The following is a 57,671-nucleotide window of genomic DNA, read 5'->3' on the forward strand; positions in this document are numbered from 1 at the left end:
TGATTGATTGGACCGGTTTTCAAAGAGATTTTTTGTTGTTTGTGGACCATTTTTAGATTAGCATATACATTTTATCTGTATTTTTTAATTCTTCCATAAATTCTCCTTTTTGTTTTTTGGATTTTTAAGCATCAAAAAAGGAAGTATCGGCTATTTGCTTTTACTTCCTCTTAGTGGTTTTATTTAGTTGTTTTACTGCGACAAACTCGGACTTACTTGTAATTGTTATTGTCACAGGAAATAATTTCAATTCCTGAACTACACTTCAAATCATACTCTTCTATATAATAGTATCGCTCATCTGTATAGGGATATTTTCTCAATGCATATGTTTTAAACAGTTTTAACTGAAATAATAAACATTGCCTTCTCCATCTATATTATCAAAATCTTTTTTATATTTTAACCCTAAGGATTCCGCAGTTTTTCTTGACGGGATATTGTCTTTTAGAGTTAATGCAACTATTTTGTATTTGTTGCTCAATTTCTCTGTTACATCACCAATAATTTTATTAGCTGCTTCTTTTACAAATCCTTTTCTCATTTTAGATGGAGAAATTCTGTAATATAGGTTTAAAAAAGTTTCTTTATCTATTTTAGTATATCTTAATCCACATAACCCAAAAACTTTATTATCACCTTTATCTACCAATGTATAATACCCAAAACCATGTTGATTATGGTGTTCTATTATAGAATTTAAAAATTGCATGAATTCTTCTTTACTTGGTTTTTTCCAACCCGGGTTGAAAACATTAGTTTCCGAGTCAGCATGCACTAAATATAGCTCATCAAAATCATCTATTGTTGGAATTCTTATTATTAAACGTTCTGTTTCCATTATTTCCTCCACAACTTCTAATTTGTCAATTTCTCGTCTATTTCATTATATCACTTTCCCCATATTTTGTCATTGAGTCAAGCTGAATATTCATTCTTAAACCACTATATTTTTGTTTAATCCACTGCAAAACGGTGGCAAGCGTTCTAAGGCTCTTTTTCTCTCTCGGCTTATCTTTGTACCTAAATCATATTTAGAAACAAAATAGAGTGCTTGCACCGTCTTTTAAGCCTATCTTAAAGATGATCTCCTATCATATATTCTTCAATCGTCGGAGCTTTGCTTCTATCATTTGTTTTCTTTCGCAATTCTTCCTCATCTTTCTCATACCAGTGAAGCAAGGTTGCATAATGGTCTTGATAGGTCTTACCACTGCTTTGCATATACCTTGATAGCTTTTCAACCATTGTGTTTGTGTGGCTTTTTAACTTTTCCTTTAACCTTTGATATTCTTCATCGCTAAGATTGACATTTTGAAATTCTCCGTATGTTTTTGAATTTTGGGGTGGGGAACTTTCCTCTTCTCCTCCTCTCCCCTTATCTATACTACCCTTATCTAACCTATCCTTACCTATCCTATCCTGTGTATCCAAATCGGATACATTTTGGATACAGATACGCTCCGTTTTCTCATAAACATTGCTATTACTGATGTTTAGATAGCTTTTTTCGTCTTTATAGATTGTCCCCTTGTACCTATCTTTCTGAATATAGTTGTTTCGTTTCCAATGGGTAATCACAATAATTCCGCTCTCAAACACAATCACAAAGCCTTTGGTAACTAATATCTTAAAATCATCTTCACTTGCTCCTATCATTCTCAGTATTGTTTTGGGATTGCCTACAAATCCATCATCATCGGCACTCATATTCAGGTGCATATAAAGTGCCTGTGAGGATAAAGGCATTTCTAAAAACATATCGCACCAGATAACGGACTTGGAAAACATTCGTCTTTCTGCCATTTTTCTTTCCTTTCTTTTCTTACGCAGAAGGGAGTAACAAATCATTACTCCCCTCATAGTCTTTAATGGAGTCGTGATTTACGACACCCTTCGTTTTTGTGCAAGTCCCTAAAACCGGGTATGCAAAACTTATGCACTGAAACAGTGCGTCAGCTTATAGGAGTGGACGATTTGTTCACCCCTTAGATATTATCCCATTTCGGGACTTCATCTTTCCTCATTCCTGTAATAGTCCTTGTTCTTTTCCTTTCGTTTTTCATAGGCTTCTTGTTGTTCCTGATACTTCTTAATCTGTGCAATCACACTCGGTTTTTCTCCTCTCTTGATTGCCTTATCAATCTCAATGGATAGGTCAATTCCATAATCCTCATTGACTGTCTTGACTGCATACTTGATATGGTTGATTTGCTCGTATTCGGCTTTTATTCTCTGAGATTGATAATTTAAGTTCTTTATCTCTTGTTCAAGCTTTTCGATCTCTTTCTTCCAACTCTTTGGCTTTAAGGCACTTTCTCCGCTTAGTTTTTCAATCCGTCCTTTTGCTCTTTGGTATTTGTCGATTTCCTCTTGATGGGCATTGTAGAAGCTATCTTTGAACAAAAAGGTTTTACTTTTCCACTCCTCATAAATCTTTCTGTTTGCTTTGATGATATCTGCATAGACAAGGCATTGATGAAGTGTTTCTATTCTTTGAGTTTTGGCTTTGATGTCCTGATAGATGTTCTTATTCTTGCCTTGTAGTTCGGTGATTTTCCCTTGCAAATCTGCAATGGTCTGCAATTTGTTATCGGATAGATATATCCTCGCTTTGGAAAATCGGTTAAGGTCTGCACTGATTTTTTTGTTGCTTGCATAGGGGTTTAACTTTCTCGCCTTTTCTCCCTGTAAATCATAATAAATACTGATGTACTCATAGAGATTAAAGAGTTCCGCTTTGTTCTCATATTCTTCTTTCTTCTCCTGTTTGTACTGCTCATATTTTTCAAATAAGACTTTGGTAAAATCATTCAGCCAAGAGGTGAGTTCAGCTATTCTTTCTCGGACTGCTTTCACAATGGAGTTATGCTTTTTGATTTCTCGGTTGATGTTTCCTTTCTCGGTTTCTACTCCTTTTCTCTCTAAGGCACTGGCACTTGCTCCTAAATGAATGGTCGGAATTTCTTCTTTTCCTTGTCTTTTGTAGGAGCGATGATCCACTCGTTTTTGTTCTCCGGCTTTTTCTAAATACTGATTACAAAGCGTGGCAAAATGCTCTCTCCATTTCTCCGCATTGTCTTTGTTGTTCCAATCGGTGAGGTCGATTTTCCTTGTTTTAGGTTTTCCGTTCTTACCTAAAATCTTGTTCCCCTGTTCATCAAGAAGATATTCTTTTTTGCTCTTTGCTCCCCAAGTGCCATCTTGATTTAAGGGGCGAACAGTTGTCATGATATGGGCGTGAATATTTCCGTTTCCCTCGTCTTTTTCTTGATGAATGGCAAGGTCTGCAATCATTCCTTTGGATACAAAATTCTCCTGTATAAACTCTCTGATGAGTTCCTTGTTTTCTTCTAAACTTAACTCTTTGGGTAAGGCAATAATAAAGTTTCTTGCAAGCTGTGCATTGATGGCTTTTTCATTTAACTCCACACTGTTCCATAAGGTGGAGCGGTCTAAAAATTCCTTCGGTGCATTTTCCGGCAAGAAAATTTCTTTATACTCCAACCCTTTTTTGTTGTGATAGTCGTGGGTTACTCCGTCCCATTCATTCATCAGTTTCTCACAAGAAATATAGGCAGCACTTGCGACTGCACTTTTTCCTTTTCCTCTTGAGATGATGGAAATATTAAAGTGAAAACTGTCTGCCACTCTTATCAACTCCTTTCGCTTTTTGATTGTCTTTGTTCTTTTCTTTTGTTGTTTTAGGTGTCGGTCTTAGCGGTTTTCTTCTCGGATAGTCCGTAAAGTGAATGACCGTTTTGAAACGGTACAATAGAAAAAGCCGACTATACTGCAACTGCTTTTGTTGTTTCAGTATGTCGGCTTGCCGAATGGTATCCGTTTCAAATTTTTAGGGTCAAGGGTGAGCGATAGCGAATGCACTGAGGCTGCCCCAGCCAATTATCTCCAACGAAAATTTATTTGAGTTGTTGAGATAATTAGGCGAGGGTATTACCCTTGACGATAAAAAAGGGAATGGGGGATATGCGATCATCTTCGCTACTCCTCTATTGCTCCCTGCAAGGGTAAATGCTCCGCAGGACGCAAGGACACCCTTTAGGGTGTATAATTGCGCACTTGTAAACAAGGGAGCTTTCCTCTGCTTATCCCTCGCTTTTCGTTTCTTCCGTTTTTACTTCTTCGCTCGTCGATTTTTCCATTGACTTTTTGCATAGTTCCGATACCTTTTCCATAAATCCGTTTAGGCTTTTGGCATAGATAAGTAGCTGAGAATAATCGTCCTTGTTAAAGGCTATACTCTCTTTGATTATGCTCTCAAAGACCGCCCCTTTTTCGTAAATTCTCTTATCTCTTTCTTTTCGTTTCTGCTCGCTTAGTTTTCGTTTTAAGACTTTCAGTTCATTGCTATTCTTCTGTGCCATTTCTTCTCGTCTTGCAATCTTTTCTTCAATGGATAACTTCGCTTTTTTCTTTGTTTCCACCATCTTGTTCTCCTTTCTTGGCATAAAAAAAGAGACAACATTTCTGCTATCTCTCATTTGTTTTAACTTACTTAATTTGCAAGAAGTTCTAATGCTTTTTCTTCACCATCTTCTATTGCAATCTCCACGCTCCTGACTGCAATGTCTAATAGTTTTTTCGATTTCTCCCTTAAACTTTTGCTCTCCATAACAAGTTCACTGATGTACCTCTGTTTATCCATATCAATGATTGGAATTTTGACTTTTTCAATCTCCGATTTTTTCCAATGGTTGATAATAGATCCGCCCGCATCTCTCTCGCCTTGCATTCTTACAATAAATGAATTTAAGACAAGAGTGAGATATTCCGGCATAATTTTCTTGTTATTTATACTTAGGTGCAGGATTGCAGATGAAGTAATAATATCTTCATCACTATCAACCTTGTATGCAATACCTACCGTACCATCTTTTGAAAGCAAGATCGTATCTTTTTTAGGTCTTATTGTATCCTTGAACCGTTTCGCAGAAAGATAAATCTTAGGATTTGTTATTCCAAATTTTGTGAAGTCTTGAACTCTAATAAAAGGAACTCCTTTTTCCTCATAATTATCACTCCCCGGCTCAACAGATTTTGCAATATCTACTAACTTACCCAAACAGAGGGACTCATTCTTCTCGATTTCCTCAAACAACCGATCATACTTTTCATCATAATGTTCACTATCTAATCGCCCCGTTTTAGCTAATGTATCGCTTAAATTTTTAATTGTGTAATTCTTCTGCTTTGACAACTCATCAAATAATCCAAGCTCCTCATACAATCTGAAGAGAGCAAGTCTTATAAAATAAGTCGCTCTTTCTTCATAATATTCTATTGTCTGTCTGTCTGTCTGTCTGTCTGTCTGTCTGTCTGTCTGTCTGTCTGTCTGTCTGTCTGTCTGTCTGTCTGTCTGTCTGTCTGTCTGTCTGTCTAAGAAATTGTGTGCTTCTGTTTCACTCTTGTCAATAGCTATCTCGACACTTTTTTTCGCATTTTCAAGTAAAGCTTTTGCATTTTCTTTATATTCCATACTCTGCTTGATATATTCGGATATTTCAATTTGAGCTTGTTCTTCAATGAGCGGAATAGGAAGTTTACAAAATTCTTCTTTAGATATATTGGTAAGTATCGTTCCTGAACAGCCTTTTTTCATCAACGCTAACATCACATTGGATTTGAACAATGTGAGCAAGGTTTCAGAATTAAGCCTACTCGAATTTACCACATAAAACCCTGTGGAACATAAGGCGTTATGATACTTTTTAGGAACTATCGCACAACTATCCAAAGAACCTTCTACTGATGAAATAATAACATCACCTTCTTCTACTTTTCTTCTCGCTCTTGTCGGTAACTCTTTGCCCAAACTAATGGTGCAATCATTTATTTCAGCAGTCATACCAATATTAGAAAGTTCGATATATCGATACTCTTCGTTATCATTTGGCATATAATTTTTGTCTTTTATAGTGCAACATTCCGACAATAGCTTGAAACCTCCGCCATAGCCCATAATTTTCTTTACATACTCATCGTATTTAGGTTGATAGTATTCGCTATCTAATCGTCCAGTCCTCAGAAAACTTTCTTTCAAGCTTTTAATCGCTATTTTTTCATTAGAGGGATTGAAATTTTCAAGTCCCAGCTCTGATATAAGCAAATTTTCAGCTCGTAAATATCTTAATTTTGCACTTTCTAAACAACCATCACTCTGAACAACCAATTCTTCAATTCTCTCTTGAAAATCCAAGGAAAGATTTGGGATTTTTAGCGTCCGTATTTTATACAAAAACAAATGTAATTGTACATTTCCTGTGCTCTCCCTTAGTGTTTGAAATTTTCCGTATTTAGACAAAAGGAAAGTACTTATAAACCTCGATCTAAACCGATTGTCATTCAAGCGGATTATCCCAGCATCTCTATCTGAATTTGCAGGCAATACAGATCGATTTACAACTGCACAATTTCCTATTGTCCCAACAGTCGAAATAATAATATCATTTTCTTTCAATGCAGTTCTTGGGTTTTGCTTATGTGCTTTTTCTGAAATATACACTCCTCTGGATAAATCAAAATAATTCTCTTTTGGTGTTGTTGCTGAAAAGAGATGAATTTTGCTTTTTTCACAATAATCAATTGATGTGTGAATTCCATCTGTTACATAAGCAAACTCTCCAATTGTAGAAAACCCTTTTTTTATCAAGACATTGTTTTTTTCAAGATTATCTTTTTTGTGATACTCAGCGTCCAACCTGAAATCTATGCTTTCATCGAACAATTCCTTATAAGGTATCACACTTATTTCCAGCCCGTTCAATAATCTTTCATATTTCTCTTTATCGAACGGGCTATTTAGAAAAAACTGAGGTTTTCCTTTTTGGCAAACTCTATAAAGGCTTCAGCTATTCCATCTTCCGTAACTCCATCGTGATTATATAGATCGTGTTTTACAATTAAATGACCGTGACTATCAAGAAGTGGCAGACCATCTTCGTCCTTAACAAAAACCTTATCTCCCGAATTATCCTTACTTGGTTCTTGCATAGTTGCAAAGAAAATTGGATAATCCTCTTTTTTAGGGCAAAGTTCATCGTCCCACTTCTGAACAAATAGAACTGAGGTTTTTGTGCCTGTATGTGGCTTGAATACATTTCCGTGAAGTCCAACCACCGCAAGAATTCTGGCGTGCTCTGAAATAAAATCTCTAATATATTTGTCTGATGAATTATTAAATCTACCTTGTGGGAGAACAATCGCCATTCTTCCACCGGGCTTTAGAAAATTGAGATTTCTCTCGATAAATAGAATATCTCTGCCAACTTTTGATTGATATTTCCCCTTCGCATTTTTTCCAAGTTCGTACTTAGAAATAATTCTCGACTCCTTGATTTCACCCGCAAATGGCGGATTAGCCATCAACACATCAAAATTAAAGCTATAATCACTATTCTTTGTTTCTCGTAGCTTTTTCAATTTCTTCCAACCGTTATTGTAGGTATCCGTCCAATCGTCTGTTTTTGTTGTTGTTTCCCATCTTTCATAATCCAAAGTATTCAGATGGAGTACATTTGTTTGACCGTCCCCGGCAATCAAATTAAGTGTTCTTGCAACTCTAACCGCCTTCTCATCAAAATCTATGGCAAATACTTTATCATTTACATAATCAGTACACTCTGCCGGTTTTTCTTGGCTTGTAAACAGGTGGCTTTGTTCCATACCCTTTTCTTTAAGGATCTCTTTCCATACATAAAAAATAGTATGCACTGGGAAACCGCAAGACCCACTCGCAGTGTCTATCATCGTTTCCGTTTTCTTCGGATTCAGCATTTTTACGCACATATCAATCACATATCTGGGTGTAAAATACTGACCTTTTTCTCCTTTTGATGATTTACTCATCAAATATTCAAAGGCATCATCAACAACATCAAGATTAGAATTAAAGAGCTTTACATCTTGCAAAGAAGATACACAAACTGAAAGGTGAGATGGAGTAAGGGTGATTTTTGCATCTTCACTAAATACTCCGTCCCATCTTTCTTTCGCTCTGTCAAATAGCCTTTGGACTTTTTCTTTCAATTCACTTTCAGTATCTCCATAGTTCCTAAATTCTAAGTGTCTTGTAGCATTCCTTCCACTTTCCATTTCATCAAAAAGTTTGGTGAAAATCAACTTAAAAACTTCCTCAAAAACATCTACGCCGGCATTTGCCAAAACCTCATCTTCCATTTCCAAGATGAGATCTTTCAAGCTTTTCTTTTCAGTAACAAGTTTATCTTTCTCTACTAAATCTTGTATTGTCCATCTTTCACTTAGAATGTCAGATAGCTTTTCTGTATAACTCGGTATATTCGGTAAGTCCTCAAAAAAGTTAGGATCTTTCCTGTGATAAAACGAAATTTGCCCACCATTCGTCCATACACCAATAGGGGCTCCGGTAGCATTACAATAACTTTTTAACTGCTCTTTTCCATCTTTAAGTTTTGGTTTCTTGAGTTCAACAATAATATATGGAACGGTCGTTTCCACTTTATCAAATATGACAATATCGGCTCTTTTCTTTTCTCTACCGAATGAAACACTATATTCAAGCTCCATCTTATCTTTAGGATACCCATAGGTGTTGGTTAGCTTAAAAATATAAAGCTGTCTTACCAATTCCTCATCAGTTAGCTTTATTTCCTTGTTCCTAACTTGACAATTAACATATAAAACATCTTCGCCTTTTTTATTCTTTTTGACAGTGATCAGCTTTTCTACCGCTTCTATCTCAATATCTGAAAATTGTTCTACTTGATAGTTTGAGTCTACAAGTAGTTTTGAAATTATCCTACTCATTATTCTTTTTCCTCCAACATTTATGTGAGATCATTTAAGTGTCTCGAATGCTATTTTAATCATTTTTGGGGTTATGCTTACTTTTATCTCTTTCATAAGCACCTATCACTTTTTCAAGTTCGGCTTGAAGTACCTCTTTGTTTGGAATATACAGTGTATATCTTGATGCAAAAATAGTGTTGGAAATTCCACCGAGTGCATATTCTGCCTGTATGTTTTCCTTGTCGGTACATAAAATAATGCCGATCGGCTCTGCGTCCATCTCGTCATTCACTTCTTCTCTGAAATAATTTAGATACATATTGAGTTGCCCCACCGCTTCAGGCATCAGTTTTCCCGTTTTCAATTCTATCAACACATAGCTTCGGAGTATTTTGTTATAAAACACCATATCCACATAATAATGTGTATTCCCCAAAGTCACCCTCTGCTGTGAACCGACATACATAAAGCCTTTCCCCAATTCCAACAAAAAATTTTCAATATGAGCGATTAAGGCTTTTTCTAAATCACTCTCCATTATCGGCTTTTCTTCAGGTATCCCCAAAAATTCAAACACATAGGGATCTTTGACAATATCCGAAGAACTCTGTATCTCGTTGCCTTTTAATGCCAATTCCAATACTTTTTCCTTGTTCTCTTTTCCGGCAGAAAGCAACAATCTCTCATACAAAGAGGTTGATATTTGTCGTTTGAGTTCTCTTACCGACCAATTAGAATTGACAGTTTCTTTTTCATAAAAACTACGCTTATTCTTATCACTAATAGACAATAACTCGCAGTAATGTGACCAACTCAATTTAACAGACAGTGTCTGTTGAATTTCATATTCTTGGTAAAATCTTCTCATAAATTGTAGATTGGAAACTGAAAATCCACGCCCAAATTCTTTAGTCAGCATCTTAGATAAACCTTTCAGTAAAGCTCTTCCATATTCTGCCCTTTCAGAATGATTTTGCTCATTCGTAACGATCCTCTTGCCAATCTCCCAATAAGTTTGGAGTAATGTCGAATTTATTTCCGTTACAATGTGGTTTCTTGAATGAATGACTAAGGTCTTTATTTCATCATAAAGTCCATTCATTGCATTTTCATCTTTTAACTTAATTTCGCTCATCTTCTTCCTTTCCATAATCATCATCAAAGCTAATCACATCGTTAGGAGTGCATTCAAGTGCCTTGCATATTCTCTCAAGGTTTTTGAATGTAATAGGCTTATTCTTTCCCATCTGTGCCATAACATTCGTGGTAAGTCCCGCCATTCTGATGACATCGACTTTCATCAAATCCTTTTTTATAAGCTGTATCCATAACGGTTTATAATTAAGTGCCATAGTTCATTCTCCTATCTGCATAAACTTTATCAATTATAACATATACATTGAATAAACTCAATCTAATGTTTCTCGAACTCAGTTTTGCAAACCTTGTTTCACTTGTTATTCCGTCTTTATTTTGCCATTAAGTGTTTGACACCCTGTGACTTCGCTCCCGGGTTGTCGTTTCCGTACCCCTCCATGAGGTTAATCACGCCCCACGCACCAAGACCTGCACCTACCGCCGTTACCAAAACTTTTAGTACATCTACTGCCTGTGTAAAAAATTCCATATTAGTTTTCCTCCTTGTTATCTTCATTCTTATTCTTGTTTTCAATTTTGTTCAGAGATTTTACGATGAAGTTCTTAAAGATCTTATCTCCCTTAGCTCTTTCCTTGAAGTAGCCGAACACATGGATCAAGTCGCCTTTCTTAAAACCCCTTGCCATCTCACTTTTTTCGCCATACACCGAGCATTTTGTGTATTCCTTACCGCCTCCGTACTTCTTCACCAAAGTGAAGTTTGCAACCTTTACCTCTTCGCCGTCTTTTTCAAACGACCTAAACACCGGTTCTTCCACAAGACTGGCATTGATGTTAATCATTTTTTCTTTGTCCATTTCCTTGTCCTTTCGTATTCCCCGTAAAAAAATAGACGATAGGATTTCTCTCTATCGCCTAAACTACTTGCCTATTCTGATTATTTCCACCGATATAGTTGGGGATCTGTTCCTTATTCTCATAGCTTCCTCCTTATTTTTAAGCATCAAAAAAGGAAGTAACGACTATTTGCTTTTACTTCCTCTTAGTGGTTTTATTTAATTGTTTTAGTTCGACAAACTGGGATTTACCTATAATGATTATTATCACAGTAAATGATTCCAATTTCCAAACTACACTTCAAATCATAGCTCTTTTGTATAATAGTATCGCTCACCCGTATAAGGATAGTTTTTCAATGCAAATACTTCTTTATAACCATGCTTTTCATAAAATTTCGGTGCTTGAAAATTAAAAGTGTCCACGAATGAATACTTACACTTTCTCTCTTTCGCCTCTTTTTCCGCCATTTTCAAGATTTTTGAGCCGAGCCCTTGTCCCCGTAAATCATCCCTGACATACAAATACTCAATCTCAAGCCAATTTCCAAAAGTCTCCGCTACCATGCCGGCCATTAAGTTGCCTTGTTCATCTTCCGCATAGATGTTAAGAGGTTCACTTTTAGATTGTTCTCTCTTAGATCTATTGTATTCTCTGATTAAATTTGCCAATTCTTGCGTTTTTTCCGATTCCATATTTTCTAATTTCAATATCATATTTCCCTCTATAATTTTATTATTTTTTAGCTTTCCTATATTCCGATTCATTATATTCTAATTTATCAATTTCTTATCCATCCCATTTTATCACTTTTCCCATATTTTGTCATTTAATCAAGTGGATTATTCATTCTTGTAACCACCGTATTCTTTCTTAATTTTGCTTTTTCTCTTGTGGCAAGATACTTCTGAATATCAAAGAAATTTCTCTTGTCGTAGTCTTCTAAGAGTTTATAATTTTTATGCTTTGTGATGTCGAATTTATCCAACAAAAAAGGTCTGACACCACGAAGCTGAAAGATACATTTACTACCGTCCATCACCGTAATCTCGTCTTGGCTCATCAGCTCTTTTCCGGTCTTTTGGTAATTCAGCCCGAAACTCTTTTGATTGCTCCTTGTTTCCGAAGTGTTATAAAGGTCGATGGTTTCTTTTCCAAGTGTTTCAGAAAGCTCTTTTAATGTTGTTTTCTCTTTCCCTCCTAAAAACAAGGTACTATCACAGTTACCGACAATGGTATCTGCATGATCCTTGTAAATTGCCTTTAGCTGAGATTGTGCTTGCAAGATAATGCTCGCCGAAATCTCTCTACTTCTGATAGTTGCAATCAGCTTCTCAAACTTTGGAATCAAACCGATATTTGCAAACTCATCCAAAAGACACCTTACATGAACAGGTAATCTTCCGCCGTAAACATCATCCGCCTTATCACAGAGCAGATTAAATAACTGTGAGTACATAATCGAAACAACAAAGTTAAAAGTATCATCGGTATCGGAGATAATAACAAAGAGGGCAGTCTTTCGATCTCCCAGTGTATCCAGTTCCAGTTCATCTTCACTCATCAAATCCCTAAGTTCCTGAATATCAAAGGGAGCAAGCCTTGCACCACAACTTATAAGAATCGATTTGGCAGTTTTGCCGGCGGCTAATTTGTACTTTTTATATTGCTTCACGGCAAAATGTGCCGGTTCTCGTTTTTCCAACGCTTCAAAGAGCCTGTCGATCGGATTCATGTATGTTTCATCATCTTCCCTGACCTCGGAAGCATCAATCATATCAAGAAGCGTCTTAAAATTCTTTTCTTCTCTTGGAGCTTCATAGAAGATATATCCGATAAGGGCTGTATAGTAGAGTTTCTCGGCTTTGACCCAGAAATCTTCACCTTTAGTGTTCGCAATGATGGTTTGCACTAATTTCAAAATGTCTTTCTCTGAACGGATATAGGCAAATGGATTATATTTCATACTCTTTTTGAAGTTAATGGTATTTAAGATTTTTATCTCATAGCCATTATCTTCAAGCATCTTGCCACACTCCAAGACGATCGTTCCCTTCGGATCGGTTACGCAATATGACGAGTGCATTTGCATTAAGTTCGGTTTTACATAAAACCTCGTCTTACCGGAGCCTGACCCACCGATAACAAGAACATTTTTATTTCTTGCGTGTTTCGGATTCTTCGGTCGTCCATTCATCGTGAGCCTTTCTGTCTGTGTCAGAAGAATGTTATTCTCCATCTTTTCATCGATATACGGCTCTATATCTTTAGAATTTCCCCAACCTGCTTTTTACTATCTGTGGTAAAATATTTCTATCTGTAAGAGTTTTTACAGCACATCAAGGCTCTTTCCTCAAAAGTAGTAAATTGGTAGTAAATTCAACTTGTACTCTTGCAAATATCCTTGTATTTCAAAGGGGTTGAGGGTTAGTTATTAAAGTTTCAGTATAAATAGCAATAGTCCTTCACTATTGTTTCTCCTATTCTTCCTCTACATAATATTGATTCTTGATATAGTTGAGGAACTCCTTAATATAAGAGGGCATATTCATCTTATGATTCCACACCAAATAAAGGTAACGATATCTGCGCTCCACTTCCCCCAGAGGAATCTCTACAAGTTTTCTCTCTTCCACCAAGCCCTTTACCGCCACTTTGGAAAGAAAGGAGACTCCTACTCCTTCGACTACAAGTTGCTTCATTACTTCGACATCGTTGATCGATGCTACTATATTGATATCCTGAATCTGCACCCCGGCGGACTTCATGATCATCTCCATATGCTTCTTCACTCCGGAACCGCTCTCTCTTATAATAAAAGGCTCTTTTGCCAGAGTCTGGATCGAAGGATTGCTTTTTTTGAGATGCCGATAGTAGTCCGTGTTCGGCGCCACAAAGACGAACTCGTCCTTGTAGATGGGAAAGAAACAACAATTCTCCTCCTCGGTCTTCATCCCTACAATCCCGATATCCACCCTCTTATCCGCAATGGATTCAATGGTATCGAGGCTGTTTTTTTCCTCGACTTTTATCGAAATATCGGGATTTTTTTTATAAAAATCTCCCATGAGCCGCGGAAGAAGGTAGGTCGCCGATATCGTCGAGACCCCTACCACAACTTCTTTCCGCCTCAGCCTTATAAAGTATTCCATCATTTGATTTTTCTTCGAGATAAGCTCCTTTGCTTCCTTATACAGGAGCAGAGCCTCATCGGTGATCTTCATGTCCCTCGTCGAACGCACAAACAGGACTGTATCGAGTTCTTCTTCCAAGTTTTTGATGTGGATGCTCACCGTAGGCTGTGAAAGGTTTAGTGCCTTTGCCGCCTTGGAGAAGCTCCTGAGTTCAACCAGAGCAACAAAAACTTCCAATTCTTTAAATTCCATTCTATCCTTCTCCTCTCCGGTCTCTGAACTCCATAGAGATCCAAAACCCTATCTTCTCCCAAAGACCTTCTTATATTGCCACTTATACTAAAACCTGAGGAACCACCGAACAAAGGCAAACTTCCCGATCTTCCCTTGAGTTTATACAATGCAAAAGTTTTTCATATCAACACCTTCAAGAATGTTATCCTTCATATTAAAATCGATTTTACGCTGATCTTTTGAGTTGTGCGGTATTTCCCCAATTAAGCTGTCAGGTTTATGGGGTATATAAATGTGAATCATAGTTTGTAGTAAATCAAAGTGAAAAACGATAACTGCACTCCGGGGAGCAAGTACGGATCTCCATCGTCTTGAAAAAACGGACAGTGCAAACCCAAAGGGCAACCTCGGCTCAATACACCATCTTCAAGCTGCTTCCGCTGTCTTTTTTGTAGTCGACCAGGATCTTATTGGGGATGTCCTGTTTGAGTTCTTCGACGTGGGAGATAATTCCGATCAATCGATGTTTTCCCGTCAGTTCCAAAAGGCAGTCGATGGCATTTTGCAGTTTGTCCCTGTCGAGGGTACCGAAACCTTCGTCGATAAAGAGGGTGTGCACTTCGATCTGTCCCGTTGCACTCATCATGGCATCCGACAGCCCCAGAGCCAAAGACAGGGAAGCGAGAAAGCCTTCTCCTCCGGAGAGGGTCGCTGTATTTCTCTTCTTTCCTACGTTGGCATCGAGGATCTCCAGTTCCAGACCTTTGTTCCTCCTGTTTCCCTTGAAGTTGTCTTCCTTACGGTATAGGGTGTACTGCCCGTCCGTCATCTGATACAGTCTTCGGTTGGCATGGGCGAGTACCTCTTCGAAGTAGTACATCAGGACGTAGGTCTCCAGTGTCGCCTTGACGGCATTTTCTCCGCTGCACAGCCTATTCAGGGTCGCAAGCCTTCTTCGCACTTCTCCTTCCCGTCCCTGTTCTTCGATCACTGCCTTCATCACCTCCACGACCTTGGAGAGGTTCTCCCTCTTTGCCGAAAGGCCCTTGAGTTCTTCCCTGAGAAGACCGAGCTGTTGATCCGTTGTTTTCTTTTCTTCTTCCAGGGCATTCACATCCGCCTTCTCTTTGCTCTCAAGCTGAGCGGAGAGGGTTTGGAGCTTGGCGGAGAGTTCCTGTTTTAACTTTTCATACCCCTGAATAAGGCTCTCATCTTCTTCCATCTCCTCTTCACTCATAAGACTCTGTCTGTATTCTTCCGGAGAAGAGAAGATCTCCGCAACGTCCTTCTCCCACTTGGAGAGGCTCTGATGATACCTCAGTTCCTCCTCGACCTTCTTCTCCGAGAGGGAGCTGAGTTGTCCGCTGATCAAATGGAGTTTGTCACTGACTAACTGATAGTCCTTCTTTATTTGAGCGATCCTTGCCTTGTTGGAAGAACGAAGATCCTGCAGCTTCGCAAGTTCTCTTCTTCGAAGTTCGCCTTCGCTGACATCGTAGGTCTCAAGGCGAAGTTCTCCCATGATCCTCGCGATTTCGACTTGGCAGACAGTTTCCTTCTCCGCGTAGAGAAGAAGGTCCTTCTCCGCCTTCGTCTTCTTTTCAAGGAGTTCCTCTCTTTGCTTTGAGAGTTCTTCTTCCTTCTTCGCTTCATCACCCAGGATCTCCAGTTCCCTTCTTCCCTGCGCAAGGCTCTCTTCCTGACCTTTCAATTTCTTCTTCAGCTCCGAACCCGCCTGCTTGGACTCTTCCACCAAGAGGGCGACTTCCTCCTCATCGACGGACAGAAGATCGGTCAGGCTCTTGAGCCTTCGGGAGAGAGCACCCGCTTCTCCGTTTCCAAGCCTTCCAACCTCTTCGCGGAGTTCTTCGTTCAAATTTCCAATGTTCGCTCTATGCCCGACTTCCTTCTGCTGTGTCTGTACAAGTTTCTTTCTAAGCTCCGTGATCGCCTTTCTCTCTTCTTCCAGTTCCTGCTTTCCTACGACTTCTCCCGCCTCCAGGACCTTGGGATGGTGGAGAGAACCGCAGAGCGGGCAGGCCTCACCTTCTTTGAGGGTTTCGGCATAGACCAGAAGAAGTTGCTTTTCGAAGTTCTCCGTCTTGATATGGAGCTCTTCCTCCCTTTGTTTCAACTCGGCTTCCAGTTTCGGGACCTCCTGCGTAAGACTATGCAGACCCTGTTTTTCCTTCAGGGTGGAGTTCAGATGCTTATAGATCTTTCGAAGTACCTCAAGACCCGAGGTACTCGTATTACAAGTTCTCTCCAATTCGATCAATTCCGTAGTTTTGGCATGGATCCGTTTCAGTGGCGAGGACAGGGCTGCAATCTCTTCTTCCAACTTCGAAAGCTCGGTTCCGAGTCGCTGAACGACCCCTTCGCCCCCCTTCTTCTTTTTACGGTAAAGAGCTTCCTCCTTCAATTTTTCTTCCAGCCTTGCAAGTTCTTCGATTTCTTTCTTTAGAGCCTCGATCTGATGAAGGAGGTTTTCGGTCTCTTCCTCCAAGCTCTCGATCCCGTCGTAGTCCTTTTGGACCTCCTTCTTCTTCTCGGCAAGCTCTCCCTCGGTCGTCTTGAGGAGTGCAAGGTCCGAGTCGGTCTTTTGCAAGACCTCCTTCTGTCTCCGGACCTCCTGTTCTCCCAGAAGGAGGATGGACGAACGCCTTGCGGTGTCGAGCCTCTTGCGAAGTGTTGCGATCTTCTCTTCATGCTCGCACAACTCGCTGAGCTCCTTTCTTGCGGCCTCATAGTCCTCAAGTTTCTCATTGTGTTCTTGTGCACGATGGATGGAAACGGCCTGTTGTTCGGACCTCTTCTCTTCCTCCTTCTCTTTCTTTTGCCCCTTCCTCAGCTGCCTGTCGAGATCTTCCCTCTCCTCCTCCAACCTGTCAGAAACTTCGGCGTAGAACTGAGGGGGCAGGCGGTCGTCCTTCCTGTAGTCTCGGATCTTCTCCAAGGTCTCCTCTTCCAAGGTCGATACGGCGAGGTCCACACGTTGCTCTAGAATCTCGAACTTCTTTTGAACCAGGCTGTAACGCCTTTTGATCTCTTCCGAAAACCTCTGATACCTTGAAGTGTCAAAGATCTTGCGCAGGATCTCCTCCTTTTCGTTGGAAGCTGCCGTCAAAAACTTCCGAAACTCCCCTTGGGGCAGTAAGACGATCTTTGTAAACTGTTCCCAAGTCAAACCCGTAAGTTCGACAATCTTCTCATCCGCCTCCCTCTTGGCGGTGATGACCTTGTCTTCGTAATAGAGCTCGACCTCTTCGGATACCGCAGCCACGCTCCCTCTCTTCTTCTTGATGACCTGTCTGGGATAACGCACGATGCGGATCTTCTGCATATTGACCTCGAACTCCAACTCCACATAAGTCTTAGGGTCTTCCGGCGAAAGGTACTGGGAGCGCAGTTCTTCTCCGTCTCCCCTATCCTGACTGCTGATCTTGCCGTAGAGGGCGAAGCAGATCGCGTCGAAGATCGTCGTCTTGCCCGCTCCCGTAGGCCCGGAGATGATAAACAACGAGCCCTGCTCAAAGTTTCTAAAGTCGACGACCTCCCTTCCCTTGTAGGTAATAAATCCGTTCATCGTCAGTACGATCGGTTTCATCTGCTCTCTCCTCCTATCGCTTCCACCACTTCCCGAACAAGGTCTCGGGTAAGCTCGTCCATCGGTTCTTCGTAATTCTGTTCGTAGAACAGGCTCGCCATCTCAAGGACGGTCTTCTCCCTCTCTCCCCTGTGCGAAAAAAACTTCTTCGCCTCCCTCTCGCGAAACTCATACCTCAACTCCATCGCGTAGGGATAGTATGATTTCAACACGCTCATTGCATTGTGGATCAGCTCTTCATCCTCGAGGATGAATCGAACATAGTCCTCCTTGTGCACATCCGTTGTCGCGGCCTGCAGGACTTCTTCAAACCTCCCTCTTATCGTCCTCATATTTCTAAGAGGAAACACTTCCTCCTCTATGATACTGACATTTCCCTCCGCATCAAGGTCGACGAGGAGGACGGACTTGGTGTGTGTTTCTTCGGAGAACGAGTATTTGAGGAGGGTTCCGCAGTATCGGATCTTGGGCAACAGACACTTCTGCCTTCGATGAAGGTGCCCCAGAGCGGTGTAGTTGAACTTGGAGAAATAGCTTGCCTTCACAAAGTCCTTTCCGCCTATGCTGAGCGGTTTTTGGGAGTCGATCTTCTCCTCCTCGTCCGTCTCTTGTGATACGGCATAGCAATGTGCCAGGGCGACGCTCCTTACCGCGTCGCGAAGTTCTATCCTCTCCACCGTCTCTTGCATCGCCTCATCGAAACTCCGGATACTGTCCTCCTCCAAGGTCAGCCTCACCTCGGCGACATCGGCAAAGGCGATCGGATAGAAGTCTACCTCCCCGAACTCGTCCTTGAGGGTGATCCTCCTCGTGTCCTTCTTGAATGTTCCCTCCATATAGTAGGACATCGCCTCGGTAAGTGCACTTCCCGCCTCCAGACGTTCGCCCGAATCGTGGTTGCCCGATATGGCGATAACGCTGAGCCCCCTTTTGAGGATGAGCTCCGCCAAAAAATCGTTGTAGAGCGTCAGCGCCTCCTTGGGCGCAATGCTCCTGTCGTAGATATCCCCTGCTATAAGGACGACATCCGCCCCCTGCCGATCGACGATGTCGAGCACCTGAGCCAAGATATGACGCTGGTCCTCAAGCATGGAATAGCCGTTGAGTATCTTGCCTATATGTAAATCTGCCAAATGAAGTAATCTCATATTCTTCCTCCGTGTTTGAATTGAAAAATTCAGCGATGATGTATACTGTTATACGCCGGTTCATTGATATCCATTGCTTTCTTTCCATAAGCCCGGGAACAGCCTCCAGTGTTGCAGAGATGAATGTTTCGGCAAACACCGAACAATGTCAAATCTCCAGATTATGCCTTCCTGAAATTGCAGCCCTGATTCCAAATTTTACACGCAACCTATGCCCACCCTCTTCTATTATATACATATCACGAACATAGGTCAAAATCAAAACATCATCTCCATCTTCTTTTTTATAGGCCTCCGACTGCGATATCCGAGAGCTTTTTATCCCGCTGCCTTTTCACATTTCGGTAAATACGCCTTGGAAAACACCGCAGAACAACACAGAGAAAAACTTCTTTCACGCAAAGAATACACTTCTTAGGAGTGTTATTTCGTACTTTATAAATAAAATCAAGATATCCCTTTGTGTAGTGTTGCCTTAATACTGTTGAACCTTTGATATCAACAATTTGTATTTCCCATGATATAAAACGACTTTTCTCAATTGAAGGATCGATACGATCCTCCTTCTATCAAAGAGTAGCAAAGATATAAAAACGATATTTCAAAAAATATGATAGCGGATACAAAACATTTTTTATCGCTACTTCAAATAAGGCTGCACCTACTTATATAATGTATTTTTTATGAACAAAAAAATACAACTTACCTCGTTTCCGTTTACGATATTCTACAAATATCTTTCTTTTTTTGTTTCAAAATGAAATTGGGTGGTAAGTATAGGCTATATCCTATTGAAATACACTGCACAAAAACTTTTTATCACCGAATTGTAACAATTGTATTTTCATTGATATTACAAGCTTTTAATAAAGAACAAAAAAACTTTAAAAAAGGTATTGACATTCGTCATCGACATTTGTAGAATATAGTTAAGACATTTGTAGAAAAAAGAGCGTTTCCACTATATGAAACCATATTCTTTTTTGCAACTTCTACAACAAACCATGTTATTGAAAAAGGAGACTATAAGTCATGAAAACAAATAAGAAAACATCAAGGTATATTCTTGCAGGGCTTGCCCTGTCACTGGGATTGAGTTTGGTAGCGGGATCGGGGATTGCTTCCGCCGCACCCAAGAGTATCGGAGTCGAGAAAGCAAAATCCATCGCATTGAAGAATGCGGGATTAAAGGCGAAAAATGTTGCCTTCGTAACGGCAAAACTTGATACCGACGACGGAAGAAGGGTCTATGATGTCGAATTTTACAGCAATGGAGTAGAGTACGACTATGAGATCGACGCCGCATCCGGCAAGATCCTCGAAAAAGACACCGATATCGAGAATTATTCCATTCCTCAAAAAAATGCACAAAAGAAGGCTTCTTCTAAATCCGGTTCGAGCATCGGAGTAGAGAAAGCAAAATCCATCGCTTTGAAGAATGCAGGATTAAAGGCAAAAAACGTTGCCTTTGTCAGAGCAAAGCTGGACAGCGATGACGGAAGACAGGTCTACGACATTGAGTTTTACAGCAATGGTGTGGAGTATGATTATGAGATCGATGCCGTATCGGGAGCCATCCTTGAGAAAGACACCGATATCGAAGATTACACCATTCCGCAAAAAAGCACACAAAAGAAATCTTCCAACTCCGGTTCAGGCATCGGACTCGAAAAAGCAAAATCTATCGCTTTGAATAAGGCGGGATTAAAAGCTTCTCAAGTCAACTTTATAAAAGCTCATGCCGACTACGATGATGGAGTAAGCGTATATGACATTGAGTTTTACAGCAACGGAAAAGAATACAACTTTGAGATCGATGCGGCTTCCGGAACCATCCGTGAATACGATGTAGATATTGACGACTAGGAATACAGTTCGTGCTATTATCCGATTGAAGCCGGAAATATCAGCCTTTAAAAATACAACAAACTTCTTTGTGTTCATGAATACAGGTTATTGATATAGACAGTTTAGACAGATAATAGTATACATGCACTCTTAATACCGGGTATGCTCTGCATATCCGGTGTTTTTATATCCGCTTAGACTCAGACTGTTACTACTTCTCTTGTTACCTAATTGACCCTATTCTCCAATAGAAGTGTGGATATATCTGTTTTTCGATGACGAAAAACTATGTTGTCTTCCATGGGTCACAGATTGTTTATATCCACTATTCAAAAGAATAGTAGTATTATCTTCTATAGATCACAGAACGTTTATATCCACAGCTCAAAAGAATAATAACTTCCTAAAATATTTATCGAAATTCGAAATACAGTTATACGAAAAGCCCGAAATATAAAACCTATCTTATCTCCTCATCGCAGATGATTTCTTTAAGTGTTTTCTAAAAATTGACTTCTTTAAATATTTTTTACTTCAAACTCTCTGATATCAATAAACAAAAATTAATTTCAAAAAAATTCAAAAAAAACTATTGACATTTACATAAGACATTTGTAGAATATATTTAAGACATTTGTAGAACGATAAAAAACGTCACTTGTATACTTTGGCCAACAGAGAAACGATCAATCTACATCAAACAGGTATTTTTTAAGGAGGTTTTCAACTATGAAAGCACAAAAAAGCAAAAAGCACTATCTGGTCAAAGGACTTGCTCTTGCACTCGGATTGAATTTGACATCCGGTTCTATGATCGTATCCGCCGCTCCTACCAATAATAACATCGGACTCGAGAAGGCAAAATCGATCGCACTGAAGGACGCAAGAGTTCATCCTTCCAACGCATTTTTCGTAAAAGCGGCTCTCGATTACGAAAATGGGAAAATGGTTTATGACATCGAGTTCTATCACAAAAACAAAGAGTACGACTACGAAATTGACGCAGCTACAGGTAAGATCCTTGAAAAAGACAATGATATCGACAACTTTGTGATCCCCTCTCCCGCGGATATCGGAGTAGACAAAGCAAAGAACATCGCTTTGAAAGATGCAAGACTTTCCGCTTCTCAAGTCAAGTTTGTAAAAGCAAAGGCTGAGATGGAAGACGGCAAGAAGGTTTACGATATCGAGTTCTACCACAAAAACAAAGAGTACGACTACGAAATTGATGCAGCTACAGGACGAATCCTCGAGAAGGATACCGACATTGAAGGCTTTGAAATCCCCGCTCCCGCGGATATCGGAGTAGACAAAGCAAAGAACATCGCTCTAAGAGATGCAGGTCTTTCCGCTTCTCAGGTCCAATTCGTAAAAGCACAGGCTGAGATGGAAGACGGCAAGAAGGTTTATGATATCGAGTTCTATCACAAAAACAAAGAGTACGACTACGAGATTGATGCAGCTACGGGACGAATCCTCGAGAAGGATACCGACATCGAAGGCTTTGAAATCCCTGCTCCTGCCGATATCGGACTGAACAAGGCGAAAGAGATTGCTCTAAGAGATGCAGGCCTTTCCGCTTCTCAAGTCCAATTCATAAAAGCACAGGCTGAGATGGAAGACGGCAAGAAGGTTTATGATATCGAGTTCTACCACAACAATGTAGAGTACGACTACGAGATTGACGCGGCTACGGGACGAATCCTCGAGAAGGATACCGACATCGAAGGCTTTGAAATCCCCGCTCCCGCGGATATCGGAGTAGACAAAGCAAAGAACATCGCTTTGAAAGATGCAAGACTTTCCGCTTCTCAAGTCAAGTTTGTAAAAGCAAAGGCTGAGATGGAAGACGGCAAGAAGGTTTATGATATCGAGTTCTATCACAAAAACAAAGAGTACGACTACGAGATTGATGCAGCTACGGGACGAATCCTCGAGAAGGATACCGACATCGAAGACTTTGAGATCCCTGCTCCCGCTCCTGCGGATATCGGATTGGAAGCAGCGAAGAACATCGCTCTAAACGCAGCAGGATTGAACGCATCTCAAGTGTATTTTACTAAAGCACAAGCTGATTTTGAAGATGGAACAAAAGTCTACGACATCGAATTCTACCACAACAATGTAGAATACAGTCTCGAGATCGAAGCTTCTTCAGGAAATATCCTTGAATATGATGTAGACATCGACGACGATTATGACAACGGTCATAACGACGATGATGATGACGATGATGATGACGACGATGAAGATTAATCCACCATACGATTGCTAAAACTCCTTTTATTTCAGATACCGAATGCGCCGTTTGGGCGTATTCGGTATCTCTTTTTGTATCACCGTTTCATATGGATCTCCGTTACAGTTTCGTATAATATCTATAGAAAAACTTGACTGTTTCAAACAATATGAGATAATAAGCTCGCTACGATCTATATTTATCCCATTCCCCATTTGAATTATTGATATCCATATCCTTCATTCTATGGGCGATAAAACAGATTTTTATGCTTGCAGGTATGGATATATCTATTTTTCGACCGCAGAAAATCGTTTTGTCTTCTACGGGTCACAGATCGTTTATGTCCATAACTCAGAGTAATAACAGTGTTGATCAACGGATAACTCCTTACCGCATGTAAGGGACATTGACTGTAAATATTTCGTAATAGGTATTGGTGCAAGGAGGCATGCAATGTCTGAATTTAAACCGGAAGTAAAAAATCTCGCATGGATAGACGGGAGCTCGGATAATCCCAAGGACCCCTGTCTGCACGGCGATATAAGAGTAAAACTGGGGAAGACGGTCTTGGAATACGATGCGACCGTGAGCGCAACGGCTCTCTCTCTTCTCAAGAGTTTGGAATACGACCATATTGCGGGAGAGGGACTTCAATTCCTTCCCTGTTGCGGAAATACCTTCATCCCGAACGAAGATCTTTCCGAAGTCGAAATCATAGGCTGTGACAACGGCATCGACTGGACCCTCCTTCACGAGGGAGAAAAGGTCCGCATCATCCTCGAAAACAAGGAGGAGATCTCCCTCCCCTTCGAAGAATACAAGGCCGAAGTCCTCAAATTCGTCGATCGGATCGAAGCCTTCTACCTCTCCTCTTCCCCCAAGGTCCTTCACGACGAATTTGAAGAAGAAGGCTACCGTGCCTTTTGGAATGAATGGAAGAGGAGGAGGAAGGAAGCGGATCTGTAACAAGCAATCCCCCACCCGAAATCCTGTAATATCAAGGTTTGAAAAATAATCAAAAAAATTTCCGAAAAACTATTGACATTTATATAAGACAAATGTAGAACAAAAAAGCGGCCCGGATACCACTTATTCGATATCTGTTATACGATGATGTTTCTACTCTGTCCGCATCAAATCTGTGATTTTTTACTAAGGAGGATTTCAACCATGAAAACACAAAATAACAAAAAGAATTATCTGGGCAAAGGACTTGCTCTTGCACTGGGATTAAATTTAGTAGCCGGATCCATTATCGTATCTGCCGCACCCGTCAATAACATCGGACTGGAGAAGGCAAAGGCGATCGCCTTAAACGATGCAAGAGTTCCCGCTTCCAAAGCACGTTTCATCAAGACAGCTCTTGATTACGAAAACGGAAGAAAAGTTTATGACATTGAATTCTACCGTGACAACAAGGAATATGACTATGAGATCGATGCGATTACAGGTAGGATACTGGAGAAGGATACCGATATTGAAGGCTTTGTGATCTCCGCTCCCGCTTCCACGGATGTAGGATTGGAAAAAGCAAAGAACGTCGCTTTGAGGGATGCAGGTCTTTCCGCTTCTCAAGTCAAGTTCGTAAAAGCACATGTGGACTTTGATGACGGAAGAAAAGTTTATGACATCGAGTTCTACCACAACAATGTGGAGTATGATTACGAGATCGATGCGGCTACAGGTAAGATCCGCGAGAAGGACAATGACATCAACAACTTTGTGATCCCCTCTCCCGCTTCCACGGATGTAGGATTGGAAAAAGCAAAGAACATCGCTCTAAAGGCAGCAGGATTGAGCGCATCTCAGGTGCATTTCACCAAGGCAAAGGTTGATTTCGAAGACGGAAGAAAAGTCTACGACATCGAATTCTACCGAAACAATGTAGAATATAGTCTCGAAATCGATGCTTCTTCAGGAAAAGTTCGTGAGTATGATGTGGACACCGATGATGATCATTATACCAACGCTCCTTCCAATAACGGGCAATATTATGACTACGATGACGACGATCATGACTATGACTACGACGATGACGACGACTACGATGATGATGACGATGACGATGAAGATTATGACGACTAATCCGTCCTGACTTCACCGAATATTCTCCGATCCGACTATCAGGAGAAGAAGAATATACAATCAGCGAAAACCGTTTGCTTGACTGTAGAAGCTACACAAAGTCAATGCAACCGTTAACAATTTGATCCAAGATACCGAATACGTGAAACAAGCGTATTCGGTATCTTTTTGTATGTCCTCCCTTACGCTTTCCGCTTTCTCTATTTATACTATTCTCCCTAATATACAGACTTATCACTGCTGAAAAAACAACTTGGATCATCCTATTCTTCGAAACATTCAACCTGTCAATTCTAATAGATAATCGTATTATCAAACTTTTTGAAAATTTATTGATTTTTCCTTTACAGCCTGCTATAATACTTGATCATAGCGGATTTTCTTCGCAGTTAATACTATTCTCCGTTTGAGATGCCGGGTATACAGAATATATCATCTACCAAAAAATAATTTGAATGATTATATGTTTCAAACCATTCAACCTGTCAATTTTAATAGATAATAGTATACATTTCCATGTGCAATCAACGAGTCTAAAAACTCAACCTACATAGATACAAAAAACCAATATCGTCTTTTAGTTCCATCATTCGATCGGAGCGCCGATAATGTAAACCGTGCAAGATATAGAGATGTTTGCCAAGCAACGGCAGAATTTCGAGCGTACAAGCGGCGATGCAACGGATAACGGTGCGAAGACAGAGATCCGGTTATAGGATCTTATAACAAGAATATATTTTATACGGTAAAATACCGGTAGAAAAATAAAACCGGCAGCTACCGTCCGACCAAGGAGGTTTTTATGAAACGAAAACGTTTATCCTGTCTTTGCCTTGCCCTTATTCTGTTTTGCGTCCCTTCCGTGAACTACGCGGACGGTTTTCGAGATGCCGAATCTTCATGGGCGAGAAGGTACATACGCTATTTTAAAGAAGAAGGTATGATAAGCGGGAACGGGGACAACCTCTTCCGTCCCGACAAACCGATGTCTCTCGAGGAGATGACCGTGCTCTTCTACTCCTACCTTGCGGCAAACGAGCCTGAACTTATTGAGCGTGCCCTTATGATCGAGGGGACACCGTCCTCTTCAAAAGACGATCCGGAGATCGGTAACGGGGAAGTTGTCTCAAACTCCCTCCCCTCCCTCGCAGATGACGACCGAAGCCGGGTATCGACAGAAGTATCAAAGGAAGAGGATTCCGCAGAAAACTCGGATCCTTCCTCTGCCGATACGGGAAACCTCCCTTTTTCTCAAGAAAATGTGGAGGATGCCGGTCACACGGATCTTGCTTCCAAGACCTCCGCCGATGATCCGGTCAGTGTCTATCTTCCTGTCAAAAGCGAGGTCCCGGAAGGGGTCTTTGATAATCGATGGTCCTATGATACTCTGTCCTCGGCATATCGTCTCGGCCTGTTGGATCACTTTATCCTCGATTCCAACTTTAAGAACGAAGTCTTGACTCGAAACAGGATGCACCGGCTACTCAGAAACTACGATTCTCTCTCTACCTCTCAGGGAAGGTTCTCGGAAAAGGCCAAGGCCTATCGGGGATCGGTGCAAACTTCCTCGGAGGCGGAGGACATCGTCCTTGCTCCCAACCAAGTCATAACTCGCGGAGAAGCCCTGCAGATCCTCTACGAAACCTTCGAAACGCATGATCTTCCCCATAATCATAAGGTCGAGTTGCAGGTATCTCATATCAGTCAGGTAACACCGGTGTATGCACCCGTAGGCTGTGAACCCGTGTCCCTTCTGATGTGTCTCAGATACAAGGGCTATGCGAAGGATATCTCCATCAAGGACTACCTCGATAAAGTCCCCAGGGACAAAGACGATCCCGAAGTCGCTTTTGCAGGTTCGCCCTATACACCGAACAACAGACTGCGGACGACGATATTTCCCAAACCCTTGGCGGACTACGGTCGGACCTACGGAGCGGACGTCTCGGACTTGAGCGGTCAAGACATCGAAGGTCTGAAAAAAGAACTTTACGACGGTCATCCCGTCATCGCCTATGTGACCCTGTACTGGAGAAAACCCTACTACCGGACCTATAAGATCAAGGGAGAGACCAGGACCTACCTGCGAAACAACCATGCTCTGGTCGTCGCGGGCTACGATCCCGCAGCGAAAAAATTCCTTGTGGTCGACCCCTACAATATCAAAAACATCAAGAAGAAATACTGGGTGGAGGAGGCCAAGTTTAAGGCGCTCTATGAAGTGCGAAAGCATGCGGTTTCGGTGCGTTAGTATTCGATCATACGAAAGATTGATACTATTCTCCGATAGAAGTATGGATATATCTATTTTTTGACTACGAAAAATTGTTCTATCTTCTATTGCTCACAGATCATTGCTCACAGATCGTTTATATTTATAATTCAAAAGAATAACAGTATAAGGAGAAGATCCATGGATGATATTATAAAAGTACCTCTCATTGTACAAACCTTTATCAACGAAAAGATCATTTGTACTAAAACACCCCTACTCCCGTGTATATATGGAGATTTTGAAGACATGCAGATGGGTTATCGTTACGATCCCGTCCAAGAATGTTCATTGATCACCGAGAAACCGGGGAGTTGGCAGAAAAGCTGGTATGTGATCGCCCAAAACGCTCTCGGCGATCCCTTCTTTTTGGATTTGGACACGGAAGATTATCCGGTTTATACAGCTATGCACGGAAGTGGCGCGTGGGAGCCGATAGTAGTTGCCGAGAGCCTTGTTCAATTTACCGAGATTCTTCACAGGATAAACGAAACGGATTTGACCTTCCCTTACAATTTAGAGTTTTTGGCGGAACAGGTCGAATCGAATAATGAATTTTGGATGGAAGTAAATGAAAGTTGCCGAGAGGATGACTGAGGCAATAAAGCCAAACCAAAAGAGGACGGATCCTATCCGTCCTCTTGCATATCCGTCGATCATATCCACCGATGCCGTGTCCTACTGTTCTCTGATAGAAGTATGGATCTATCCGTTTTCGACCGGGAATATCTTCTATGGGTCACAATATCTATAACTCAAAAAGAATAACACGACAACCTCGATCTTGTACTCCTATTATCGGAGTTTCAGATAGAGCCTGAGATCCGATGAGAAAGTATATTGTTATACTTCCTACTATTTTCTGATAGAAGTATGGATCTATCTATTTTTTGACCGCAAAAACTTGTTTTATTTTCTCCGGATCGCATATCCACAACTTAAAGGAAGAATAGCATTACTTTATTATACGAGAAATAACAGTGTTATCTTTCCGAGCATTCCACCCGTTGTTGCTCGTGACCAATAGAATCTCAATGTCCCGATATCTTGCCTTCCCATTCCTCTTAAAGCTCATCGACCACGATCACTTCATAGCCGTTTTTCTTAAAGTTTGCAACTTCCTTGCCGATGCGGTTGGGTCTGATCTTATAGATGGAAGCGATGTTTCCTTCCGCGATCTTCTCATCCGCAAGTTCCAAGGCCTTCTTATACAGGTCTTCCGAAGCGAACAGGACCGCATAGACCTTTTCTTCTTCCGGAGGAACAAAGCCCTGATCTTTCAATATGTTGAAGATCCTCTCAAAACCGATGGAGAAGCCTACCGCGGGAATACTCTCCTTGCTGAACTTGGTCAGCAGTCCGTCGTAGCGACCTCCGCCGGCGATCGAACCCGAAAAACCGGGAGCTACGATCTCAAAGATGGGTCCGGTGTAATAGCCCATCCCTCTTACCAAGGTGGGATCGAATTCGATCGGATAGCGCTCCGAAACCGTCTTAATGAGCAATTTCAAATCGTTCGCGTAGTCAGTGTCCATATCTTCCAGTGAGGCATTGAGGTTCTTGAGGAAGGAATCAATCTTGTCTCTCTCATAACCCTTATCCAAAAGTTCAGCAATCACGCCTTCTTCACCTATCTTATCCGCCTTGTCCGCTATAATGCAGATGCCGGCAAACTCTTCTTCCGAAAATCCCGCTCCGATGACGATGTCTCTGAGGATGCGTCTGTCATTGACCTTGATGGTAAACTCTTCGAAACCGATGTCATACAGAGCTTTGGGAACGGTGAGCATCAGATCGATCTCCGCATAGATGGTCGGATCTCCCAATGTGTCGACATCGCATTGAACGAACTGACGGAGTCTTCCCTTCTGATTTCTCTCCGCCCTAAACACATTTCCCATCTGAAAAGCCTTGAACGGTTTTACAAGGCTGTTCAAATTATTTGCATAAAATCTGCTGAGCGGCAGAGTAAGGTCAAAACGAAGACCCAAGTCACAGAGATCGTTTTCGGTTTTAGCTCTTTCAAGGTCGAGTTTCTCTCCCCTCTTCAACACCTTAAACAGCATCCGAAGGTTTTCGCCACCTTCGCTGTTCTCAAGATTCTCGATATTTTCGATGATGGGTGCCTCGATCTGCGTATATCCCCTCTGTGTGTAGGCTGCCGTAATCTTTCGGGTCATATAGTTTCGAAGTCTTAAGTCTTGAGGCAAGAGGTCCTGAGTTCCCTTTGCCGGTTTGGATGATAGTTTCGCCAACGTACTCCCTCCTTTTTATCGAAATACCGCACAGAAAGAGGGCTTAACACTTCCATTATTTTGGAAGAAAGGGTCTTCACCTGTTGTTCCATGCGGCGTTTCCTTCTCTTTTTTCTATACCGTCCTGTATCGGGAAGGCTCCCGACACAGACACCTTCTCACATTTTTTGTTCCGGTATATTGACACCTTTATATTCGTATTAATTTATCAATCTTTTATCTTTAATGCCGAAGATACAATATAAGGCTAAATGTCCATATACCGGTACCCGCTCCCCGTTTCAGTCGGATAAGCGGAGCTCCTGTAAAATACTTGATTCCGGGTATCAAAAACCGATGTTGGGCTGTTTGTCCCCTTCGTCTTAAGCGTCGATGCTGTCCTTCAAGTAGATCTGTCCGTTGGCCTTGGGTCCTCTCGAACGACCGACGAACAGAACGAGGATAAGCAGGGTGCTGACATAGGGCACCATTGCGATCAAATGGGTGGACACGTTGATGTCCGACATTCCCATAACGATGGAGATCGCCTGTGCAAATCCGAAAAAGATGCAGGCGCCGAGCACCCCGTGAGGAGTCCACTTACCGAAGATCAGTGCAACCAGAGCAATAAATCCCTGTCCCGATACCAAGGTCTGTCTGAAGCTCGATACGATTGCCAAAGAGAGAGAGGCTCCTCCGAGGCCTGCCAGAATCCCCGATACGATGACTGCCCAATAACGAAAGGCATACACATTGATATTGAGGGTCTCCGCCGCCTTGGGATGCTCGCCTACCGCAATATGACGAAGGCCGTACTTGGTTCGATAGAAGTAGATCCACAACACGACGACCAGAGCCAAGGCGATGTAGACCGTCGCATACTGGGCAAAGATATAGCTGAGGGCGGGATGTTCCTCCAAGGCCGACTTGAACAGAATAGGCATCTTGTTTTCGATCGGTTTGGTCTGTGTCGCCCCCTCAAAGAAGAGACGGCTCATAAAGAGTGCGATCCCCGGTCCCAAAAAATTGATCGCGATTCCCGATACGATCTGATCCGCTCCGAAGCTGACCGATACAATAGCATGAACCAGGGCGAGCAATCCTCCCGCAAGTCCTGCCGATGCAAAAGCGAGCCAAGGATTTTGTGTATAATAGCCCACCGTAGCCGCCACCAAAGCTCCTATGGTCATCATTCCCTCAAGACCGAGGTTGACTACCCCGGATTTTTCGCTGACCATTCCTCCTAAAGCCGCATACAAAAGAGGCGTCGCAAACATCAGTGTATTTCCTACGACCAAAGCGATTCCTTCCGCACTAAACATTGTTTACTCCCCCCTTCTTGGTATTCCACTTCTTGGATAAAATCTTGATAAACAGCGGCATCGACGAGAACAAAATAATGGTTCCGATCACGATCTGTATCATCTCATAGGGTGCTCCCATCACACGTTGGATCTGTGCTCCTCCGTACTTCAAGCCCCCGAAGAAGAGTCCGCTGAGCAGAGCCCATATCGGGTGGTTGAAGGCCAAAAGAGCCACGGCAATCCCATCGAACCCGTTTCCTTCCATGGCACTCAAGGTCGCAACATTGCCGGTTACTCCAAGCACTTGGGTCGCTCCTCCGAGTGCACAGACCGCACCGCTGATCGCCATCGAAATCACAAGGTTCTTCTTAACATTGATCCCACCGTATTCCGCCGCATCCGGATTGAAGCCGACCGCCTTGAGCGAATAACCCAGAGTTGTCTTGTTCAAAATATACCACAGGATGATTGCCGTAACAATTGCAATAACAAAACCCATGTTGACCGGCGCGGAGAAGAAGTCCTTGATCGCAGGGTTCTCCGCCGTCTTGCGAAGTCCGGTAAACAGCTTGATACTCGCCGATGACTGAATGGAAAACGACGCTTCGCTGTCGGGCTTCTTAAAGCCGGGCAGATAGATGATAAAGTTGTTGAGGTAGAAGGCGATCCAGTTAAGCATGATGGTCGTGATGACCTCGTTGACACCGAAACGTGCCTTGATAAAGCCCGCCAGACCTCCCCACAGAGCCCCTGCGATCACTACGCAGATAAGAATGACGGGGATGTGCAGGACAAGGGGCAGTTGCAGGAAGTATCCGACCGCTACCGCCACCAGAGAACCTATGATGTACTGGCCCTCCGCTCCGATGTTAAAGGTCCCCGTCCGAAAGGCAAACGCTACTCCCAGTCCCGTAAAGATGACGGGAGTTGCTCGAATGATCGTCCACGAAATATACTTGGGCCTGCCGAAGATCCCCTGAAAAATGACCGAATAGGCTTGAAACGGATCATAGCCCGCCGCCAACAGAGCAATCGCTCCGAAGGAGAATCCCAATACCAATGACAGTACCAGAAAAAACAGCTTATTGTTCTTTTTCATTCAACTTCCCTCCTGCCATCAATATTCCGAGTTCCTTTGCCTCGGTATTCTTCGCATCTTTGATCCCGACGATCCTACCGTCGTAGATGACGGCGATCCTGTCGGAAAGGTCCATGATCTCATCGAGTTCGAAGGACACCAACAAAATCGACTTATTGTTGTTCCTCTGCTCTACAAGGTATTTGTGAATAAATTCGATCGCTCCGACATCCAAGCCCCGCGTCGGTTGAGAGGCGATGAGTACATCAGGATCGTTTTCAATCTCTCGTGCCAAAATCACCTTCTGCTGGTTTCCTCCCGAAAGCGATGCCGCCTTTGCGGAAGGATCCGCCGGACGAATGTCATACTTCCCGATTAGAGCCGCACTATGCTCTTTGATCTTCTTAAAATTCAGGATCCCGCCCTTACTCATGGGCTCTTCCTTATAATTGCCCAGTATCATATTCTCGGAGATATCAAAGTCGAGGACCAAGCCCCTCTTCTGTCTGTCTTCGGGAATACAGCTCATCTTGTTGTCAATGATCTCCCTTACGCTCATCCGAGTAATGTCCTTGCCGTTTAGCGTGACCGTTCCGCTCTTGATCTTGCGAAGTCCCGTGATCGCTTCAACCAACTCCGACTGTCCGTTGCCGTCAACCCCTGCGATCCCCAGAATCTCGCCCCTTTTGACCTCCAGGCTGAGACCCTTTAACGCCTCAATCCCACGGTTATCCTCCACAACCAGGTCCGAGATTGAGAGCACAGTCTCTCCCGCCCGTCTCTCTTGTTTTTCCACGGAGAACTGTACCTTTCTTCCTACCATTTTTTCCGCCAATACGGACTCATTCACCTCGTCAACCTTCACCTTATCGATAAACTCTCCGCGTCTGATGATGGTGCAATAGTCCGCCATCTTCTTGATCTCCGCCAGCTTATGTGTAATGACGATGATCGACTTTCCCTGGGAAGTAAGGTTCTTCACGATCTTGATAAATTCCTCGATCTCCTGAGGAGTAAGCACCGCTGTCGGCTCGTCAAAGATCAGGATATCCGCTCCCCGATACAGAGCCTTTAGCATCTCGACCCTCTGTTGCATTCCGACCGAGATGTCCTCAATCTTCGCATCCGGATCCACACTAAGCCCGTACATCTGTGAGAGCCTGACAACCTCCTCCCTCGCCTTCTTCATATCCAAAAACATAGCTCCCTTGGTAAACTCGTTTCGGAGAACGATGTTCTCGGTCACCGTAAAAGGCTCGATGAGCATAAAATGTTGATGGACCATCCCGATCCCGTTTTCGATGGCGATCTTGGGCGTCAGTTTTTGATAACTTTTGCCCGAAATGCACACCTCCCCCTCCGTGGGCGGAAACATCCCGTAGAGAATGTTCATCAAGGTCGTCTTGCCTGCACCGTTCTCGCCCAAAAGAGCATGCACCTCTCCCTTATGTAGCTCAAAATTCACATTCTTGAGTACGGTGTTGCTCCCGAACTGTTTGGTAATGTTCTTCATCTCAAGCAAGGTTTGGCTCAAATCCATGTTACTCAAGTCTTTCCCTCCTTTGTAAGTAACCGTTGTAATCTCTGTATCTATCATTTTTGTATATCGTTGTCTACCGGTAATACCACAATCCGATCGAAGAGTCAAAATATACCTCTCTACAATGTAGCGAAAAATTATTCTAAGGGGATGCCACACAATTCGAAAAATCAGCATAAAATCAATGTTATACGAAGGATGAATTTGTTAAAAACATTGATATGACAAACTTTTCTGTTTTAACAAGCCAAAAGAAAACTAAGAACTTGCCTTTGTGCAACACTTCCTTAACATCTGCAGAGTACAAGTTATTGATATAAAAAGCTCAAATGGAGCATAGTATAAGCACAAAATCTTACCTTCTATTATAATCTATATTGCCGGATAATCCAATAAGCCTGTGAAATATTTGGAACAGGCAGACTTTTTTTATGTAGGATCCCTGTGTTGTAAAGGATGAAATACCGCACAAGGGCGAACTCCTTATTTTCCGGGAGTTTGTTCGGGAGTTTATAAAGGGCGAAAATTTGGGCAATACCGCATCATTCGAACAATCATCATAAAATCAACTCCGCCCAAAAGATGAGGTTCTCGAAGATGTTGATTTGACGAGCTTTAGTATTTTATAAACGCGAAGGAAGAGCCTGAATTTGCCTTTATGAGGTATCTCCTTTGTTATACTATTTTCGGTTTGAAATTTCGAGTATGAAATATCTATCATTGCAAAAAAACAATTTGAGGATGATATGCTTTAAAGTGTTCCACCTGTCAATTTTAACATATGATAGTATCATATCGATATCTCCAATGATTTCTCCCTCAAAAATCATCCTTATTCAAAAAGACAGCCCGATCATCGAGCTGTCTTCTATCCCATCATCCATCTTAAACTTGCTGTTTGAGTGCTTTGAAATATATCATCCGCCAAGCAAGCTGCTTCTCGGTAGTCATATATCCTATATCCCTTTATTTCAAACGGAGAACTGCGTTTCCAACGTTGCTGTCTAAGACATCCAATTTAAAAATTTATATCCGTCAATAATCTCCACAGAAAGAGAGCCTACCATTTGACTAAAAGCAAATATATCCTCGTCCTCCTCGATCTCTTCCAGAGTAAAACCGGGCACTGTGATCTTTCCTCCAAAACAATTGATGTCCTTATCCAAAAAGTATTTAAAATAAGGATCCGATCTCATGGCTTCCACTTTTTCGGTAAGCTCAATGTCTTCCACACGCTTATCCGCTTTGTACTTAAACTTGTCATAAACTATGCCCTTGCAATCATCCTTAAACTCTCTCAACGTGAAATGTTCCAACCATTTGTTGATATCTCCTCCTGCTCTCAATTCAAAAAAAGTGTTGATTATAAAGGGATCAACATCCGATACCTGACAAAACATACTCTCATCCGTCAGTTTTGAAAATGAGAATCTGTTAAAAACTTTTTTAAACATATCGATTTCCCCGTCAACGTCAGAATCAATAAGACCGATCTTTGTCGTAAGTCTTTCTTCCGGAAAAAGACACGTCGGTTTTAATACAAAGAGATTGGCTAAGCATACCTGCACATTGATGCGGTTTCTAATAATGTCTTGGATTTCTTCCTTACCGACTGCTTCTTTTCCATAGCCTCTAAAAAACTTTAGGATCTTTGCTGTTTTCATTCCTCCTCCTTGCTAAAACAAGCGGACTTGAGCAACCACATTGAACCGATTCCGACCAAGTTCCAAATTCAGTATAAACTTAAAGTCTCAACAACAGTTCAGTATAAGCGATTGATATGTTGAACGGAAAATAGTATGACTTACAACCATATTCTTTTAAGCCGGAATATCTTGTAGTAATTGCATTATATCAAAAACAGAAGCAGATTTCTATTTTTGTTGGCAAGTCTTGTAATACTATTATCCATTAAAATTGTCCGGTCGTGAAATTTGAATTCTACGATTACTCAAAACATTTCCGGTAAATATATATTCTGTTTACCTGACATGTTATACTATTACTCCATAAAAGTATGGTTATACCCGTTTTGCAACCACAAATCTTCGTTTCCTGTTTCATGGAGTATAAATCCGTGTTATCCATAATTCAAATGATGCATAGTATAATAACAAAGATCTAAAAAATCGCCCTTATTCAAAAAGACAGCCCGATCATCGAGCTGTCTTTTCCCTGTATTATAGATCTTTTATTTCAGTGCCTCTACAAATGCTTTGAAGCCCGCTTCGTCAACGGGAACCGTGATGGATCCGTCCACTACTTTTTGCTTAAGCATTTCGGTCGCTTCTTTTACGTCGTCGGTCACCAATCCGTTTTGTGCAAAAGCAATGTCTACCGCCGAATCGGAAAGTCCGTATACCAAGGTCGTTCCTCCGTCAAACTTGTCGTTTTCGATCAGATCTTTGGATACCAATTGGATGGCTTGTCCCACCCCTTTGATGGTGGATACCAACATATGCTCGGGTGCAAGGTAACTTTGGTCACGGTCGACACCGATAACCCATTTGTTCGCTTCTTTCGCCGCTTCGATAACTCCGTCTCCGGTTCCTCCCGCCGCGTGGAAGACAATGTCCGCTCCTTGTTGATACATCGTGGTTGCAATAGCTTTTCCTTTTGCAGGATCTCCGAAAGCTTCCGCATACTGTGCGTTTACTTCGATCTCCTTGCCCAACTCTTTCGCCGCCATAGCAACTCCCGCCTTGAAGCCGTATTCAAAGTTTGCGATCGCCTGACTGGTCACGCCTCCTACGAAACCGACCTTGCCGGTCTGTGTCATTCTTCCCGCAACATAGCCTACGAGGAAGGAGTTTTCCTGGTCTTTGAACAAAATACCTACTACGTTCTCAGGAGTCTCATCTCCATAGGAATAGTCGATGATCCCGTACTTCTGATCCGGATTTTCTTCCGCTGCCGCCTTGAGGATGTCTCCGAACTTAAATCCGATCCCCCAGATAAGAGCGTTTCCTCCGTCAAGGGCGGTCTCCAAGTTGGGAATATAGTCCGAATCCTGTTTGGACTCTTGGAAGCTGATCTTTACCTTTTCCGATCCCAATTCTTCTTCCAAGGCCTTCAACCCTTCATAAGCGGATTGGTTAAAGGATTGGTCATTGACCCCTCCCGTGTCGGTGATCATGGTAACACCCAATGCTTCACCTGCAACTTCCTGAGTCTGTGCCGGTTCTTCTCCCGCAGGTTGCTCCCCTGCCGGTTGTTCCGTCTTAGCTCCGCAGGCTGCAAGACCGAGCGACATCGTCAAAGCCAAGGCTGTGACCATAAACTTCTTTGCATATCTTTTCATTTGATTCCCTCCAAAAAATTAGATTTTCAAACAAAACCTTTCCGAACACGATTTTACAACAAATTTGCCATAAAGTCCAGTATATTTGTAAAGCCTAAGGAAGCACCGAACCCTCTTTTTTATAGTTACCCTTTTTTGCCAAGAAAAAAACAATCCAAGGGGGTAGGATTGTTTTTTTAAAGGGGGTAGTTAAAAAATTTACTTAACTATTATTTATGGGATTTTAAAATGATTAACTGATAATCATTTTCTGTTATTAGTATATATCATTTATTTCTGTTTGTAAATAGTTTTTTTAAATTTTTTTATGTTTTTTTCAATTCTGTTCCCCGTTTGAATTTTACCTCCGCCCAAGGTTGTGATCCGGTAGAGTTCAAGTGTTTCAAAAGTTTGTATCGCTTCTGTGGATGCTGTGATGTCGATCACAAAGCATACACCCCCTCTTTGTTCATCAAGAATACTCTATTTTTCAAGGATATTTCCCTCTTTTTTCACTTCCTTCGCCAGGTGGACCACCCTCTGCGGATAGGGAAATTCGATCTGATTTTTATCGAACCCCTCTTTGATCTTGCCCATCAACCGAAAGTACACCGGCCAATAGTCCTCTCCTCTTATCCAAGGCATACAGCAAAGAGTAATCCCACTTTCATCAAAGGAAGATATTCCGATAACGGCTTCGGGTATCTCCAGTATCGCTTCCTCTTTGTTCAAAATCTCTTTCAAAACCGAGATTGCCTTGGTATAGTCGCTGTTATAGCTTATCTGTATCTTGAGATCCACCCTTCTCTCCGGAGATTCCGTGTAATTGATCACTCTATTCTTACTAATCTCGGCATTGGGAATGATGACCTTACAACCGTCCACCCTCGTAAGGATGGTATGCATGATCTGGATCTCACTTACAACACCTGCTCTCTTGCCTTCTTCCTCAATGGTATCGCCCACACGAAAGGGGCGAAAGAAGAGGATGATCAGCCCCGCGGCCACATTGGACAAGGTGTCCTTGAGGGCAAGGCCAACTCCTACTCCGACAGCTCCCATCACCGCGACAAAGGACGTCATGGGTACTCCCAGCTTTCCAAGCACGGTACTCAAGGTCAGGGCAATGATAACGATGTACACCGTTTGGGATATCATTCCCGCAGCCGAGGTGTTAAACCTCTGATGCGAGAGGATTTTTTTGATCATACGACGTACCAAAGTAGCAAGCATTATTCCCACTACAAGGATAACAACTCCCCCAACGATACTCCAACCGTAACGGTCCAAAAAACTCTGAAAGGCCGAAACCGCCTTCACTCCTTCTTCCACTGTTTGTTCCAATTCTGCTATCGGTTCCAATGTCAGCTTCCTCCTCCTTAATTCCCTTCTTGCATAAGTTTCCCTTATTCGATCCAAGGAAACACCGCACCGAAGCAAATCTCCGATTTTTGTTTAAGTTTATCCAAAGTTTCTCAAATCAACATTTTCAACGATCTTATCCTTCATACAAAATCGATCTTATACCGATTTTTCGAATCGTGCAGCAGTTCATTGATAACGACAACACATTATCATCGTAGATCCTGTCTTACGATCGAACAATGTTTCCTGATGACGACAATACATTATGAATACTGCACAAAGTTTCCTTATACCCTTCTCCGATAGAAGTGCGGTCATATCCGCATTCACAAGCACAAAAATTTATTTTATCACCCCCGGAATAAGAGGAGTGGAGATCAATCACTCAAGTGAATCATTCATGTTCACAGAACAAAGGATAACTCCCCTTGATCGCAATTCGTCAAAATCAAAAGAGTTATCCTTCTATCTTCCCCTAGAATGTATAAGAATGTTTGCAGATGTAGTAAAGAAGTCTCCTCCTTCTTAGTCCTGCATATCGTCCTCGTCACCGAAGAGCTCAAAGAACAAAGTCTCGACCCTGCTCATCTCATCCATATCTTCAATGGAATCGAGCTCGATCCCCTCCTCGGTTTCTTCATAGCGATAGAGGTAGAGATCGCTCGTCCCGCCCGGAACCATTGCAATATATTCGTATTCATCCAACTCGAAGATACCTATCACACTGCACTCCAACTCTTCTCCTTCATCGGTTACAATGTGGATCTTGACATCCTCGTCTTCGGGCACAAATCCCTTTGTTTCATCCATCCATATCCCTCTTTCCTCAATGATAGTAGGCTCTCTTGTCAAGCCGGATCCGAAGACCCTTGCACAGACACTTCTTCCGACAAGACCACGTCCGGTCCGAAGGTTCATCCTCCGATCTCAAAAGCTCCCGACTGACAAACGATATCTCCAAGATATAAAAACTTTTTCTCCTGCTATTGTACCATCTTTTGCTTCAAATTTATACCGCTTATTCCTACAAAAATAAGGGAAACTTCTATCGCAGAAAACATCGAAGGAGATGTACTCCCGTCGTTTCAAAACTGCGTGTTTTTCCCAATTCTTACAAACCGGGACCGCAGATGCGAAACAAAGGTCGCTTCTTTTCTGCACAACGTCCTTCCCAAGAAAATACCGCACAAAGGCAAACTTCGAAGTTCCTTTCGATGTTATAAAATGTGAATGTTTGTTATATCAGAGTTTTCAATAATTTTACACTTGGTATACCATTGATTCTATGCCTTTTTTTCGAATTATACGGTATCTTTCCAAGCTTTTTAATTTTTTCTTATTCCCTCTTGATTTTAGGGTATAATGATAACATATACAGAAGAAAGGGTGATATACTATGCAAAAACAAAAGGTTGCTTTTTTCGATATTGACGGTACGATCTACCGTGACAATTTGATGGTAGAGCATTTCAGGACTTTGGTGGACTTCGATCTGATTGAACACGAGAGCAATGCAAAAAAGACCTACCAAGACTGGTTTAAACGCCAGGGAGACTATGAGGATTATATGAATGCAGTCGTAAAGGCCTATGTCGAATCCCTGGGTACATTGACTAAAACCGATGTGGATTTTACCGCCAAGTTCGTTATCAAACGCAAGGCGGACAGGGTCTATCGCTTTACCCGCTCCATGATCCAGCACCATCATGACTTGGGTCATCTGGTCATCTTTATCTCAGGCAGTCCCGACTTCCTGGTCGGAAAAATGGCAAAAAAATACAATGCCGATGACTTCGAGGCCAGCACCTATGTGTATAAGAACGGTTGCTTCACAGGCGAGATCATACCGATGTGGGATTCTCCAAGCAAGGATAAGGCGATCGACCGCTTCGTCGAAAAGTACAACATCGACTTGGAAAACAGTTATTCTTACGGAGATACCAACGGCGACTTCGCCATGCTCAAGAGAGTCGGACATCCGGTCGCCATCAATCCCGCCAAGGAGTTTCTCGAGAGGATCCAAGCCGATGAAGAACTGTCCGAGAGGACTCGTATCGTCGTAGAGAGAAAGGACACCATCTACACCTTCTCGCCCAAGGACGCTGTGCTGATCGATACCGATTATTAGGGCAATACCGCACAAATATGAAGGCTTGATTTTTCTATGAATTTGCAAGAAAGTAAGTCTTGTCAAATCAATGCTTTCAAGAAATCCGGTATTCCTATACAGTGATTTTTACAATGAGTTTTTGTGCGGTGTCTCCTTGGAGATCTGTCGCTTAACAAAAAAAGATCGCAGTCGTTTTTTTGTAAAAAACAAAGTTCTTCAAGACGTTTTTATGCGTTATTTCGTATGCAGATGAAGAAAAGGAGGTTCGTGATGGGCACTATAGACAGGAAGTTTGCTATTATGATGCTTGTTTTGTTGGCGGTGATTTTATTTGCGGTCGTCGGTACGGAGTACCGGCTGAAAAACGCACCTCCAAAGCAGGAAGACAGCTTTCGTGAAGAGGTCTCTCAGGAAGACTCCGCTTTTCGCACCGAGATCGAGACCTTCCTCGAGGGCGAGTTCATTCGAGTCTTCTCGCCTTATTATGAAGTTCTGGGTTTTGAGATCGAAGACTTTAAAGAAGAGGACGGCAAAGCTTCCTTCGTATACAAGTTTCACTACAAAAACTACGACAAGGATCCCGATACGGTAGGCTATATCAAGCAGGCCAAAGAAGAAAACTCCCCTCACTACGAAACTCTGAAGAGGGAGTACCTCGAGCCCAAGGAGATGTCCCTGAACTTAGAGGCCGAAAAGAAAGACGGCGAGATCTTGCTCTACATCGACGAAAAAATCATCGGTACGGGAGAACGCGCTCCTTTTGAGGTCAACGACCTCGTATCGAAGTAATACCATTTTTCAACAGAAGTATGAATATGTCTGTTTTTCAAATCACGAAAAGTCGGTTTATCTTCCAGGGTGCACAGATCGTTTATGTCCACAACTCAAAAGAATAATAGTATAAGAGGAGAAGATATGCAATCAAGCAGGAACACGCCGACAGGTACATTGTTGGCAAAAAAATCACTATTCCGCCAAATGGAATAGTGATTTTTTTATGCACAGTTTTGTATGCTGTGGAAGCAGCTCATACTATTTTTCAATAGAAGTGTGGATATATCTATTTTTCGATGACGAAAAACTATGTTGTCTTCTATGGGGCACAGATTGTTTATATCCACTATTCAAAAGAATAGTAGTATCACAAAGACACAAAATGATCATCTCTTTTATATCAGCCATAGAATAGGGATCTATCAATCCTTCCAATGAATAACAGTATACCGTCAATATCTTTTACCGGTCTTCACTCGGCTTGGACCCTCTGATCTCCTCGATATGGGAGACGAGGTAGTCGGCGATCCTCTTCGAGGCCTGTCCGTCCCCATAAGGATTGACCGCTTGCGCCATCTTCTCATACTCTTCCTTATCGGAGAGCAAAAGATCCGTTAGAGCAAAGACTTCCTCCTTGGTGACTCCTGCAAGTTTTACCGTGCCTGCCTGCACCGCTTCGGGGCGTTCGGTTTCGGTCCGAAGTACCAAAACGGGCTTACCCAATCCGGGCGCTTCCTCCTGGATCCCCCCGGAGTCGGTCAGGATGAGGTGGGACTTCTTCATCAGGTTGGCAAAGGGCTCATAGTCCAAGGGTTCTATCAGAAGGATCCGGTCATTTCCTCCCATGTGCTTCTGTGCCAACTCTCTCACCAGAGGGTTCTTGTGCATGGGGAAGACCACCATGATATCCTCGTGCTTTTTCGTCAGATCGGCGATGGCGGAGAAGATGGCCTCCATCGGCTCTCCCCAGTTCTCACGACGGTGGCAGGTAAGCAGCACCGTTCTGTACTTGCTCGCATCGATCTTGTCGATGGCTTCCTCCTCGAAGGAATACTCCCTGTTCGTCACCGACAACAGGGCATCGATCACGGTATTGCCCGTGATCAGAATCTTCTCTTGATCGACGTTTTCTCTCAGAAGATTGTCCCTATTCATCACAGTGGGCGAAAAATGATAGGTCGCCAAAGAACCTGTCAGCTTTCGATTCATCTCTTCGGGATAGGGAGAGTAGATATTACCCGTTCTAAGTCCCGCTTCCACGTGACCTACGGGTATCTTTCGGTAGAAGGCCGCCAACGCGGAAGCGAAGGTGGTCGTCGTGTCCCCATGGACCAACACGATGTCCGGCTGTTCTTGAGCAAAGATCTCTCCCGCACCGTAGAGCACCCTCGAGGTGATATCGCTGATACTCTGACCGTGCTTCATAATGTTCAGGTCAAAGTCGGGCGTGATCTCGAACAGTTCGAGGACGGAATCGAGCATCTCCCTGTGTTGTGCCGTCACCAACACCTTACAGTCAATCTCCTCCCGTCCCTGCAATTCTTTTACCAAAGGTGCCATCTTGATGGCTTCGGGCCTGGTACCGAATACATTGAACACTTTTAGTTTTTTCATCTCATCCTCCGGATCTTTATTTCTATATTTAAAGTATGACAACTCCATTATACCCTTGCTCGTCTTTTTTGTTAAGAAAACACCGCATAATTCCAAAAAGTAGAAGAAATCCGGTTTTTCTTGGACAAACACATTTCTGAAACCCCTCATTTTAGAGCCTTTCTATATCTCGAAAACAAATGGAAACTCCTTTTGTGTCTTTGTGCGGCACTTCCGAAAAAAACGGTACAAAGGCGAACAACTGATTTTTCTTTGCGTTTATTAAAACACAAACTTCTCTCAGGATAATACTCCCAAGAATTTCTTCATCGGTATCAAATGAATTTTATACCGATTTTTGAACCGTATGGTGTTGCCATAGTGTAACATAAACTTCATCCTCAAACACATCCTAATGCTTGGGCATCAAAAACATCTCCAGATGGTAGGACATCGAGGTCGGCGATGCGACAAACAGGACGGTGTCAAAACCGTGTTCTTCCACGTAGGCCTCTATGCTCTGAGGGCGGTTCTCGTCACGGATGTCGAGCAGGACGGTCTCTTCGAAGTTCAAACTCAAAAAACCCGCCAAGGGCATGGCGAAGGAGTCCTTGATCAAAAGAAGTTTTTTGCCCTTCTTCGCCCTGTGATTGAAGATGAGATCCTCCGATGCCCCCCAGTCCATATAGACGACGTACTTGTCCTGGTACTTATCCTCCGAGTTTAGATAACCGTAGAACATAAAACTGTCCTCAAAGCTCCCCTTCCTCTCCTTGATCAGCTTACCTTCCCGATTGTACTTTCGGTACTGCAGGTTCGTTTCAAACTTCGGGAGCAGGACTTCCAAGTCATCCTTCCCCTCGTAGTAGCCTTCTCCCGCACGTTTTCCGTGGGAGCCGATATAGACGCTTTTCCATTGTTTGAGCTTGTAATTTGCCCTGTCCGTTGTTCGTTTTGCCTCTTCCAGGACGACTCCTTCTTTTTGAAGAAAGGCGACCGTTTTCTGATAACCGCGAAAAGCCGTCGGTATCTTCCAGTGGGTATCCGTCTTGAAAAACAGCTCCTCTTCCCGGCCACCTTCCGTGACGAAGTTCTCATTCAAGTCGAGAACGGGGATGCCCTCCCTTTTTAAGCCCTGTGCAAACTCCGTGGCGATCTCGTTGCCATAGTCCACTACTCCCTTAGGGAAGGTAGTGGAGTTTTTCATATGCTTATAGGGCGCCTGTACATAGGCGAAGTAAATCCCCTTTTTGTCAAGGAAGTCATGAAGCCTTCGAAAAGAAAGGAGGTAGGGCCTCGTGTCGACAGGAGTTGAGATCGCATAGTAGAGCATTCCCTTGCTTCCGCGAATAACGCTCCGCTCCGCCTGTGCATCGTCAAGCACCTTCTTGCCGGTCTTGGCACTGAGTCGCCCGTACTCCCTGACCTTCTCCATCCTTTGAAAGAGGTTGGTATTGTAGTGATCTTCCATCTCAAAGACATAGCCCTTCATCAGGGCATCCGCCTCCTTATAGTTCCGTGTCTCCAAGATATTTGGGAGTTCAACCGCCTCGATCCCGAACACATCAATCCGATTGTGAAGGAGGTGATAGATCACAAAGGCGACAAAGGTCGCACTCAACACTGTATTAAACATCACTTCCATCCATTTTTTTCTCTTCATCTTCCGACTCCTCTTCTCGCCTGCATTATTGTCCGTCTTATACTAGGATCCGATAGAACTGCTGCCTTCCATACGAACATTCCACACTGTGATTTGACAGAAACAAAGAAACCGAGCGATCCCGCATCAAGCCATAAGAGTCCTTCTCTAAGAATGTGTTGTCTGTCCCATCATACAAAGTCCTAAACTTATCTATATCATCCGCGTTCTTCTCCAAGCATATCTTTTCCGTCTTCTGTTTTGTACCTGTCGATCATAAGACTCGAACCCTGTTCTTCTCCAAGGATATCTTTTCCATCCTTGCTGTCACACACTGCATTTCGATCGGACAAATCTCTGTTCTTCTCATGCTGTTATCTATTAAAATCCGCAGGTTGAATGCTTTGAAGTATAGGATCGTTTTTTGACGATCCTCACCCGGCGTTTCTATCGAAAAATAGTATCAACACTGTTATTATATCGTTTTTTCAGATATTTTAAAAGGGTTTGCACCCTCTTGTATCAAGAAGATGCAAACCCCGTTTTCTGTTCTTATTTTTTCATCGAATCCAAAATGGTCTCTACCAAAGAATCCAATTCTTTTTCGGTCGTTTCGTTAAGCGAAGAACTTACCGTCACTCTGTCATTCAACACGTCCATCAACTTCAGCTCTTCATCGATAAACTGCTCCATCAGATCTCCCGACTTGGGCGACCAGGAACCGTTCTCCACAAGGGCGAAGGTTCTGTTCTGAAGGTTGAGAGCCTTCATATCGTTGAGGAAGTTGTGCATTACCGGATAGATGCCCAGGTTGTAAGTTACGGAGCAAAGTGCTATATGACTTACGCGGAAGGCCTCGGAGATCAGGTAGGACACATGGGTGTTGGAAACGTCATAGACTGCTACGTTCTTCACACCTTTTTCCACCAACTTGGTTGCCAAAACCTGAGCGGTATGCTCGGTGTTTCCGTACATGGATGCATAGGCGATCAATACCGCTCCCTCATCCTCGGGTACGTATCTGCTCCACTTGTCGTACTTGTCGATCAGGTACTCAAAGTCGTTTCTCCAAACCGGTCCGTGAAGAGGGCAGATATATTTGATATCGGGAAGCAGAGGAGCCGCCTTTTTCAAAAGAGACTGTACGAAGGGGCCGTACTTGCCTACGATGTTGGTATAATATCTTCTCGCTTCGTCGATCCAATCTCTGTCGAAGTTCACTTCGTCGTTGAAGAGTTTGCCGTCCAAAGCTCCGAAGGAACCGAAGGCATCGGCGGAGAAGAGTACTCCGTTGGTCTTATCGAAGGTTACCATTGCTTCCGGCCAGTGGACCATGGGCGCCTCGACAAATACCACCTCGTGTTTTCCAAACGAGAAGGTGTCTCCCTCTTTGACCTCGATCTCCTTTCCGTCGATATCAAAACCGAATTGGCGCATCAACATAAAGGATTTTTCGGTACTGATGATCTTCGCCTTGGGATAGCGAAGCAGTACTTCTTCCAAGGACGCGCCGTGATCGGGCTCCATATGGTTGATCACGATATAGTCAAGATCCTTGCCGTCCAGTACAAACTTCAAATTGTCCAAAAACTCCCTACAAATGGACCAGTCCACCGTATCGAACAATACGGTCTTTTTGTCGATGAGCGCATAGGAGTTGTAGGATACTCCTTTGGGAATGGGATGGATGTTTTCGAACAGGGATAGACGGTGGTCGTTTCCTCCTATCCAATACAGATCGTCTGTTACCTTTCTTACACAATACATGATTTTTTCCTCCTTTTATCCGATATCGCTTATTGACGTTCTTCAGGGAACTCAACTTTTACAAAGTGTCCTTTTTCTTCTCCGCAGGTAGGACAGATCCACTCTTCCGGCAGTTTCTCAAACTTGGTTCCCGGTGCAACTTCGCCTTCCACATCTCCGTTTGCCGCGTCGTACTCATATCCGCAGCCGTTACATACATAGAGTCCGTAGCTCGGAGCTGTCTTCTTCGGCTTGGAACGCTTCATCTTCTTCATCGGAGGTGCCGGTTGTTTTTCTTCTCCGTTATCCAATTCCTTGGTTAGCAAGGGCAGGATCTCAAGAGCATCTCCTACGATACCGTAGTCACAGTTCTTGAAGATCGGAGCATTTCCGTTTTTGTTGATGGCAACGATGGTTGTTGCATCCTTAATCCCCTTGAGGTGTTGTCCCGCTCCCGAGATACCTACGGCGATATAGAGGTTGCCCTTGAACTTCTGACCGGACATTCCCACATATCTGTTAAGAGGCAGATACTTCAAGGTCTCCGCTACAGGTCTGGAGGATCCCAATGCCGCTCCTGCCTGCTTCGCAAGCTCTTGTGCCAGCTTTACGTTCTTTTTATCTCCGATTCCTTTTCCGATACTTACCACACGCTCCGCATCTGCAATCGGAGTGTCGATATTGATGCCTACGCTGAAGTCGTATCCGTCCTTCTTGAGTGCATCGACCAACGCTTTTACCTGATCTTTGGCATCTCCGTCTTTGAAGATCATCTTCTTACGTGCACCCGTGATTGCCGATGCCGCTTTCTTCGCTCCCGCACTTTCCTTCTTGGGAGGTCTTCCGATGATGTGAGATGCAATAACGACTCTTTGGATCTCGTTGGTTCCTTCGTAGATGGTCGTGATCTTCGCATCACGGTAAGCTCTCTCAACTTCCATTCCCTTGAGGTATCCGCTTCCTCCGAAGATCTGGAGTGCATCGTTTACGATCTCAAGCGCCATATCGGACGCATACTGCTTGGCCATAGCCGCTTCCATTCCGTAGGGCTCGTGATGTTGCTTCATCTCCGCTGCGGAATAGATCATTAATCTCGACGCTCTCAGCTTGGTAGCCATATCCGCCAACTTGAAGGAGATTGCCTGTTGGAAGGCGATGGGCTTTCCGAATTGAACACGTTCTTTTGCATAGTTAAGTGCATGCTCATAAGCACCCTGTGCAATTCCAAGAGCTTGAGAGGCAATTCCGATACGTCCTCCGTCCAAGGTCTCCATCGCAATTCTAAATCCCTGTCCTTCTTTGCCCAAGAGGTTCTCTTTAGGCACCTTTACATTGTTAAAGATCAACTCGGCGGTCGAGGAGGAACGGATACCCAACTTGTCGTAGTGATCTCCGAAGCTGAATCCTTCCCAACCCTTTTCCACGATAAAGGCACTGATACCCTTTACTCCGATATCCGGTGTCGTTACCGCAAAAACTACATAGGTATCTGCAACCGGAGCATTGGTAATAAAGATCTTGCCACCGTTCAAAATATAGTGATCTCCGTTGAGTTCAGCGGTCGTCTGTGTTCCTCCCGCATCACTTCCGGCTTCGGGTTCGGTCAAACCGAAGGCACCTACCTTCTCACCCTTTGCCAAAGGCACTAAGTATTTTTTCTTCTGTTCTTCCGTTCCATAAGCGGCAATCGGATAAGATCCCAAGGATACGTGAGCAGAGAGGATAACTCCCGTTCCTCCGTCCACTCTCGAAAGTTCTTCAACGGCAATTGCATAGCTTAAGGCATCCAAGCCCGCTCCGCCGTACTCCTTCGGATAGGGAATTCCCATCAACTCAAGCTCTCCCATCTTCTTAACCGCTTCTGTCGGAAATTCATTGTTTTGATCCAGCATAAAAGCGATCGGTTTTACCTCCGCCTCTGCAAATTCTCTTACCTTCTTACGGAAGGCCTCATGCTCCGGTGTTGTTTTAAAAAACATCGTCATCACCCTTTCATCATACTTTTCGTTCTTGTTCCCGCAATGTTTCAACTGTCTTTTTCATATCTGCTAAGTAGTCTGATCCTCAAACAGTCACGAATTCGAAAACTACCCCTGCCAAACACTTTTTTCGGACTGTTCAAAGGCTCTCTTTAACTTATTTTCCCTAATTCATTTCTTTTAAACACGAAAAAACGTTTCCTTTCCTTGATTTCTCTACCTCTTTATACCGAACCTATCTAATTTAGTATTGTTGAAAGCCTTGACGAAGAAAAAATTTTTTGAAAAATCTTTTCTTTTGTATTCTTACTTATTAAAATTGTTTAGTAGGTAACCCCACACCAAGATATCACCTTCTCTTTTGCTTTTTTGGAGTATGGATCGCTCCTTACAGACGAACGCTTTATTTTAATAGTCCCAAGTCGGATATAACTATTCTTCTATTGAACAATAGCATCAAATCGTAGGAGGCCGTGTAATACACTCTCATCAGAGTGGAACAACACAAGGTTATCCCCGGTTTTTTTGTATTTATCCACAGAGCGTTCAGACGAATTCAACCTCGTCAAGTTTTGATCTGCTGCTTTTGTATCCTTGTAGTTTCAAGTTCTTTATCGAAATGAATTTTTATATTTCAAAAATTTTCAGTAAATTTTTCCGAACATCCTCCTCCTTTTCCAATCTTATCCACAGCCTTTTCCGATCATCCACAGGATAGACTCCTGTTATTTCAAAGCTTTTTTTCTCCACCTCTTTACTTATAAACATTCACGATCACAATTTTGCCCTTCTATACACAGGATATCTTTATCTATCCACAAGAAACACAAGCTTATCCACAAGTTTATAAACAAGATCATCCTTTGCTATACCCTTTGATTTTACAGGCTTATCTTTTCTTGTCATTGTGTTTCAATTCCTGTGTGCTTTGAGTTGTCCACAAAAAGCTTCCTGCCTCTTCTTCAAGCTTTTCCCTCGAAAAAAAAGACCTCAAAGGCTTCTTCATCCCAGAGATCTTCTTATTTTATACCATTCGATAGAACTATTGTCATATTCATTTTACAACGAAACAAATTTATTTTATCTCCTAACGAAGTACAAATCGTCCACATCAACGCTTCAAGGTATGCGTATATAGAGCCGTTCTCTCTTTCGTTGTCGTCTCCGCTTCCTGTCATTTTACTTCTTGGTCTTTCTAAGTTCTCGAAAAAAACGCTGCAACAGATACTTACAGGTCTCATCCTCATGCAGGTAGACCATAAGGTTGTTCGGCAAAAGCTCATCCGCAACGACGGGAATCCTACTGACCACAGCACCGCGTTCTTCGTCCCTCGTTCCTATATGAAGCTCGCTGATTCTCGAATGAAGGATGGCTCCCATACACATCAGGCAAGGTTCCAAAGTAACATACATGATCGCTCCCGTCAGCCTCCGGTTCTCCATCTTCCTCTGAGCCTCTCGGATCGCCAAAACCTCGGCATGAGAGGTCACATCGGTATGGGTCTCGATTCGATTATGTGCCCTTGCAATAATCATTCCATCCTTGATGATAACGGCTCCCACAGGCACCTCCTCATCGGTGTACGCCTTGAGCGCCTCACGAAAGGCCTCTTCCATATAGTAATCCATCTTCTCCCTCCCTTCCGATATCCCGACCTGCCCGAAAACTCGTTATACTATGATCTGTTGACAGCTTGAATGCTTTGAATCATAGGATCATCCAAATTGTTTTTCAGTAATTTCATCTTCCCTATACCCGACATTTCAAACGGAGAATAGTATTATGTTGATTTTTCGTGCAGTATGTCCCTTTATATTTATATAAAAGCAGTTTTATGCTATTCTCCAACAGAAGCATGGATATATCTGTTTTTCGACTGAAAAAAATCGTTTTATCTTCTATGGGTCCGGATCATTTATATCCACAACTCAAAGGAATACCGACATTGTACCGATCTTGCAAATGATTCGATATTCCCTCAATAACACCGATAAAAGCGAAGCATCCTCTGCTGTTTTACACCTATGAAAACACGAGCCTCCCTTCTTTCAAAAAAACATCCTGCGGAAGAGTAGTTGTCCACAGGAATGTAAATTTTTTTAGAAGCGTGCGTTACGAGCAAAACTTCTTTACCATTGCTATCAAACAGTTTCATAAGTTTTTTATTTTGTCAAAGCTATTTTTTACATCTTCCATCCCCTGTGTATAAGTCGTTTTTCCTGTGGATAACCTTCCTTTTGCAAAGAGTGCTTTCTTACAAAGTTTCCCCCTCTTTGTTGTGAAAAGTTTCTCCGCATTAAAGACCTATGAGTATATTTTTTTCTGTTTATCCACAAAGAAAAATATATTTCCACAGACTTATCCACAGATTTCGACTTAAATTCTTAAATTTTCAAACTTTTGAAGTCGAAAGTGAAGTAATTTTATATCAGTTGTTCCACAAAGACCGTTGCCAGTCCAAGGAAAAAGAAAAAGCCCATGATATCGGTAAATGTCGTAACAAAGACTCCCGATGCAAGTGCGGGATCGACATTGAACTTCTTAAGGATGACGGGCACAAAGTAACCCGCCGAAGCTGCAACGATGAGGTTGAGGACCATAGCGGTTCCGATAACGAAACCGAAGATGGCTTTACCCACCCAGAGTTGGGCGACGATGCCTATGATGATGCCCAGACAGAGCCCGTTTACTACACCTACGACCAGCTCTTTGATCAGGATCTTCTTTGTATTCTTGTCGTTGAGTTCATCCAAGGCAATTCCCCGTACGATCAGTGTCAGTGTTTGGGTCCCCGCATTTCCGCCCATTCCCGTGACGATGGGCATAAAGGTCGCCAAGGCGACAATCTTGGAAATCGTGCCTTCAAACAGGCCTACGACGCTGGCTGCCATCGCTGCCGTAACGAGGTTGACGAGCAACCATGGAAGGCGACTTTTAATCGCATCCAGGGGAGAGCTGTCGATCTCTTCACCTTCACTTAGTCCTCCGAGGAGGTAGATGTCCTCGGTCGTCTCTTCATTCAAGACTCCGATGATGTCGTCGAAGGTGATGATCCCGCACATAACGTTGTCTTCATCTACGACCGGAATGACCATATAGCCGTATTTTTCAAAGAGACGACCTACCTCTTCCTGGTCCATGTCCACAGGTACGGACAGGATGTTTTCGCTCATGATATCGCCGATCACGATCTCGTCATCGGAGACAATGATGTCCCTGAGGGATACGACCCCCTTCAAGACCTCCCTCTCATCGAGCACATAGATGTAGTAAGGCGTCTCCGAACTGGGCGCTTCCTTTCGAAGGTAGTCTATGGTCTCTTTGACCGTCATGCCTTCCTGAATCGCGATGAACTCGGTCGCCATCAAGCCCCCTGCCGTATCGTCTTCATAGGTGAGCAGCTCTTTGACCTCTTCGGCCTGCTCCCAATCCATCTTGGCGATGATCTCCTTCTGAACGGAATCCTCCAACTCTCCGAGCAGGTCCGCAAGGTCATCCGACGCCATCTCGGAGATGATCTTCTCCTCCCTTACCTTGGAAAACAGGGATAGAAGTTCATACTTATCCTCATCCTCGAGCTCTCCGATCATCAGTGCGATGTAGTAGTCCGGAAGCCGGTTGAGAATATCCTTTTTTTCTCCTTCATAGTGTTCCAATTCTTCCAACAGGTCGACAGGATGGATATCTTCAATTTCTTCGTGTAACTCTTCGGGTGTCCACGTAAGGATCTTCTGTATGATCTCCAACTGTTCTTCATTCTTCTCAAGCATCTCTTGCAAAAGCTCCACTTCCTCTCTCCTGTATTTTTCCTACATTTATTATAGTAATATCTCCGGTCTTTGTATATCCTTTTTGGGCAAATTTCTTTAAGAAAATTCCACATTTTGAAACGGAGCTCCTCTCCGTCCTTTTAATTTGCCAACGGAACAAGGAACAGGAGAAAAAAACTTGCTTTTGTCTTATGAAGTATTGTCGTAATAACTCCTCCTTATTGATTCTACGTTTATATTTAACTATAATTTAGGTTAAGTAAAACATCGCACAAAGGCATACCATACGATTGTTTGGATTACAAATTTCAAAGGTAGAGAAAGTGAAGGAACATATGATTTTTTTAGAGACTAAAAGACTGAGATTGCGAAATATCGAAGAAAAAGACTTGGACATCATCTATGACTATCGCAATCACGAACTTTGCTCACGCTATCAAAGAGGGCAGACCAAAAATAGAGAAGGCTTGAAAAAATTGATATCGGAAAGAAAATACGGAAAGATCTCTTTGGAAGAGGGTTTTATTTTGACGATTGCTCTGAAAGAAACGGATGAAATGGCGGGAGAAGTTGTCGTGATGCCCGAAGAAAACATGATCTCTATGGGATATACCATATCCTACAAACATCACAGGAAGGGCTTTGCTTTCGAGATCCTTTCCGCCTTGATAGAGCTGTTGCACGAGAAGTATCCTCATCACGGATTTATTTGTCTGGTCGATCCCGAAAACATACCGAGCATGGAGCTCCTTAAAAAATTGGGGTATGAAGATATGGGCTATGAAGAAAACACCGATTCTCAAATCTACGGAAAATGGGTGAGCGATACGGTTCTCCCAACCGTTCTTTGATTTTTCACTTCCGGATGACAGCAGTTTCTGTGGATAAGTGTATAAATTCTTGTGGATATTCACAAATTCTGTGGATAAGTTTTAAATTTTCTCCTTTTCCTTCCCATTGCTTACGGTACATATGTTTTGTTTGAGAAACTTATACACAGGTTTTGTTTATAAGTCGTGTGATCCTTATAAAACAAAGAGTGAGCGATCCGAAAAACCTCCGTTGCTCCATAGAAACAACACACAGAGATGTATCGCGTTTTTGCCGTTCTTCTACGGCACACGGAAGCCTTGTCATACTAAACCCGAGGCAAGGCCGAATAATTGGAAAAACCGGTACAAAATCCATGTTCTATGCAGGATACATTGCCAAAAATCGTTGATATGACAAGTTTTCCAGTTCTATAGATTTAAAGAAAAATCGGGAGTTTGCCTTTGTGCGACAGCCTCCCTTTTTCCGGAGGAGATACACCATAGCACAGCTCTGTTACAAACTTATGTTTTTCTGTTTTTTGTCTTGCTTTTTCACAGCTTTTATTATAGAATAATTCACAGGCTGCTGGGACGTAATTTCATTATTATTGTTTCAGGGAGGAAATACATTGGCTAGACCAAGAGGACCACGTTTCAAAGTGGCAAGAAGATTTGGAGTAAACGTTTGTGCTCATCCGAAAGCACTCAAAAGAGGAGCTCAACCTGTTCGTAAACAATCCGACTACGGTAAGCAGTTGGTTGAGAAGCAAAAATTAAAGGCATACTACGATATGCAGGAAAAACAGTTTGCAAACTGGGTAGAGGCTGCCATGGCATCCAGGGGTAACGCAGGGGAAAACCTCGTTCAAAGACTTGAGTGCCGTTTGGACAACCTTGTTTATCGTTTGGGCTTCGGTGCTACCCTTCGTCAAGCAAGACAGATGGTCGTACACCACCACATCCTGGTAAACGGAAAGAGAATTGACCGTCCTTCTTACGAAGTAAAGGTCGGAGACGTTATCAGCTTGAGAGAAAAATCTCAAAGTGTTGAGCGTTTCAAAGATAACTTCAGAGATTCTCTATGCAACCTGTCTTATCTGCAAAAAGATGAGAACAACTTCAGCGGAAAGCTCGTAGCTCTTCCGCCGAGAGAAGAAGTTCCGATTGAAGTAACGGACTCTCTTATCATCGAGTACTACTCTAAATAAGATCCTTATAATCAAAAAATCTCTATCGATATTCTCGATAGAGATTTTTTTGTGTAATAATACTATCCGACCGGTGTTTCGGTATATTTCTATTCATACCGTTCTCCCCGTTCTCCGTTCGGCGCTTCCTTTGAGTTGTGGATATAAACAGTCTGCAACCCATAAGAAGATAAAACGATGTTTCTTGATCGAAAGACAGATATATCCATCCCTTCTATTGGAGAATAGTATGAAATACCGGATATACAAGATATATAGCAATTTTGGATGATTCTATACTTCAAATCGTCCGGCTTTTTGCTTTTGATAAATAACGGTATTGATCTTCCTTTAGACAACATCATTATAATACAAGGAGGTTGATACTGCAATCACGATCCGTTCAGATCTCGATATCCTAGGGTAGGAACTGTTCATAGATCGCTGTGATCTCATTGTCCTTGACTGTAACATAACAATACATCTGGTGTTCGTCGTGCGTCATCTCAAGAAACTCCTCTTCCTCAAGCTTTCTGAAGGTAGTCGCAGGCTCCTCGCTGGTCAGGTCGACTCCATTGATGTCCACTCCCTTTGCAAGGGGAAGGGTATGTCCCCTGTCCTCTTCACTGTCAATGATATAATAGCCGCTGGGAGATTCCTCGGGATCTTCTCCCAATTCTCTGATCTTATCGTCATCCTGCCCGACAAATAAGAGTTGGGCTTTATTGAAGGTGACCGTCCTGTTTTTTGCATCGGTCGATGTAATGCAGGCAAAAAACCTTCCGTTTTCTTCGGTATATGTTTCATCTGTATAGAGGGAGACCTGCTCCTCCTGTTCTTCTTCCGTCGTATCCTCCACCGGTTCCACGGTTTGTACGGTTCTGTTCGACATATCGTCTCTTCTACAGGACGAGACTACCATCGTCATACAAAGACAAAAGAGTGCTATTCCTACCTTGAGTATAGGTTTCTTCATACAACTCACTTCTTTCTTTTATGAAATTATTCTGCAAAACCGCGGGAACATCACTGTGTCAGACCTCGGTTTTACTACCCGTCTATTGTATCAAAAAACATTCTCTCAAGTCAAACTGCTACTGTCCAATTCTTCATACTTCTCAAAAAATAACTTCAACTTCCGTACAACCTCTCCTACAACACCTTCCTCATCACCTTCTATATTCAAAGGCATCAGAGGTTCATGGAGCGACATCCTAAGAAGGAACCAGCCTCCCGGCACGATTCCCTTGACTCCTTCGTAATTCTTCTCAGGCAGACGGTAGCCCTCTTCTTTCTCGATGAATCTCTCCAAGTCGGAGAGGACGCTCTGACCATAAGCCTTGAAGTTTGTCGCCGTGATCGGCAGACGGTACTCCCCCTCCTCCTTCGGATCAGTGAGATTCTCAAGAAGACTTGTGACCGCGAGTCCCTTTTTGTGAAGTTTTGCGACATAGACAAGAATCTTGGCGACCAGATAGGCTCCATCGTCAAGAAAATAGTTTTCCTTCATTGCCGCATGACCCGAAGTTTCAATCGCCAAATGAGTTTCGACCCCTTCCTCATTTAAACGGACCGCCTCATTGATCACATTGCGGTATCCCCTTTTGAAGCGATGATGGAGACCGCCTCTCGCCTCGATAAATTCCGCCAGGGAATTGGAGGTAATCGAATCGGTAACAACGGTACTGCCCGGATGTTCCGCAAGGACAATCGAAGAAATCAAGGCAATCAGGCGGTTTCTGTTGATTTCCTCAGCTTCATGGCTGACAATCGCCGCCCTATCCACGTCGGTATCGAAGATAATCCCCAGATCCGCCCCGTGATTCGCGACCGCCTGAGAAATCGACCTCATCGCCTCCTTGTTCTCCGGATTGGGGATATGGTTGGGAAACATCCCGTCCGGCTCCAAATAACAGCTTCCCTTCGTATCCGCTCCGAGTTCTTCCAAGACCTCTTTGGCAAAAAAACCTCCTGCCCCGTTTCCCGCATCAACAATGATATGCAAGCTCTTCAGAGGAAACTCCTCTCCGGTCTGCTTACGGATAAAGTCGACCAGATACCTGCTATAATCTCCGATCAACCCTCTTGATACGATATCCTTGGGCTCCGCTTGAGAAACCTCTCTCTCCTCGGAGAGAATCTGCGTGATATCTGACTTATCAAGCCCTCCTTCTCGCGTAAAAAACTTAAATCCGTTGTGGAAATAAGGGAGGTGGCTCGCTGTGATCATCACCGCTCCATCCATCTTATAGTCCTCAAACACCGTACTCATAAACATCGCCGGAGTTGTCGAAAGCCCCGTATCGAAGACCTGCACCCCATAACCCTGCATCTTGTACATCATCGTCTTCTTGAGCATATCTCCCGACAGACGCGAATCCCTACCTACGGCGATGCGAAGTTCCTGCACTGCTTTGTGTGTCTTTTCGGACAACCACAGAACAAACCCCTTTGCGATCTCCTCTGTCGCCTCCTTGTCCAAATTGACCTGACGTTCCTTATTCTCCAACGCGATCCCGCGGATATCGGTCCCGTTTTGCAATTTTAAAAGTTCTTTCTTATTCAAGACTTCCACCTTCCTTTTGTGTACTACTGCGATCTGATCAAAATAAGAGCGATGGGGCAGCACCCGATTATTTGTCGTACTGTGATCCGCTAGAACTGCCTCCCCATCCGTTCTGACACGGCAAACCTTTCATCTACTGTGGAGTACAAACCGCGGATATCGATAATTCAATACCTTTCGGGGACACAATGCACAAAGGCAAGCTTCCGACTTCTCTTCGATTTTACAAAATATGAGGGTTTGCGATATCATTTTCAAGAAATTCATCCTTTGTATAAGATTGATTTTATGCCGTTTTTTTGAATCTCACGGTATGGGCTTATACTATTCTTCCTTTGAGTTGTGGATATAACTATAGCAAACGACATAAATATCTGCACTTTCGAAATGTATCTCGATTCTATTTTGAAGAATAGGGATTCGGCAAAGTGAAAATAATTTTTGCGTTCACTATAATATGTGACCATAGAAGATAAACCGATTTTTCGTAAGTTGAAAAAAGGATATATCCATGCTTCTATTTGGAGAATCGTATTACAGCTTTTCCGTTGAAAAATCAAGGAAAACTCTCCTCGTTTTTATGCACTGTCGGCTTGATACTGTTATAGACACCGAACAGAGATTCAAATCTATTTTAATAGATGGTTTTAGATTTGTAAATCAAAGTTGAAAGAATTGTCCTGCTCGGTTGTCACGATCCACTCGTTACGGTTATCAGAATTATCTGTCATCTCTGTCCTTCGATCTATAATTCCCCCTTGAGTTTTTGTTTTATTATATGATGAAATTTTTCAATCTTTGAAAACATTTTTTCAAAACCCCTTGTCTAATTTACAAAAAATTTGTTATACTTGTAAGAGTAGAAAGGAGGAAGGTTAATTTTAGTAGATTGTAAGAAACGGATCCGGAAAAGATCCGCTTTATCAGTTCTTTTTCTATAGGGAACGATTACATATTTTTATCATTCCATATGTCGAGAAGAAGAATCCGTACTTATGCATAGCTAATCTATCGGAACACAATATTGAATGAGAGGTGTATAATTATGTCAGATCAAACAAAAAAGGTCAGAAAGGCAAATTTGAGTGAAGCTCTTATTTCCTTCTTCGGTCTTATCCTCATTATGGCAATCGGTATTATGAAGTTTCATGTTGACCCGCATGTCCCGATGTTTCTCGGAGTTATTGTTGCAGCCTGTGTTTCTCTTTACATAGGATATACTTGGGAACAAATTGAAGAATCGATGATCCACGGAATTACCCAGGCTCTTCAATCCGTTCTTATCCTTGCAATCATAGGTATCCTCATCGGTGTATGGATGGTGTCGGGAGTCGTTCCTTCCATGATCTACTACGGATTGAACATTCTTTCTCCCAAGATCTTCCTTCCCGCAACGAT

Annotated in this window: 41 protein-coding genes and 2 pseudogenes (1 of these 43 running past the window's edge); 11 read left to right on the forward strand and 32 right to left on the reverse strand. The window is 42.7% G+C overall.

Annotation, left to right across the window (positions count from 1 at the left end):
- Positions 1–343: 343 nt before the first annotated feature.
- The 15 genes and pseudogenes from ACFO4R_RS09870 to ACFO4R_RS09940 form a co-directional block, all read right to left on the reverse strand.
- Complete coding sequence (locus ACFO4R_RS09870; RefSeq protein WP_379788948.1) at positions 344–841, reverse strand: GNAT family N-acetyltransferase; 498 nt, start codon at positions 839–841, stop codon at positions 344–346.
- Between the two features lie 236 nt (positions 842–1,077).
- Positions 1,078–1,806, reverse strand: a complete 729-nt coding sequence (locus ACFO4R_RS09875; RefSeq protein ID WP_379788949.1) for a replisome organizer — start codon at positions 1,804–1,806, stop codon at positions 1,078–1,080.
- A 207-nt stretch (positions 1,807–2,013) separates the two neighbouring features.
- Positions 2,014–3,651, reverse strand: a complete 1,638-nt coding sequence (gene mobQ, locus ACFO4R_RS09880; RefSeq protein WP_379788950.1) for a MobQ family relaxase — start codon at positions 3,649–3,651, stop codon at positions 2,014–2,016.
- Between the two features lie 455 nt (positions 3,652–4,106).
- Entirely contained in the window at positions 4,107–4,448 is a 342-nt protein-coding gene (locus ACFO4R_RS09885) for a hypothetical protein (RefSeq protein ID WP_379788951.1), read from the reverse strand.
- A 68-nt stretch (positions 4,449–4,516) separates the two neighbouring features.
- The gene (locus ACFO4R_RS09890; RefSeq protein ID WP_379788952.1) at positions 4,517–6,784 is read right to left on the reverse strand and encodes a restriction endonuclease subunit S; all 2,268 of its coding nucleotides are present in this window, start codon (positions 6,782–6,784) and stop codon (positions 4,517–4,519) included.
- A 35-nt stretch (positions 6,785–6,819) separates the two neighbouring features.
- Complete coding sequence (locus ACFO4R_RS09895; RefSeq protein ID WP_379788953.1) at positions 6,820–8,805, reverse strand: N-6 DNA methylase; 1,986 nt, start codon at positions 8,803–8,805, stop codon at positions 6,820–6,822.
- A 55-nt stretch (positions 8,806–8,860) separates the two neighbouring features.
- Positions 8,861–9,922, reverse strand: coding sequence for a PDDEXK nuclease domain-containing protein (locus tag ACFO4R_RS09900; protein ID WP_379788954.1), 1,062 nt, complete (start codon positions 9,920–9,922; stop codon positions 8,861–8,863).
- On the reverse strand, positions 9,909–10,139 hold the full coding sequence (locus tag ACFO4R_RS09905; protein ID WP_379788955.1) for a helix-turn-helix domain-containing protein: 231 nt from the start codon (positions 10,137–10,139) through the stop codon (positions 9,909–9,911). Before ACFO4R_RS09905 ends, ACFO4R_RS09900 begins: the two co-directional genes overlap by 14 nt.
- Before the next feature lie 122 nt (positions 10,140–10,261).
- Positions 10,262–10,414, reverse strand: a pseudogene (locus ACFO4R_RS09910) (Maff2 family mobile element protein); the annotation flags it as partial.
- 1 nt (position 10,415) lies between these two features.
- Positions 10,416–10,742, reverse strand: coding sequence for a single-stranded DNA-binding protein (locus ACFO4R_RS09915; RefSeq protein ID WP_379788956.1), 327 nt, complete (start codon positions 10,740–10,742; stop codon positions 10,416–10,418).
- A 285-nt stretch (positions 10,743–11,027) separates the two neighbouring features.
- The gene (locus ACFO4R_RS09920; protein WP_379788957.1) at positions 11,028–11,438 is read right to left on the reverse strand and encodes a GNAT family N-acetyltransferase; all 411 of its coding nucleotides are present in this window, start codon (positions 11,436–11,438) and stop codon (positions 11,028–11,030) included.
- 113 nt (positions 11,439–11,551) lie between these two features.
- A pseudogene (locus ACFO4R_RS09925) lies at positions 11,552–13,009 on the reverse strand (VirD4-like conjugal transfer protein, CD1115 family); the annotation flags it as partial.
- Positions 13,010–13,202: 193 nt separating this feature from the next.
- Positions 13,203–14,108 (reverse strand): selenium metabolism-associated LysR family transcriptional regulator, encoded by a 906-nt coding sequence (locus tag ACFO4R_RS09930; protein WP_379788958.1) that lies wholly within the window; start codon positions 14,106–14,108, stop codon positions 13,203–13,205.
- A 394-nt stretch (positions 14,109–14,502) separates the two neighbouring features.
- On the reverse strand, positions 14,503–17,697 hold the full coding sequence (locus tag ACFO4R_RS09935) for an AAA family ATPase (protein WP_379788959.1): 3,195 nt from the start codon (positions 17,695–17,697) through the stop codon (positions 14,503–14,505).
- The gene (locus ACFO4R_RS09940) at positions 17,694–18,845 is read right to left on the reverse strand and encodes an exonuclease SbcCD subunit D (protein ID WP_379788960.1); all 1,152 of its coding nucleotides are present in this window, start codon (positions 18,843–18,845) and stop codon (positions 17,694–17,696) included. The genes ACFO4R_RS09935 and ACFO4R_RS09940 overlap by 4 nt, the downstream gene beginning before the upstream one ends.
- Before the next feature lie 1,032 nt (positions 18,846–19,877).
- Between ACFO4R_RS09940 and ACFO4R_RS09945 the strand changes: the two genes are divergently transcribed.
- The 6 genes from ACFO4R_RS09945 (at position 19,878) to ACFO4R_RS09970 (ending at position 27,889) form a co-directional block, all read left to right on the forward strand.
- Positions 19,878–20,711, forward strand: a complete 834-nt coding sequence (locus tag ACFO4R_RS09945) for a PepSY domain-containing protein (RefSeq protein WP_379788961.1) — start codon at positions 19,878–19,880, stop codon at positions 20,709–20,711.
- Between the two features lie 711 nt (positions 20,712–21,422).
- On the forward strand, positions 21,423–22,949 hold the full coding sequence (locus ACFO4R_RS09950) for a PepSY domain-containing protein (RefSeq protein WP_379788962.1): 1,527 nt from the start codon (positions 21,423–21,425) through the stop codon (positions 22,947–22,949).
- 439 nt (positions 22,950–23,388) lie between these two features.
- The gene (locus ACFO4R_RS09955) at positions 23,389–23,901 is read left to right on the forward strand and encodes a hypothetical protein (RefSeq protein ID WP_379788963.1); all 513 of its coding nucleotides are present in this window, start codon (positions 23,389–23,391) and stop codon (positions 23,899–23,901) included.
- Between the two features lie 204 nt (positions 23,902–24,105).
- Positions 24,106–25,020, forward strand: coding sequence for a PepSY domain-containing protein (locus ACFO4R_RS09960; RefSeq protein WP_379788964.1), 915 nt, complete (start codon positions 24,106–24,108; stop codon positions 25,018–25,020).
- An 802-nt stretch (positions 25,021–25,822) separates the two neighbouring features.
- Positions 25,823–27,271, forward strand: coding sequence for a C39 family peptidase (locus ACFO4R_RS09965; protein WP_379788965.1), 1,449 nt, complete (start codon positions 25,823–25,825; stop codon positions 27,269–27,271).
- A gap of 162 nt (positions 27,272–27,433) precedes the next feature.
- Entirely contained in the window at positions 27,434–27,889 is a 456-nt protein-coding gene (locus tag ACFO4R_RS09970) for an SMI1/KNR4 family protein (protein ID WP_379788966.1), read from the forward strand.
- 467 nt (positions 27,890–28,356) lie between these two features.
- Here the strand turns inward: ACFO4R_RS09970 and hisS are convergent, their stop codons facing one another.
- The 8 genes from hisS to ACFO4R_RS10010 all read right to left on the reverse strand — a co-directional run bounded on the left by hisS (position 28,357) and on the right by ACFO4R_RS10010 (position 39,011).
- Positions 28,357–29,547 carry a histidine--tRNA ligase gene (hisS, locus tag ACFO4R_RS09975; protein ID WP_379788967.1) on the reverse strand — a complete coding sequence of 397 codons (1,191 nt, stop codon included), beginning with the start codon at positions 29,545–29,547 and terminating at the stop codon, positions 28,357–28,359.
- A 362-nt stretch (positions 29,548–29,909) separates the two neighbouring features.
- Positions 29,910–30,848: an ABC transporter permease gene (locus ACFO4R_RS09980; RefSeq protein ID WP_379788968.1), complete on the reverse strand. Its 939-nt coding sequence runs from the start codon at positions 30,846–30,848 to the stop codon at positions 29,910–29,912.
- Complete coding sequence (locus ACFO4R_RS09985) at positions 30,841–31,929, reverse strand: ABC transporter permease (protein WP_379788969.1); 1,089 nt, start codon at positions 31,927–31,929, stop codon at positions 30,841–30,843. Before ACFO4R_RS09985 ends, ACFO4R_RS09980 begins: the two co-directional genes overlap by 8 nt.
- Positions 31,913–33,448, reverse strand: coding sequence for an ABC transporter ATP-binding protein (locus ACFO4R_RS09990; protein ID WP_379789006.1), 1,536 nt, complete (start codon positions 33,446–33,448; stop codon positions 31,913–31,915). Before ACFO4R_RS09990 ends, ACFO4R_RS09985 begins: the two co-directional genes overlap by 17 nt.
- A 1,004-nt stretch (positions 33,449–34,452) precedes the next feature.
- Positions 34,453–35,112, reverse strand: coding sequence for a hypothetical protein (locus ACFO4R_RS09995; protein WP_379788970.1), 660 nt, complete (start codon positions 35,110–35,112; stop codon positions 34,453–34,455).
- A gap of 527 nt (positions 35,113–35,639) precedes the next feature.
- Entirely contained in the window at positions 35,640–36,749 is a 1,110-nt protein-coding gene (locus tag ACFO4R_RS10000; protein WP_379788971.1) for a BMP family lipoprotein, read from the reverse strand.
- Between the two features lie 462 nt (positions 36,750–37,211).
- Positions 37,212–38,090, reverse strand: a complete 879-nt coding sequence (locus ACFO4R_RS10005) for a mechanosensitive ion channel family protein (protein WP_379788972.1) — start codon at positions 38,088–38,090, stop codon at positions 37,212–37,214.
- Positions 38,091–38,618: 528 nt separating this feature from the next.
- Positions 38,619–39,011, reverse strand: coding sequence for a DUF1292 domain-containing protein (locus tag ACFO4R_RS10010; protein WP_379788973.1), 393 nt, complete (start codon positions 39,009–39,011; stop codon positions 38,619–38,621).
- 478 nt (positions 39,012–39,489) lie between these two features.
- Between ACFO4R_RS10010 and ACFO4R_RS10015 the strand changes: the two genes are divergently transcribed.
- Positions 39,490–40,221 (forward strand): HAD family hydrolase, encoded by a 732-nt coding sequence (locus tag ACFO4R_RS10015; RefSeq protein ID WP_379788974.1) that lies wholly within the window; start codon positions 39,490–39,492, stop codon positions 40,219–40,221.
- Positions 40,222–40,473: 252 nt separating this feature from the next.
- Positions 40,474–40,992, forward strand: coding sequence for a hypothetical protein (locus ACFO4R_RS10020; RefSeq protein ID WP_379788976.1), 519 nt, complete (start codon positions 40,474–40,476; stop codon positions 40,990–40,992).
- Between the two features lie 447 nt (positions 40,993–41,439).
- Here ACFO4R_RS10020 and wecB read toward each other — a convergent pair whose 3' ends face one another.
- The 7 genes from wecB to mgtE form a co-directional block, all read right to left on the reverse strand.
- On the reverse strand, positions 41,440–42,591 hold the full coding sequence (wecB, locus tag ACFO4R_RS10025) for a non-hydrolyzing UDP-N-acetylglucosamine 2-epimerase (RefSeq protein ID WP_379788977.1): 1,152 nt from the start codon (positions 42,589–42,591) through the stop codon (positions 41,440–41,442).
- 391 nt (positions 42,592–42,982) lie between these two features.
- The gene (locus tag ACFO4R_RS10030) at positions 42,983–44,233 is read right to left on the reverse strand and encodes an alginate O-acetyltransferase AlgX-related protein (protein ID WP_379788979.1); all 1,251 of its coding nucleotides are present in this window, start codon (positions 44,231–44,233) and stop codon (positions 42,983–42,985) included.
- A 197-nt stretch (positions 44,234–44,430) separates the two neighbouring features.
- Entirely contained in the window at positions 44,431–44,565 is a 135-nt protein-coding gene (locus tag ACFO4R_RS10035; RefSeq protein WP_379788980.1) for a hypothetical protein, read from the reverse strand.
- 199 nt (positions 44,566–44,764) lie between these two features.
- Positions 44,765–45,979: an FprA family A-type flavoprotein gene (locus tag ACFO4R_RS10040; protein ID WP_379788982.1), complete on the reverse strand. Its 1,215-nt coding sequence runs from the start codon at positions 45,977–45,979 to the stop codon at positions 44,765–44,767.
- A 29-nt stretch (positions 45,980–46,008) separates the two neighbouring features.
- Positions 46,009–47,937 carry an acyl-CoA dehydrogenase family protein gene (locus tag ACFO4R_RS11975; RefSeq protein WP_465254263.1) on the reverse strand — a complete coding sequence of 643 codons (1,929 nt, stop codon included), beginning with the start codon at positions 47,935–47,937 and terminating at the stop codon, positions 46,009–46,011.
- Between the two features lie 1,179 nt (positions 47,938–49,116).
- Positions 49,117–49,566, reverse strand: a complete 450-nt coding sequence (locus ACFO4R_RS10055; protein WP_379788983.1) for a nucleoside deaminase — start codon at positions 49,564–49,566, stop codon at positions 49,117–49,119.
- Between the two features lie 795 nt (positions 49,567–50,361).
- Entirely contained in the window at positions 50,362–51,726 is a 1,365-nt protein-coding gene (gene mgtE, locus ACFO4R_RS10060) for a magnesium transporter (protein WP_379788984.1), read from the reverse strand.
- A 317-nt stretch (positions 51,727–52,043) separates the two neighbouring features.
- Between mgtE and ACFO4R_RS10065 the strand changes: the two genes are divergently transcribed.
- Together ACFO4R_RS10065 and rpsD are read left to right on the forward strand one after the other, a co-directional pair.
- A complete protein-coding gene (locus ACFO4R_RS10065) occupies positions 52,044–52,559 on the forward strand; it encodes a GNAT family N-acetyltransferase (protein WP_379788985.1) in 516 nt (171 codons plus the stop codon).
- A 590-nt stretch (positions 52,560–53,149) separates the two neighbouring features.
- Positions 53,150–53,728, forward strand: coding sequence for a 30S ribosomal protein S4 (gene rpsD / locus ACFO4R_RS10070; RefSeq protein WP_379788986.1), 579 nt, complete (start codon positions 53,150–53,152; stop codon positions 53,726–53,728).
- A gap of 397 nt (positions 53,729–54,125) precedes the next feature.
- Here rpsD and ACFO4R_RS10075 read toward each other — a convergent pair whose 3' ends face one another.
- Entirely contained in the window at positions 54,126–54,683 is a 558-nt protein-coding gene (locus tag ACFO4R_RS10075; protein ID WP_379788987.1) for a hypothetical protein, read from the reverse strand.
- Positions 54,684–54,788: 105 nt separating this feature from the next.
- On the reverse strand, positions 54,789–56,273 hold the full coding sequence (locus ACFO4R_RS10080) for a phosphohexomutase domain-containing protein (RefSeq protein ID WP_379788988.1): 1,485 nt from the start codon (positions 56,271–56,273) through the stop codon (positions 54,789–54,791).
- A 1,045-nt stretch (positions 56,274–57,318) separates the two neighbouring features.
- Here ACFO4R_RS10080 and nhaC point away from each other — a divergent pair.
- Positions 57,319–57,671: the 5' portion of a Na+/H+ antiporter NhaC gene (nhaC, locus tag ACFO4R_RS10085; protein WP_379788989.1), read on the forward strand. The gene runs 1,135 nt beyond the window's last position; the window shows 353 of its 1,488 coding nt (coding positions 1–353); its start codon is at positions 57,319–57,321; its stop codon lies beyond the right edge, outside the window.

The sequence above is a fragment of the Filifactor villosus genome, assembly GCF_042652965.1.
Classification (GTDB): Bacteria; Bacillota; Clostridia; order Peptostreptococcales; family Filifactoraceae; genus Filifactor; species Filifactor villosus.

Bases quoted from the DNA above. Each gene is read 5' to 3' on its own strand.
- ACFO4R_RS09950 (WP_379788962.1), top strand. From the start codon at position 21,423: ATGAAAGCACAAAAAAGCAAAAAGCACTATCTGGTCAAAGGACTTGCT.
- ACFO4R_RS09985 (WP_379788969.1), bottom strand. From the start codon at position 31,929: ATGAAAAAGAACAATAAGCTGTTTTTTCTGGTACTGTCATTGGTATTG.
- ACFO4R_RS09960 (WP_379788964.1), top strand. From the start codon at position 24,106: ATGAAAACACAAAATAACAAAAAGAATTATCTGGGCAAAGGACTTGCT.
- ACFO4R_RS10015 (WP_379788974.1), top strand. From the start codon at position 39,490: ATGCAAAAACAAAAGGTTGCTTTTTTCGATATTGACGGTACGATCTAC.
- ACFO4R_RS11975 (WP_465254263.1), bottom strand. From the start codon at position 47,937: ATGTTTTTTAAAACAACACCGGAGCATGAGGCCTTCCGTAAGAAGGTA.
- ACFO4R_RS09995 (WP_379788970.1), bottom strand. From the start codon at position 35,112: ATGAAAACAGCAAAGATCCTAAAGTTTTTTAGAGGCTATGGAAAAGAA.
- wecB (WP_379788977.1), bottom strand. From the start codon at position 42,591: ATGAAAAAACTAAAAGTGTTCAATGTATTCGGTACCAGGCCCGAAGCC.
- ACFO4R_RS09940 (WP_379788960.1), bottom strand. From the start codon at position 18,845: ATGAGATTACTTCATTTGGCAGATTTACATATAGGCAAGATACTCAAC.
- ACFO4R_RS10065 (WP_379788985.1), top strand. From the start codon at position 52,044: ATGATTTTTTTAGAGACTAAAAGACTGAGATTGCGAAATATCGAAGAA.
- ACFO4R_RS09970 (WP_379788966.1), top strand. From the start codon at position 27,434: ATGGATGATATTATAAAAGTACCTCTCATTGTACAAACCTTTATCAAC.
- ACFO4R_RS10010 (WP_379788973.1), bottom strand. From the start codon at position 39,011: ATGAACCTTCGGACCGGACGTGGTCTTGTCGGAAGAAGTGTCTGTGCA.
- ACFO4R_RS09935 (WP_379788959.1), bottom strand. From the start codon at position 17,697: ATGAAACCGATCGTACTGACGATGAACGGATTTATTACCTACAAGGGA.
- ACFO4R_RS09900 (WP_379788954.1), bottom strand. From the start codon at position 9,922: ATGAGCGAAATTAAGTTAAAAGATGAAAATGCAATGAATGGACTTTAT.
- ACFO4R_RS09965 (WP_379788965.1), top strand. From the start codon at position 25,823: ATGAAACGAAAACGTTTATCCTGTCTTTGCCTTGCCCTTATTCTGTTT.
- ACFO4R_RS10030 (WP_379788979.1), bottom strand. From the start codon at position 44,233: ATGAAGAGAAAAAAATGGATGGAAGTGATGTTTAATACAGTGTTGAGT.
- ACFO4R_RS09870 (WP_379788948.1), bottom strand. From the start codon at position 841: ATGGAAACAGAACGTTTAATAATAAGAATTCCAACAATAGATGATTTT.
- ACFO4R_RS09990 (WP_379789006.1), bottom strand. From the start codon at position 33,448: ATGGATTTGAGCCAAACCTTGCTTGAGATGAAGAACATTACCAAACAG.
- ACFO4R_RS10040 (WP_379788982.1), bottom strand. From the start codon at position 45,979: ATGTATTGTGTAAGAAAGGTAACAGACGATCTGTATTGGATAGGAGGA.
- ACFO4R_RS09930 (WP_379788958.1), bottom strand. From the start codon at position 14,108: ATGGAATTTAAAGAATTGGAAGTTTTTGTTGCTCTGGTTGAACTCAGG.
- ACFO4R_RS10055 (WP_379788983.1), bottom strand. From the start codon at position 49,566: ATGGATTACTATATGGAAGAGGCCTTTCGTGAGGCGCTCAAGGCGTAC.
- ACFO4R_RS09875 (WP_379788949.1), bottom strand. From the start codon at position 1,806: ATGGCAGAAAGACGAATGTTTTCCAAGTCCGTTATCTGGTGCGATATG.
- ACFO4R_RS10020 (WP_379788976.1), top strand. From the start codon at position 40,474: ATGGGCACTATAGACAGGAAGTTTGCTATTATGATGCTTGTTTTGTTG.
- ACFO4R_RS10075 (WP_379788987.1), bottom strand. From the start codon at position 54,683: ATGAAGAAACCTATACTCAAGGTAGGAATAGCACTCTTTTGTCTTTGT.
- ACFO4R_RS09945 (WP_379788961.1), top strand. From the start codon at position 19,878: ATGAAAACAAATAAGAAAACATCAAGGTATATTCTTGCAGGGCTTGCC.
- ACFO4R_RS09895 (WP_379788953.1), bottom strand. From the start codon at position 8,805: ATGAGTAGGATAATTTCAAAACTACTTGTAGACTCAAACTATCAAGTA.
- ACFO4R_RS09980 (WP_379788968.1), bottom strand. From the start codon at position 30,848: ATGTTTAGTGCGGAAGGAATCGCTTTGGTCGTAGGAAATACACTGATG.
- ACFO4R_RS09955 (WP_379788963.1), top strand. From the start codon at position 23,389: ATGTCTGAATTTAAACCGGAAGTAAAAAATCTCGCATGGATAGACGGG.
- ACFO4R_RS09915 (WP_379788956.1), bottom strand. From the start codon at position 10,742: ATGGACAAAGAAAAAATGATTAACATCAATGCCAGTCTTGTGGAAGAA.
- ACFO4R_RS09885 (WP_379788951.1), bottom strand. From the start codon at position 4,448: ATGGTGGAAACAAAGAAAAAAGCGAAGTTATCCATTGAAGAAAAGATT.
- ACFO4R_RS09920 (WP_379788957.1), bottom strand. From the start codon at position 11,438: ATGATATTGAAATTAGAAAATATGGAATCGGAAAAAACGCAAGAATTG.
- ACFO4R_RS09905 (WP_379788955.1), bottom strand. From the start codon at position 10,139: ATGGCACTTAATTATAAACCGTTATGGATACAGCTTATAAAAAAGGAT.
- ACFO4R_RS10000 (WP_379788971.1), bottom strand. From the start codon at position 36,749: ATGAAAAGATATGCAAAGAAGTTTATGGTCACAGCCTTGGCTTTGACG.